Annotated in this window: 53 protein-coding genes and 1 pseudogene (1 of these 54 running past the window's edge); 18 read left to right on the forward strand and 36 right to left on the reverse strand. The window is 62.7% G+C overall.

The window, feature by feature from the left end:
• The 6 genes from LGN19_RS14415 to LGN19_RS14440 all read right to left on the reverse strand — a co-directional run.
• Positions 1-537, reverse strand: partial view of a GMC family oxidoreductase gene (locus LGN19_RS14415; protein ID WP_226215416.1) — the beginning only. It extends 1,116 nt beyond the left edge of the window; only the first 537 of its 1,653 coding nucleotides appear in the window; its start codon is at positions 535-537; its stop codon lies off the left edge, out of view.
• A gap of 5 nt (positions 538-542) precedes the next feature.
• A complete protein-coding gene (locus tag LGN19_RS14420; RefSeq protein ID WP_226215418.1) occupies positions 543-1,382 on the reverse strand; it encodes a sorbitol dehydrogenase family protein in 840 nt (279 codons plus the stop codon).
• A gap of 231 nt (positions 1,383-1,613) precedes the next feature.
• Positions 1,614-2,129 (reverse strand): GlcG/HbpS family heme-binding protein, encoded by a 516-nt coding sequence (locus LGN19_RS14425; RefSeq protein WP_226215421.1) that lies wholly within the window; start codon positions 2,127-2,129, stop codon positions 1,614-1,616.
• Positions 2,130-2,576: 447 nt separating this feature from the next.
• Positions 2,577-2,864: a DUF1330 domain-containing protein gene (locus LGN19_RS14430; RefSeq protein WP_122949952.1), complete on the reverse strand. Its 288-nt coding sequence runs from the start codon at positions 2,862-2,864 to the stop codon at positions 2,577-2,579.
• A 397-nt stretch (positions 2,865-3,261) separates the two neighbouring features.
• On the reverse strand, positions 3,262-9,165 hold the full coding sequence (uvrA, locus tag LGN19_RS14435) for an excinuclease ABC subunit UvrA (RefSeq protein ID WP_226215428.1): 5,904 nt from the start codon (positions 9,163-9,165) through the stop codon (positions 3,262-3,264).
• Positions 9,166-9,513: 348 nt separating this feature from the next.
• A complete protein-coding gene (locus LGN19_RS14440; RefSeq protein ID WP_226215430.1) occupies positions 9,514-9,783 on the reverse strand; it encodes a hypothetical protein in 270 nt (89 codons plus the stop codon).
• Between the two features lie 20 nt (positions 9,784-9,803).
• On the opposite strand from LGN19_RS14440, the gene LGN19_RS14445 reads away from it, so the two are divergent.
• The 3 genes from LGN19_RS14445 (at position 9,804) to LGN19_RS14455 (ending at position 13,138) form a co-directional block, all read left to right on the forward strand.
• On the forward strand, positions 9,804-10,613 hold the full coding sequence (locus tag LGN19_RS14445; RefSeq protein WP_226215432.1) for an alpha/beta fold hydrolase: 810 nt from the start codon (positions 9,804-9,806) through the stop codon (positions 10,611-10,613).
• 350 nt (positions 10,614-10,963) lie between these two features.
• On the forward strand, positions 10,964-11,779 hold the full coding sequence (locus LGN19_RS14450) for a helix-turn-helix domain-containing protein (protein ID WP_226215434.1): 816 nt from the start codon (positions 10,964-10,966) through the stop codon (positions 11,777-11,779).
• Between the two features lie 108 nt (positions 11,780-11,887).
• Positions 11,888-13,138, forward strand: a complete 1,251-nt coding sequence (locus LGN19_RS14455) for an MFS transporter (RefSeq protein ID WP_226215436.1) — start codon at positions 11,888-11,890, stop codon at positions 13,136-13,138.
• Between the two features lie 345 nt (positions 13,139-13,483).
• Here the strand turns inward: LGN19_RS14455 and LGN19_RS14460 are convergent, their stop codons facing one another.
• From LGN19_RS14460 to LGN19_RS14510, 11 genes and pseudogenes are all read right to left on the reverse strand, one after another.
• Positions 13,484-14,080 (reverse strand): flavin reductase family protein, encoded by a 597-nt coding sequence (locus LGN19_RS14460; protein WP_174957738.1) that lies wholly within the window; start codon positions 14,078-14,080, stop codon positions 13,484-13,486.
• 57 nt (positions 14,081-14,137) lie between these two features.
• A pseudogene (locus tag LGN19_RS14465) lies at positions 14,138-14,329 on the reverse strand (transposase domain-containing protein); the annotation flags it as partial.
• Between the two features lie 134 nt (positions 14,330-14,463).
• A complete protein-coding gene (locus tag LGN19_RS14470) occupies positions 14,464-14,784 on the reverse strand; it encodes a high-potential iron-sulfur protein (protein ID WP_226215438.1) in 321 nt (106 codons plus the stop codon).
• 153 nt (positions 14,785-14,937) lie between these two features.
• Positions 14,938-15,279 carry a cytochrome C oxidase subunit IV family protein gene (locus LGN19_RS14475; protein ID WP_043184330.1) on the reverse strand — a complete coding sequence of 114 codons (342 nt, stop codon included), beginning with the start codon at positions 15,277-15,279 and terminating at the stop codon, positions 14,938-14,940.
• Positions 15,280-15,287: 8 nt separating this feature from the next.
• Complete coding sequence (locus tag LGN19_RS14480; protein WP_226215440.1) at positions 15,288-16,007, reverse strand: heme-copper oxidase subunit III family protein; 720 nt, start codon at positions 16,005-16,007, stop codon at positions 15,288-15,290.
• The gene (locus tag LGN19_RS14485; protein ID WP_226215442.1) at positions 16,004-16,615 is read right to left on the reverse strand and encodes a cytochrome c oxidase subunit 3; all 612 of its coding nucleotides are present in this window, start codon (positions 16,613-16,615) and stop codon (positions 16,004-16,006) included. The genes LGN19_RS14480 and LGN19_RS14485 overlap by 4 nt, the downstream gene beginning before the upstream one ends.
• On the reverse strand, positions 16,612-18,372 hold the full coding sequence (ctaD, locus tag LGN19_RS14490) for a cytochrome c oxidase subunit I (RefSeq protein WP_174957734.1): 1,761 nt from the start codon (positions 18,370-18,372) through the stop codon (positions 16,612-16,614). Before ctaD ends, LGN19_RS14485 begins: the two co-directional genes overlap by 4 nt.
• Positions 18,373-18,394: 22 nt before the next feature.
• On the reverse strand, positions 18,395-19,546 hold the full coding sequence (locus LGN19_RS14495; protein ID WP_226215444.1) for a cytochrome c oxidase subunit II: 1,152 nt from the start codon (positions 19,544-19,546) through the stop codon (positions 18,395-18,397).
• 104 nt (positions 19,547-19,650) lie between these two features.
• Positions 19,651-20,166, reverse strand: coding sequence for a hypothetical protein (locus LGN19_RS14500; RefSeq protein ID WP_122949964.1), 516 nt, complete (start codon positions 20,164-20,166; stop codon positions 19,651-19,653).
• Between the two features lie 216 nt (positions 20,167-20,382).
• Positions 20,383-20,892: a hypothetical protein gene (locus LGN19_RS14505; RefSeq protein WP_043184322.1), complete on the reverse strand. Its 510-nt coding sequence runs from the start codon at positions 20,890-20,892 to the stop codon at positions 20,383-20,385.
• A gap of 220 nt (positions 20,893-21,112) precedes the next feature.
• Positions 21,113-21,328, reverse strand: a complete 216-nt coding sequence (locus tag LGN19_RS14510) for a DUF3820 family protein (RefSeq protein ID WP_027792801.1) — start codon at positions 21,326-21,328, stop codon at positions 21,113-21,115.
• A 314-nt stretch (positions 21,329-21,642) separates the two neighbouring features.
• Between LGN19_RS14510 and LGN19_RS14515 the strand changes: the two genes are divergently transcribed.
• A complete protein-coding gene (locus LGN19_RS14515; protein WP_174957732.1) occupies positions 21,643-21,831 on the forward strand; it encodes a hypothetical protein in 189 nt (62 codons plus the stop codon).
• A gap of 286 nt (positions 21,832-22,117) precedes the next feature.
• Here the strand turns inward: LGN19_RS14515 and LGN19_RS14520 are convergent, their stop codons facing one another.
• Positions 22,118-22,447, reverse strand: a complete 330-nt coding sequence (locus tag LGN19_RS14520; protein WP_174957731.1) for a hypothetical protein — start codon at positions 22,445-22,447, stop codon at positions 22,118-22,120.
• A gap of 908 nt (positions 22,448-23,355) precedes the next feature.
• Here LGN19_RS14520 and LGN19_RS14525 point away from each other — a divergent pair.
• From LGN19_RS14525 to LGN19_RS14535, 3 genes are all read left to right on the forward strand, one after another.
• Positions 23,356-23,931 (forward strand): hypothetical protein, encoded by a 576-nt coding sequence (locus tag LGN19_RS14525; protein WP_122950622.1) that lies wholly within the window; start codon positions 23,356-23,358, stop codon positions 23,929-23,931.
• A 1,171-nt stretch (positions 23,932-25,102) separates the two neighbouring features.
• The gene (locus LGN19_RS14530; RefSeq protein ID WP_174957729.1) at positions 25,103-25,936 is read left to right on the forward strand and encodes a response regulator; all 834 of its coding nucleotides are present in this window, start codon (positions 25,103-25,105) and stop codon (positions 25,934-25,936) included.
• Complete coding sequence (locus LGN19_RS14535) at positions 25,929-28,277, forward strand: sensor histidine kinase (RefSeq protein ID WP_226215446.1); 2,349 nt, start codon at positions 25,929-25,931, stop codon at positions 28,275-28,277. Before LGN19_RS14530 ends, LGN19_RS14535 begins: the two co-directional genes overlap by 8 nt.
• 48 nt (positions 28,278-28,325) lie before the next feature.
• Here the strand turns inward: LGN19_RS14535 and LGN19_RS14540 are convergent, their stop codons facing one another.
• Genes LGN19_RS14540 through LGN19_RS14550 form a run of 3 tightly spaced genes read right to left on the reverse strand, consistent with a single transcriptional unit; the run spans position 28,326 to position 30,412 of the window.
• Entirely contained in the window at positions 28,326-29,171 is an 846-nt protein-coding gene (locus LGN19_RS14540; RefSeq protein WP_122949967.1) for a pirin family protein, read from the reverse strand.
• 35 nt (positions 29,172-29,206) lie between these two features.
• Complete coding sequence (locus tag LGN19_RS14545) at positions 29,207-29,812, reverse strand: FMN-dependent NADH-azoreductase (protein ID WP_226215448.1); 606 nt, start codon at positions 29,810-29,812, stop codon at positions 29,207-29,209.
• Between the two features lie 21 nt (positions 29,813-29,833).
• Positions 29,834-30,412: a YceI family protein gene (locus LGN19_RS14550; RefSeq protein WP_226215450.1), complete on the reverse strand. Its 579-nt coding sequence runs from the start codon at positions 30,410-30,412 to the stop codon at positions 29,834-29,836.
• 117 nt (positions 30,413-30,529) lie between these two features.
• On the opposite strand from LGN19_RS14550, the gene LGN19_RS14555 reads away from it, so the two are divergent.
• From LGN19_RS14555 to proP, 5 genes are all read left to right on the forward strand, one after another.
• Positions 30,530-31,453, forward strand: a complete 924-nt coding sequence (locus tag LGN19_RS14555; RefSeq protein ID WP_226215451.1) for a LysR family transcriptional regulator — start codon at positions 30,530-30,532, stop codon at positions 31,451-31,453.
• A gap of 187 nt (positions 31,454-31,640) precedes the next feature.
• On the forward strand, positions 31,641-32,315 hold the full coding sequence (locus LGN19_RS14560) for a Crp/Fnr family transcriptional regulator (protein WP_164462883.1): 675 nt from the start codon (positions 31,641-31,643) through the stop codon (positions 32,313-32,315).
• A gap of 96 nt (positions 32,316-32,411) precedes the next feature.
• On the forward strand, positions 32,412-32,828 hold the full coding sequence (locus LGN19_RS14565; RefSeq protein WP_226215453.1) for a RidA family protein: 417 nt from the start codon (positions 32,412-32,414) through the stop codon (positions 32,826-32,828).
• Between the two features lie 36 nt (positions 32,829-32,864).
• Complete coding sequence (locus tag LGN19_RS14570; protein ID WP_226215455.1) at positions 32,865-33,896, forward strand: 4-hydroxyphenylpyruvate dioxygenase family protein; 1,032 nt, start codon at positions 32,865-32,867, stop codon at positions 33,894-33,896.
• 367 nt (positions 33,897-34,263) lie between these two features.
• A complete protein-coding gene (gene proP, locus LGN19_RS14575) occupies positions 34,264-35,733 on the forward strand; it encodes a glycine betaine/L-proline transporter ProP (protein WP_226215457.1) in 1,470 nt (489 codons plus the stop codon).
• A gap of 143 nt (positions 35,734-35,876) precedes the next feature.
• Here the strand turns inward: proP and LGN19_RS14580 are convergent, their stop codons facing one another.
• From LGN19_RS14580 to LGN19_RS14605, 6 genes are all read right to left on the reverse strand, one after another.
• On the reverse strand, positions 35,877-37,229 hold the full coding sequence (locus tag LGN19_RS14580; RefSeq protein ID WP_059241306.1) for a TRAP transporter large permease: 1,353 nt from the start codon (positions 37,227-37,229) through the stop codon (positions 35,877-35,879).
• 4 nt (positions 37,230-37,233) lie between these two features.
• Complete coding sequence (locus tag LGN19_RS14585) at positions 37,234-37,809, reverse strand: TRAP transporter small permease (protein ID WP_122949973.1); 576 nt, start codon at positions 37,807-37,809, stop codon at positions 37,234-37,236.
• Positions 37,806-38,792 (reverse strand): TRAP transporter substrate-binding protein, encoded by a 987-nt coding sequence (locus tag LGN19_RS14590; protein WP_122949974.1) that lies wholly within the window; start codon positions 38,790-38,792, stop codon positions 37,806-37,808. The genes LGN19_RS14585 and LGN19_RS14590 overlap by 4 nt, the downstream gene beginning before the upstream one ends.
• A gap of 863 nt (positions 38,793-39,655) precedes the next feature.
• Positions 39,656-41,248, reverse strand: a complete 1,593-nt coding sequence (locus tag LGN19_RS14595; protein ID WP_226215459.1) for an AAA family ATPase — start codon at positions 41,246-41,248, stop codon at positions 39,656-39,658.
• 319 nt (positions 41,249-41,567) lie between these two features.
• A complete protein-coding gene (locus LGN19_RS14600) occupies positions 41,568-42,653 on the reverse strand; it encodes a helix-turn-helix transcriptional regulator (protein WP_226215461.1) in 1,086 nt (361 codons plus the stop codon).
• 57 nt (positions 42,654-42,710) lie between these two features.
• The gene (locus tag LGN19_RS14605; RefSeq protein WP_226215468.1) at positions 42,711-42,890 is read right to left on the reverse strand and encodes a hypothetical protein; all 180 of its coding nucleotides are present in this window, start codon (positions 42,888-42,890) and stop codon (positions 42,711-42,713) included.
• 201 nt (positions 42,891-43,091) lie between these two features.
• Between LGN19_RS14605 and LGN19_RS14610 the strand changes: the two genes are divergently transcribed.
• A complete protein-coding gene (locus tag LGN19_RS14610; protein WP_226215470.1) occupies positions 43,092-44,213 on the forward strand; it encodes a histidinol-phosphate transaminase in 1,122 nt (373 codons plus the stop codon).
• Positions 44,214-44,284: 71 nt separating this feature from the next.
• On the opposite strand, the gene LGN19_RS14615 is transcribed toward LGN19_RS14610, so the two are convergent.
• Together LGN19_RS14615 and LGN19_RS14620 are read right to left on the reverse strand one after the other, a co-directional pair.
• Positions 44,285-44,536 (reverse strand): hypothetical protein, encoded by a 252-nt coding sequence (locus tag LGN19_RS14615; RefSeq protein ID WP_174957715.1) that lies wholly within the window; start codon positions 44,534-44,536, stop codon positions 44,285-44,287.
• A gap of 786 nt (positions 44,537-45,322) precedes the next feature.
• Positions 45,323-45,811, reverse strand: a complete 489-nt coding sequence (locus LGN19_RS14620; protein WP_226215471.1) for a RidA family protein — start codon at positions 45,809-45,811, stop codon at positions 45,323-45,325.
• A gap of 279 nt (positions 45,812-46,090) precedes the next feature.
• On the opposite strand from LGN19_RS14620, the gene LGN19_RS14625 reads away from it, so the two are divergent.
• Positions 46,091-46,390, forward strand: coding sequence for an H-NS family nucleoid-associated regulatory protein (locus tag LGN19_RS14625; RefSeq protein ID WP_122949982.1), 300 nt, complete (start codon positions 46,091-46,093; stop codon positions 46,388-46,390).
• A 162-nt stretch (positions 46,391-46,552) separates the two neighbouring features.
• On the opposite strand, the gene LGN19_RS14630 is transcribed toward LGN19_RS14625, so the two are convergent.
• Entirely contained in the window at positions 46,553-46,885 is a 333-nt protein-coding gene (locus LGN19_RS14630; RefSeq protein ID WP_089452673.1) for a cupin domain-containing protein, read from the reverse strand.
• 223 nt (positions 46,886-47,108) lie between these two features.
• Entirely contained in the window at positions 47,109-47,705 is a 597-nt protein-coding gene (locus LGN19_RS14635) for a nucleotidyltransferase domain-containing protein (protein WP_226215473.1), read from the reverse strand.
• A 711-nt stretch (positions 47,706-48,416) separates the two neighbouring features.
• Between LGN19_RS14635 and LGN19_RS14640 the strand changes: the two genes are divergently transcribed.
• Together LGN19_RS14640 and LGN19_RS14645 are read left to right on the forward strand one after the other, a co-directional pair.
• Positions 48,417-48,983 (forward strand): TetR/AcrR family transcriptional regulator, encoded by a 567-nt coding sequence (locus LGN19_RS14640; RefSeq protein WP_226215475.1) that lies wholly within the window; start codon positions 48,417-48,419, stop codon positions 48,981-48,983.
• A gap of 99 nt (positions 48,984-49,082) precedes the next feature.
• Entirely contained in the window at positions 49,083-49,643 is a 561-nt protein-coding gene (locus LGN19_RS14645) for a helix-turn-helix domain-containing protein (RefSeq protein ID WP_226215477.1), read from the forward strand.
• Positions 49,644-49,792: 149 nt separating this feature from the next.
• Here LGN19_RS14645 and LGN19_RS14650 read toward each other — a convergent pair whose 3' ends face one another.
• Both LGN19_RS14650 and LGN19_RS14655 read right to left on the reverse strand, forming a co-directional pair.
• Positions 49,793-50,959, reverse strand: a complete 1,167-nt coding sequence (locus tag LGN19_RS14650) for a porin (RefSeq protein WP_226215478.1) — start codon at positions 50,957-50,959, stop codon at positions 49,793-49,795.
• 599 nt (positions 50,960-51,558) lie between these two features.
• The gene (locus LGN19_RS14655) at positions 51,559-51,966 is read right to left on the reverse strand and encodes a hypothetical protein (RefSeq protein WP_226215480.1); all 408 of its coding nucleotides are present in this window, start codon (positions 51,964-51,966) and stop codon (positions 51,559-51,561) included.
• Between the two features lie 391 nt (positions 51,967-52,357).
• On the opposite strand from LGN19_RS14655, the gene LGN19_RS14660 reads away from it, so the two are divergent.
• The gene (locus tag LGN19_RS14660) at positions 52,358-53,812 is read left to right on the forward strand and encodes a methylenetetrahydrofolate reductase C-terminal domain-containing protein (protein WP_226215482.1); all 1,455 of its coding nucleotides are present in this window, start codon (positions 52,358-52,360) and stop codon (positions 53,810-53,812) included.
• Between the two features lie 221 nt (positions 53,813-54,033).
• Here the strand turns inward: LGN19_RS14660 and LGN19_RS14665 are convergent, their stop codons facing one another.
• The gene (locus LGN19_RS14665; RefSeq protein ID WP_226215484.1) at positions 54,034-54,543 is read right to left on the reverse strand and encodes a flavin reductase family protein; all 510 of its coding nucleotides are present in this window, start codon (positions 54,541-54,543) and stop codon (positions 54,034-54,036) included.
• Between the two features lie 291 nt (positions 54,544-54,834).
• Between LGN19_RS14665 and LGN19_RS14670 the strand changes: the two genes are divergently transcribed.
• Positions 54,835-55,002: a hypothetical protein gene (locus LGN19_RS14670; protein ID WP_226215486.1), complete on the forward strand. Its 168-nt coding sequence runs from the start codon at positions 54,835-54,837 to the stop codon at positions 55,000-55,002.
• A gap of 62 nt (positions 55,003-55,064) precedes the next feature.
• On the opposite strand, the gene LGN19_RS14675 is transcribed toward LGN19_RS14670, so the two are convergent.
• Positions 55,065-56,093, reverse strand: a complete 1,029-nt coding sequence (locus tag LGN19_RS14675) for a methionine synthase (protein ID WP_174957705.1) — start codon at positions 56,091-56,093, stop codon at positions 55,065-55,067.
• Positions 56,094-56,120: 27 nt separating this feature from the next.
• Positions 56,121-57,104, reverse strand: a complete 984-nt coding sequence (locus LGN19_RS14680; RefSeq protein WP_226215488.1) for a DUF1852 domain-containing protein — start codon at positions 57,102-57,104, stop codon at positions 56,121-56,123.
• Positions 57,105-57,191: the final 87 nt, after the last annotated feature.

Consider the following 57,191-nt stretch of genomic DNA (forward strand, 5'->3'; position numbering starts at 1 on the left):
ATACGGGCGGCTGCGTTGCGACGGCGACTGCATCGCCGAGTCGCTCGGCCCGGCCACGCCCATCTCGTCTTCCGCACGGCAGTAGTACGGCTCGAGATCCTCATAGGCGATCGGCCAGTCGCGGCCGACGCCATACGTCGACTTCATCCGGAAATCGACCGGCAGATGCCGCCAGCTCGACGCGGCCCAGTGCCACGTGGTGCCGCCGACCGTGCGCAGGTAGCCCTGCTGGAAACTCTGGCCGTCCGGGCCGCTCAGGCCGACGTAGTTGTTCTTCGGAAAATACAGCGGGGCTGGCGCATTCGGCGCCTGCGGGTAGAGCCCCTGGAAGTCGGAGCCGACGCGGTTGTCGAACGGCATGTTGCGCCAGTTCTCGACCGCCTGCCCACGCTCGATGCGCAGGCCGGATTCGAGGATCAGCACCGAATGGCCCTGGCTCACCAGCTGGTCGGCGATCAAGCCGCCCACCACGCCGGATCCCACGATCACGACGTCGGCCGACACGTCGCCGTTCGATTCAAATACAGGAGTTTTCATGAGATTCAGGCGTGCGTTTGCGGGTGCTGTGAAGTGGCTGACGCGACGGCTTTGCGCGGCGGCGCGACATCGGCCGGCGGCGGTTCGGCGGTCCACCACAGCGGGCCGTTCGAACAGTAGGTCGGCGCGCTCATCCCGTCGTGGACGGTGTCGTACATCAGCGCATCCGCATACGTGACCATCACGGCCTTCTGGCCATGACCGACGGTGCCCGTGTACCACGCGGCGACGATCGCGAGCGCGGTGTCGTGCAGGCCCGCGCCGTCGGCATCGGCCAGCAGTTGTGCCGGGGTCTGCCCGGCCCGCATGCGTTGCGCCAGCGCGGCCGCACGTGCGGCAAAACCGGCGTCCGTGCGGTGGAACGCGTCGATGAGGCGCCGAGCCGTCATCGGGTCGAGATTCGCGTGGCCGGTCAGCGCTTGCGACAGTGCGAGAAAGGTCTTGGCGTCGAGCGACGGCTGCTGCGCGAATGCGGAGCCGGGCGCGGCGGTGAGCAGCCCGACTTGCGTCAGTGCCGCCGCCATCACTTTCAGGGCTGCTCGCCGGGTAATGCCGGCGCGCGCGATGACGCGCGTTTCATGATCGTTTGGGGCCATGTCGTTTTCGTCTTTTTGGCGAGAAGTTGCTCGCAGGCTTTCTTGCTTCGAAATAATCGGCGGCGGGAGCCGCTCCGCGCGAAACGACGGAATGCCTCCACCACCGGCAGTGCGTAACCCGTCCGAAAGCACCGGCAAACGACCATGCCCGGCTGAACCAAGTATTGCACATGCCATGCAATGCGAATTTTTATCTGGCCGGATTATGCATAATCCGGCCAGCGAATGGAACCGGTTCCATTTTTGCATCCAGCAACCGGTTCAAATTTTCATCGCAAGGGGGAAGTGTAGCGATATCGATCGAATCGCGTATTTTCGCGACCGGGTCGAGCAGTCAATCCCGGCTGACGCGGGGCGAATCCGTCAGGCCGCAGTCGGCCTCGGGTACGCGCAAAACCAGATGAAATTAAAACGTCAGATTTATATTATTTATTTGAAAGGATAATCGGCGCATAGACGGCTTGCCTGTTGCGCGGCGACTTACCGGATTGCCGCCGCCCCCGCGGCCGCGATCACGCTATCCTGCACACCCGCGCCACCGCTGGCGCCGATCGCACCGATCAGTTGCCCGCCCACCACGATCGGAATGCCGCCCTCTCCGGCGAGAATGCCCGGGATGCTGAGGTTGCCGGTCGCGCCGCCGTTGTTGATCGCGTTCTGCATGTCCTTGGTCTGCCTGCGGAAACGCACCGATGCGCGCGCCTTGGCTTCCGCGATTTCGATGGATGCGAGTTGCGTTCCATCCATTTTGTCGCTCGAGACCAGATTCCCGCCGCTGTCGACGACGACGAGCGCATATTTCCAGTTTCGGCGCCGTGCCTCTGCTTCGGCTGCCGTAATGGCCGTGCGCGCCTGTGCCAACGTAATCGGCGGACCGTAGGGGATGTCGTACGGAAGTTGCTCGGGAATCGGTGCCGGTGCGGGGGATTGTGCTGCGGCATGGGCCGTGAAAATGGCGCTGGCCACAATGAAGATACGGGACTTTTTCGAAAACATGAGAGACGGTTCCATAAAGGCTCGATGAGGCCGATTTGCTCGGCGAACTGCTGATCTTACTTGCGTCGCAAACTTGGCGCCTTGTCGATACGGGCACCGCAGCCGCTCCATTCGGGGATGGCAGCTGACCGTCAGGTTATGACGCAAGCCCGTAATCGAGGTTGGAACGCGGCACCGGCCGCGCATGACTGTCGCGGCGGAGGCCGCCGTGGGGACTAGCAGGTATTGATCCAACAACGTTTCTTGATTGCTGCGGCCCCGGATACTATCCAACGTCCCATGGCGCCCCCGAGACCGCGGGCGCTACCGATAGTCAACGAGACTTTCGACATCCTGTTTCCATCCACGGGATTTTAATAAGGATGACTACGAAATCGAATGCACAGATACGGCCCGGTCGATGGCATGGTCGTGGCGGCGGCCGGCGAGCAGCCGCCGCCGGCCAGGTCAGGCCCCTTCGACCAGCACGGCCCGATAGCGTGCACCCTTGAAGCGATGCTGGACGGCGGCCTGGTATGCCGGGCTGTCGTACCACGCGTGCGCGGCGTCCCTGGACGGAAACTCGACGATCACCACGCCTTCCGGGCCGTCGCCCTCGAGCGTTTCCTGCGGGCCATACGCGGCCAGCACCTTCACCGGGTGGCCGGCCAGCGTCGCGCCGACCTTGCTCTGGTAGATGTCGAGTTCGTGTTGATCCTGCGTGCTTTCACGCGTGAAGACGATATAGGTCGCCAAGATTGCACTCCTGATGCGGTTCGAGAATGAATGGACGATCCGGAGACGTCCGTCGGCCAACGGCAATCATCCTAACCATGCGGTGTGCTTTCTCGTATACCCCTGTATCCAACTCAGTATTCGAGCCGGATTAACAATGGATGCGCCCGTTCGGTCGGGCGCGTGAGCTGATGGTGTGTGACGCCGGTCGGGTCGACCGTTGTGTCGACCTGCCAGCTTGTGACGGCTTGCGCGACCCGCGATCACCCCGGCGGCATTGGGCGTTGACCGCCGCACGAAAAAAACACCCCTCGAAGAGGGGTGCATGGGCCGGATTGCGGTTCCCCGCAGCCACTTGCAAGTGAGCTGCGGGGAAATCATCGCCCGGCTCCGGAGCCGTCGATACGAAGCATCACGCTCACCCTACCCGCGCTTCTCCCTCACACGCGGCTTCCCCCTCGTCCGACCCCGTTCGCGCAAGCACGGGCTTCAGCGCCTGCCCGGTATGGCTTGCGCTCACCTGCACGAGCGCTTCCGGCGGCGCCGCCGCGACGATCGTGCCACCGCCCACACCACCTTCCGGCCCGAGATCGATGATCCAGTCGGCTTCCGCGATCACGTCGAGGTCGTGCTCGATCACGACGACGCTGTGCCCCGCATCGACGAGCCGGTGCAGCACGCGGATCAGCTTCGCGACGTCCGCCATGTGCAGGCCGACCGTCGGTTCGTCGAGCACGTACAGCGTGTGCGGCGCCTTCTGGCCGCGCCGCGTGATGTCGTCGCGCACCTTCGTCAGCTCGGTGACGAGCTTGATGCGCTGCGCCTCGCCGCCCGACAACGTCGGCGACGGCTGGCCGAGCGTCAGGTAGCCGAGGCCGACATCCTTCATCAGCTGCAGCGGATGCGCGATGTTCGAGATCGGTGCGAAGAACTCCACCGCCTCGTCGATCTCCATCGTCAACACGTCGCCGATGTTCCGGCCGCGCCACGTGACGGCGAGCGTTTCGGGGTTGAAGCGCTGCCCGTGACACACGTCGCACGGCACCTTCACGTCGGGCAGGAAGCTCATCCCGATCGTGCGCACGCCTTGCCCTTCGCAGGCGGGGCAGCGCCCGTCGCCGGTATTGAACGAGAAACGCGACGCCGTGTAGCCGCGCGCACGTGCTTCCAGCGTATCGGCGAACAGCTTGCGGATCGTGTCCCACACGCCGATATAGGTGGCCGGGCACGAGCGCGGCGTCTTGCCGATCGGCGTCTGGTCGACTTCCAGCACGCGATCGATCTGTTCCCAGCCGCTCAGCGACTCGCAGCCCTGCCACGCATGCGTGACGTTCAGCGACGGCCGCGGCGCAGTGCGCGCCAACACGCTCGAACGGCGGTTGGTAGCCGGCGCATCCTGCTGCGCGGCCTTGCGTGCGCGCCGCGTGGCGGGCGACGACAGCACCGAGCGGCCAACCGCGTCGAGCAGGTTCGTCATCAGCACGTCGCGCGCGAGCGTCGACTTGCCCGAGCCGCTCACGCCCGTGACCGCAACGAGCCGTGCGAGCGGAATGCCGACCGTGACGTCGCGCAGGTTGTGCAGCCGCGCGCCATGCACGGTCAGCCACGCATCCGGCACCGCGGCACCGCCCTTCTTGCCCGGCAGGCTCACGCTGCGGCGCGGCTGCAGCGGGTGCGTCATCGGTTGTGCAAGCAGGCGCCCGGTTACCGAATCGGACTGCGCGGCCAGATCCGCGACCGCGCCCTGCGCGACCAGCGTTCCGCCGCGCTTGCCCGCGCCCGGGCCGACGTCGATGATGTGATCCGCGCGGCGGATCGTGTCCTCGTCATGCTCGACGACGACGAGCGTATTGCCCTTGTCGCCGAGCTTGCGCAACGCATCCAGCAGGATCTGGTTGTCGCGCGGATGCAGGCCGATCGTCGGTTCGTCGAGCACGTAGCAGACACCCTGCAGGTTGCTGCCGAGTTGCGCGGCGAGCCGGATGCGCTGCGCTTCGCCGCCCGACAGGCTCGGCGCCGCGCGGTCGAGGCTCAGGTAGCCGAGCCCGACCTCCTCCAGAAACGCGAGGCGGCTGCCAATCTCGGTGACGATGTCGCGCGCGATCTGCGCGTCGCGCCCCGTCAGTTCCAGCCCGTCGATCCAGCGGCGCGTGTCGGACACCGTCCATTGCGCGACCTCGACGATCGGATGCGCGTCGAACGTGACCGCGCGCGCGGACGGGTTCAGCCGCGTGCCGTTGCAATCCGGGCACGGCTCGTTGCCGACGCCTTCCGGTTCCTGCTCGTCGGAAGGCAGCGTCTGCTCGCGGCCGCGATCGTCGCCTGCGAGCACCGTGTCGTCGTACGCGGCGCGCTGTTCGCGCGTGAGCGTGACGCCGGTGCCGACGCAGGTCGTGCACCAGCCGTGCTTGCTGTTGTACGAGAACATCCGCGGGTCCAGCTCCGGGTAGCTCGTACCGCACACCGGGCACGCGCGCTTGACCGACAGCACCTTGACCGTGCCGACGCGCGCGGTCGAATGATCGTTCTGCATCGCATGGTGCAGCCCGTCGAGCGGCGCGAGCAGATGCATCACGCCCTTGCCGAGCTCGAGCGTCTCGTCGAGCACGCGCCGCAGTTCGGCCTCGTTGTCCGGCGACACGACGATATCGGCCACCGGCAGCTCGATCGTATGCTCGCGGAAGCGGTCGAGCTTCGGCCACGGATCGACCGGCACGAACTCGCCGTCGACGCGCAGATGCGTGCTGCCACGCACCTTCGCCCACTTCGCGAGATCCGTATATACGCCCTTGCGGTTGACGACGAGCGGCGCGAGCAGCCCGACGTGCTCGTCACGATGATCGCGCAGCAACTGAGCGGCGATCGATTCGACCGATTGCGACGTAACCGGCGTGCCGTCGTGGATGCAATGCTGCAGGCCAAGCTTCACGTACAGCAGCCGCAGGAAGTGCCAGACCTCGGACGTGGTCGCGACCGTACTCTTGCGCCCGCCGCGCGACAGCCGCTGCTCGATCGCGACGGTCGGCGGAATGCCGTACACCGCATCGACTTCGGGGCGCCCGGCCGGCTGCACGATCGAGCGCGCATACGCGTTCAGCGATTCGAGGTAACGGCGCTGGCCTTCGTGGAACAGGATGTCAAACGCAAGCGTCGACTTGCCCGAGCCCGACACGCCGGTGATCACGTTGAACTTGCCGTGCGGGATGTCGACGTCGAGCGCCTTCAGGTTGTGCTCGCGCGCGTTGACGATCCGCACGACGTCCTCGCCTTCAATCGCACGCCGCTCGCGCGCCGCGTTCAGCACAGCCTGCAGCGGCTTGCCTTCGTCGGCCAGCGCCAGCTCGGCATCCATCGCGCGGTCGTACTGCAGCAGCGCCACGCCGGTATGCGATGCGGCGCAGGCTTTCACGTCGTCGGGCGTGCCCGCGCACAGCACGAGACCGCCGCCGTCGCCGCCCTCCGGGCCGAGATCGATCAGCCAGTCGGCCGCGCGGATCACGTCGAGGTTGTGCTCGATCACGATCAGCGAATGACCGGCCGCGAGCAGCTTGCCGAACGCCTGCATCAGCTTCGCGATGTCATCGAAGTGCAGCCCGGTGGTCGGTTCGTCGAACATGAACAGCTTCGCCCGCGCGATGCGCGCCTCTTCCGTGACGACCCGGCGCCCGTTGACGGCCGCCGCCGATTCGGCGAGGAAGCCGGCCAGTTTCAGGCGCTGCGCTTCGCCGCCCGACAGTGTCGGCACCGGCTGGCCGAGCTTCACGTATTCGAGGCCGACGTCGACGATCGGCTGCAGCACGCGCAGCACCTCGGCGTCGGTCGCGAAGAACGCGGCCGCTTCGCTGACGGTGAGATCCAGCACGTCGGCGATGCTCAGCGCACGGCCGTTGCGCTCGATGCGCACTTCGAGAATCTCGGCGCGGTAGCGGCTGCCGTCGCAGTCCGGGCAGCGCAGGTAGACGTCGCTCAGGAACTGCATCTCGATGTGCTCGAAGCCAGAGCCGCCGCAGGTCGGGCAACGGCCGTCGCCCGAGTTGAAGCTGAACGTGCCGGCGCCGTAGCCGCGTTGCAGCGCGAGCGGCGCCTTCGCGAACAGCTTGCGGATCTCGTCGAACGCGCCGACGTAGCTTGCCGGGTTCGACCGCGTGGTCTTGCCGATCGGCGACTGGTCGACGAACACGACGTCGCCCACCTGGTCGGCACCCGAGAGGCTGCGGAACGCGCCCGGCGACTCGGTCGCCTTGCCGTGGTGCCGCGCCATCGCCGGATAGAGCACGTCCTGCAGCAGCGTGGACTTGCCGGACCCCGACACGCCCGTCACGCAGACGAGCCGTTGCAACGGAATCTCGACCGTGACGTCGCGCAGGTTGTGTTCGCTTGCCCCTTCGAGCACGATGCGCGGCGTGTTCGCGTCGACCACCCGGCGCGCCCAGTTCGACGCATGCGCGACATGCTTGCGGCCGCCGAGATACTCGCCCGTCAGCGTATGCGCCGACCGGATGTCGCCCGGCGTGCCGTCGTAGACGATCGTGCCGCCGCGCTCTCCCGGGCCGGGCCCCATGTCGATCAGCCGGTCGGCCGCGAGCATCACCGACGGATCGTGTTCGACCACGACCAGCGTATTGCCCGCATCGCGCAACCGCTGCATCGCCTCGACGATCCGTGTGAGATCGCGCGGATGCAGCCCGATGCTCGGTTCGTCGAGCACGAACAGGGTTTTCGTGAGCGACGTACCGAGCGCCGTCGTCAGGTTGATCCGCTGCACCTCGCCGCCCGACAGCGTGCGGCTCTGCCGGTCGAGCGTCAGGTAGCCGAGCCCCACGTCGCACAGGTATTTCAGCCGCGTGCGCACCTCGGCGAGCAGCAGCTTCAACGCATCGTCGAGCAGCGCGCTCGGCAAGGTGATGTCATCGAAGAAGCGACGGATGCGCTCGATCGGCAGCAGCATCAGGTCGTGCACGGTCAGGCCCGGCAGCGCTTCGAGCTGCGTACGGCTCCAGTCGACGCCGCGCGGCATGAAGCGGCCGGCCGGCGCGAGCACGCCGTCGGCGTTCTCTTTCGAGCCGAGCCGCCATTGCAGCGATTCCGTCTTCAGGCGCGCGCCGCCGCACACGTCGCATGGCGTGTAGCTGCGATATTTCGACAGCAGCACGCGGATATGCATCTTGTACGCCTTCGACTCGAGATAGCCGAAGAAGCGCTTCACGCCGTACCACTGGCTCTGCCACTTGCCGTTCCAGTCCGGCGACCCGTTGACGACCCAGTCGCGCTCGGCGTCCGACAGCTCGGCCCACGGTGTGTCGCGCGGGATCCCGGCTTTCGCCGCGTAGCGCATCAGGTCGTCCTGGCACTCCTTCCAGGCCGGTGTCTGCATCGGCTTGATCGCGCCGCCGCGCAGCGTCTTGCGCGCGTCGGGAATCACGAGGCCGAGATCGACGCCGATCACGCGGCCGAAGCCGCGGCAGGTTTCGCACGCGCCGTACGCCGAATTGAACGAGAACAGCGCCGCCTGCGGCTCCGCGTAGCGCAGGTCGCTGTCGGGATCGTGAAGCCCGGTGGAGAAGCGCCACACCTGCGGCTCGGCCGCCGCGCCATCCGCCTGCTCCGGCTCTGCCGCGAGCACGTACACGTTCACGCGCCCGCCGCCGCGTTTCAGCGACGCCTCGATCGCCTCGACGACGCGCACCTTGTCGGTGTTCTGCACACGGAAGCGATCGGCCACCACGTCGAGCACCTTGCGCAGCCCGGTGGGCGACGCGACCTCGCGCTGCGCCTGCACGCGCGTATAGCCGCTCGCGGACAGCCACTGCGCGATTTCTTCGTCGGACACCGTTTCAGGCAATTCGACCGGGAACGTGACGACGACGCGCGGATCGTCCGCCTGCGCGCGCGCGACGAGTTCCGCGTAGATCGTCTCCGGCGTGTCGTGCCGCACCTGCCGCGCGGTCTGGCGGTCGAACAGCTCGGCTGCGCGCGCGTACAGCAGCTTCAGGTGATCGTTCAGCTCGGTCATCGTGCCGACGGTCGAGCGCGAACTGCGCACCGGGTTGGTCTGGTCGATCGCGATCGCGGGCGGCACGCCGTCGACGCGCTCGACCTGCGGGCGATCCATCCGGTCGAGGAACTGCCGCGCGTACGCACTGAACGTCTCGACGTAGCGCCGCTGGCCTTCCGCGTACAGCGTGTCGAACACGAGACTCGACTTGCCGGAGCCCGACGGGCCGGTGACGACCGTCATCTCGCCGGTGCGCAGGTCGAGATCGAGATTCTTGAGGTTGTGCTGACGTGCTCCGCGAATGCGGATCAGATTGCTGGATGACAATTTGCCTGCCCGTCTGAATGAGTTAGCCAGAGTGCTCGGTGCCGGAACGCTGCGGCGGATGCCCGCAGGCGCGGCGCACGTGCCGCAAGGATTGCATGGGTTGCACCTGTGCGGCTCGATTTCGACGGACACTATACTGTATATTCATACAGTTTTCCACGACGACCCTGGGGGCGTCATGGGGAGGCGGCTGACTGTCGTGATTTACTTTACCCGGAACGCTGTTCGCTCAAGCTGGAACCCGGTTCGGACATCGCGCATGCCCCGCCTTGTCAGTACGATTGAGACCCGATTCAAGGTGGCGGTCGAGCCGGGAAGAATCGGGAAAGGCCAGACGGCGAAGTGCAGTTATTTCGGAACGTTCGACATCTGATTGTTTCCCTGCTGCTGCAGGTTGCTTGCGGCCCAGGCCGCCGCCGCGACCTCGACCGACTGCGCGCGATAATCTTTGATGCTACCTTGCTCCGAGAACACGGCACACTCGTAGTTCAATCGGCATTCCTGACGGGAAACCTGAAAATTTTGCATGACCGTAAGCCGGACAGGGCGAGCTTCACCCAAGCTTGGCCCGTTTGACACCGGAAACGACACGCCCCGCACATCGGGCGTCAAGTCCATTCTCAGATATCGGATAGCTCATGAAGAACAGCGTTCTGGTGACGTCCGGTCGCGCCGCTCTTGCGACCGAAGTCGTCGGCAGTGGAGACCCGATCGTGTTTTTGCACGCACGCGTTGCGGATCGCCGGATGTGGGGCCACCAGATGCGTGAAATAGGCACGCGTCGCCAAGCCATTGCCTATGATCGGCGAGGCTTTGGAGAAACAGCTGCTGAAGCAGAGGCTCATTCTTCCGTCGAGGATCTGATCGCCGTTATCCAGTCGGTGACAGACGGCGCTCCTGCAATACTGGTGGCCTGCTCGCAAGGCGGCGGCATAGCACTCGACGCAGCGCTTCGATATCCGTCACATGTTCGCGCTCTTGTTCTTGTGGCGCCGAGTGTGACCGGCGCGCCAAAACTAATCCATGCGCCGCAGGTTGACGATTTAATTACCCGTTTAGCAGACGCTGAAGCCAACAACCACATTGAAGAAGCCATTGCAATACGCGCGAGTCTCTGGCTTGACGGCCCACTTCAGCACGAAGGGCGCGTGAAAGGCGAGGCCCGCAAGCTGTTTGACGAGATGAACGCTGTCGCTCTCGGTTTGCCCCCGGCAGGCATGAACACCGACGCACCGATCGCATATGGGCGCCTGGAAGAAATTTCAGTGCCGACCTTGGTGATGTGCGGGGAGCTTGACCTTCCCGGCATTCAGGAGCGTAGTCGTTACCTCGCGAATACCGTATCTGGCGGCATCTTCCACTCAATCTCAGGTACCGCCCATTTGCCGAGCCTTGAGCGGCCTCGGGAGGTCACGGGCAAGATCGTGGATTTCATCGGGTCGCTGTAATGTTCGGCAATGGCGGACGTAGCGGAACGCTGACGATGATTCCCCCGTGCGGAAAGGCCTTGTCAACCAGGTCGTGAATGTGAAGGCGCGCAAGCGTCCACCATGCGTCGTTGCATCGCCTTCGCGACACTCGCTTTGTACGGTCGCTCGACCCCGTCGGAATGCCGTGCTTCGCCGCTCCCGAGCGCATCCGGATACCGTTTCCCGGTTGCCCCTGTCCCTGTCTTCCGATTTCCATCCTGCGGACTTCCCGTTACAACCCGTATCCGAAGCCTCGGAAATCCAGCTGCAACGCTCCTTTCCCGCATTCGTCCTACACTTCACGTGTTCCTTCTAACCGTAGCGTTGCAATGAACATCGATTTTGACGTCGACTGCGACAACCAGGGCCATTATTCAAATGGCCCGCATGCCCACGCTTGCGACATGCTGTTTGTCCCGCTCGACGGCATCTTTTCGGTGTCGTCGCCGCGCCAGGCCCGCGGCGATGTCCTGGCGAGCGGGAGTCTCTGGTTCGTTCCCGAGCGGCACATCCATCACGTATCCGCAACGCCCGGACAGCGCCATCTCTGCTACTACCTGAACATCGACAGCCTGATGCCGCGGGTCAATGCGGACCTGCGCTCGCCCATACAACAGTCGGAGAAATGGGGAACATCGCTGCTCCTCGCCGACCTGCTGCGCTTGCGTGCGCATCTCGCGCGAAAATCCGGCCCGCTTCTCGGGCCGTACGAACTCGACCTGCTCATTCTGCAGGAGGCCGGTCGCATCATGACGTCCGTCCCGCCGTCGCGCTCGCGCGAGCCGGCGGACATCGTGCGCGAGGTCAAGATTCATATCAGCGAGCACCTCGACGGCGATCTGTCCTGCGCGACGCTCGCGCGTCAGTTCGGCACATCCGAACGGACGCTGTCGAGATGGTTCCAGGTCGAACAGGGTCGCTCGATCGGCCAGTACGTACTCGATACACGCCTCGCAGAAGCGAAGCGCCTGCTCTTCTCGACCACCTTGCCGATAGTCGACATCCAGAACACCGTGGGCTTCGCTTCGGCCCCTCACTTCGCCTACTCGATGCGCAAGGCCTTCGGCCTCTCGCCGCGACATCTGCGGCGCCGTGGCGCGGCCGAGTGGCAGGAAATCGACAGTCCTGACCTGTCGTCGACATAACGCATCGACGCTCCCCCTTACGCTCTGAATGCTGACGCTCGCGGCTCGACCGCCTCGCGAGCCCGCGTCAGCCGGAATTCGCATGAGCCTTGGAATGGAGTTGTCCCGTTGAAGTCAGCAGACTATCGGTGGTACGTGCTCGGCGTATCGACACTGACGCAACTGACCGCGGCGCTCGCGAGTCAGGGCATCGGTGTGTGGGGCACGTTCGCACAGAAGACGTTCGGACTTTCGCTCGGCCAGATCGGCGGCCTCGCGACGTTCTCGAACGTCGTCCCCATTCTCGGGCTCGCACTCGTCGGGCGCGTGCTGGATCGATACGGCGAGCGCTGGCCCGTCGTCCTCGGCCTGGCGATATTGAGCGTCGCGATGACGCTCGTGGCGCTGTCCTCCGGCTACGCGGGGCTCGTTGCCGGCATGCTGATGATCGGCGTCGGCTACAGCCCGGTTCAGCCGGGCGGCAGCCGGGCAATCTATCACTGGTTTCCGCCCGGCGAGCGCGGCCTTGCGATGGGCGTTCGGCAGGCGGCGCTGCCGCTTGGCGGCGCACTGGCGGCGGTGTTCTTCCCTGCACTGCTCATCCACGCGGACTGGACGCGCGCGATGCTCGGCGCGAGCGCCGTGCTCGCGGCATCCGCCATCGTGTACGGCGCCGTTTTCCGGAATTCGCCGCGGCATGCGCAGCGTGCATCCGCGTCGGCGCTGCAGGGCCTGAAGCACCATCTCCGCGACGCCGGATTCCGGCGAATCTCCGTGGTCGGTGCTGTGCTCGTCGGCGCGCAAACCGCGGTCTCGATTTTCTGGGCGATCTTCGCGCAGCGTCGCTTCGGTTATTCGCCGACCGATGCAGCGTGGGTGTTGTTCATCGTGCAGTTGAGCGGCTCGGCAGGCCGGATCGTGTTGTCGGTCATCAGCGATCGCGTTGCCGACGGCAAGCGCCGGCTCGTCACGCTGTGTCTCGGCGTGACGCCCGTTGCGCTGATCGCCGCGGCATCGCTTCCCGCGCACCCGGCGACGTGGGTCGTCGTCATGTTCTCGGCGCTGATCGGCGTGTGCTGTTTCGGCTGGTACGGCCCGTGGGTGGTCTGGCTGTCGGACAGTGCGGAGGACGGACAAGTCGGTGAAGTGCTCGGTGCCGCGATGGCCATCAACCAGATCGCGATTGCGTCCGTTCCCGCGATGTTCGGTTTCGTCGCCGACGTCGTGCCCGCCCCTGCACTGCCCTGGTACTGCATCTCCGGCGTACTCGGCCTCGCTTTCGCATGGACGTTGCGGGCTTCGTCGAAGGAACGCGCCGTGTCGCCTGCCGGCCGCAGCACCGACACCCGAAATGCGAGGAAGTACCCGCCTTTTCGGTGACGAGGCCCGGATGGAGCGACGCGCGAACCCAGGTCACTCGCGCGTGCAGATGGCGATCGATGTTGGCGAGTGCCGGCGTTCCTGTTTGAAAGCGATCTCGGGAGACAGGGAATGAAAGGGATGAAGATCGATATGCTCAGGGACCATTGGTATCCGATAGCGTATCAATGTCTCGGTGGGCTGCTGGCGTTGTTGGCAACAGCATGCGTCATTTTCACGCTCAGGCTCGCGATCAGGTCGGTAACGTCTTTCGGGTAAGCCGCGTCGCGCGCTGAGCGGATCATGGGTATGCCCTCCATCTACGACGCCCCGCAGAATCGAAGGGCATATCGGCGGCGACGCTTGCTACGCTCTAAAATTCTTTCCCAGGTGCTCTCCAAGTGAAAAGTATTGACGAAACACGTAGTACAGCGGATGCCATCGCTCGATATGGATTCGATCTTCGGGGGATAGCAGTTCGGCATGCACGTGTATCCGTAGTGCCCTAAGCTCGGCCGCAATCATGGCGTCAGCCTCGTTACCTATCCGGTGGATGCGGACCAGGCTCGCTTCAATTTGTATCGGGCATTCAGCAACTCGCATTGGAGCGATGCACTCACTGGCTTTCGTAGTGAACCCTGCACGCTTGAATTTATCGCGTTCGAATCGATAGCCCATCTGCTTCTTTATGTCAGGCATGGCTTCAGACCCGGAAGTTGCTGCGATGGCCTCGACGTTCGCCCAAAGCGGTGCGTCTGGCAAGTTGAGTACCAACTCCTCGCATCGTTCCAGATTGCGACGGCATTGACCGGTTTCGCTCAAACCAATCACTAACGTATTGGACAGCGCCCAGTAGGATGAGATCGGGCTGAGATTTGTGGTGCCGTCCGGATTCAGGCTGGAAACGAGGGCGACGGGTGTGCCGAAATATAGAACCGGGAGGCTGACGCTGCGAGTTTCCATGATAGTCGAAGGAGTGTTTTCACCCCTCATTGTCGACATCATCTGGACCACTTCGTTTCAGTGCTTCATGAAACGTCCATGTATATCGGCAGGCGTCTTCCGGGGTAATGGCGCGTCGTAGTCGTCAACGGTTTTCGCCCGCGGCGGACGCTGGAACAGCCAAGTGAGGTAGCGGTCGGGATCGATACGATTCGCGCGGCATGTCTCGATCAACGAGTAGAGGTTCGCACTCGAGGTTGCACCGTTCATCAGCGTACGAAGGCGGGGTTGCGCACAAGGACTCGCGAGATCCACCTGCCCGAAGGATCTGGAAAGCGTGAATCCCGACACTGGCGAGGCGCTGAATGAGCAAGACCGCGGCTCGCCAGGCCATCCCTCCTTACCTACGCCTTCTTCGTATAAGTGTTGCACCACCCTTTCGCATTGACCTGCTTGCCGCCGAAAATCGCGCACGGCCCCGTCGTGGCGCCGGCCTTGCCCTGGTAGAACTGGCAATTCGCGCAGGCCTCGCCCGTCTGGAATTTCGGGTACTTCGCATGGTCGACCCGGCTGGCATCCGCCTTGTAGCCGAGCGCCTGGGCATTTGCATCGGTTTCCTGCACGACACCGGCGCCCGCATCCGCCGCCGCCGCGCGGCGTCCAATGGCGAGCGCGGAGGCGAGAACGGTGGTGGCTGCAATAAAACGTCGACGCGAAAATTTCATGAGGTCCTCCCTTCAGATTGGCGTGAACAGATGTCCGGGAAGCGTCGTTCCCCGATGGCGGGACGCCGTCCGCTCCAAAACGGCGTCCGTCGATGGCGCCGTGCCCATCGCGATGCGCAGCGCTCGTCGGCCGAAGCGCGGCCCGCGAACGCATCAGCGAAAGAACAGCTCCCGCATCCCGAACGTGTGATGCGCTTCCGCCGCCATCAGCACCATGAGCACCAGCAGGCACAGCGGCGGGATCAGGATCGCGTACACCAGCGCCAGCCGCTCCCACATCATGTGCATGAAGATCGACACGATCAGCCCCGCCTTGGCGATCATCAGCACGACGATCAGCACCCAGCGCATCAGGCCCTGCACGTTGAAGTAGTCGACCAGGTACGAGAACGTGCTCAGCACGAACAGCAGGCCCCAGATCTTCAGGTAGAGGCCGATCGGATGCTGCTGGCCGTGCGCGGCGTCGGGTCGATCGGCGGGATCGGTGTGCTCCATGGCATCCCTCACCACAAATAGAACAGCGCGAAGATGAACACCCACACCAGGTCGACGAAGTGCCAGTACAGGCCGGCGATCTCGACGATCTGGAAGTTGCCGTGTTCGGTGAACCCCGGCTGCCGGATCTTGCGCGCGATCAGCAGCAGGTAGATCACGCCGCAGGTCACGTGAAAGCCGTGGAACCCGGTGATCGTGAAGAAGCACGCGCCGAACTGCGCGGCGCCCAGCGGGTTGCCCCACGGGCGGATCCCTTCACGGAAGATCAGGTTGCTCCATTCGAACGCCTGCAGCGACAGGAACGTCGCGCCCAGCAGCGCGGTGGCCAGCAACAGCGCGGCGGCGGGCCGTGCGTTGCGCCGGTAGCCGAAGTTGACGGCCATCGCCATCGTGCCGCTGCTGCTGATCAGCGTGAACGTCATGATCGCAATCAGCAGCAACGGCACTTCCACGCCGCCCACGCTGAGGCCGAACACCTTCGCGGTATCGGGCCACGGCGCCGTGGTCGACATGCGCACCGTCATGTAGCCGATCAGGAAGCTGCTGAAGACGAACGTGTCCGACAGCAGGAAGATCCACATCATCGCCTTGCCCCACGGCACCCTGAAGGCTTCGCGGTCGGACGACCAGTCCGTGACGATGCCGCGCCAGCCGTCGGGCCGCGCATCGGCGGGCGCGGCCGCAGGTGCTTCGGCCGCGGATTCGGTGTGGGCCGTGGGCGCGGTCATGGCGCGACTCCATACAGCGGCCCGCAGATCGCGGCGACGATCCCGGGAGTCAGCCACCACATCGCCGCCAGCAGCACGAGCCAGACGGCGAGCAGGAAATGCCAGTAGAGCGCGCACAGCGCGATGGCCCGTTGGGCCCGGAACGGGTCCGCGCGCCGGAGCTGCGCGATCGTCACGCCCCACGCCGCCAGCCCGCCCAGCACATGCAAGCCATGCAGGCCGGTGAGCAGGTAGAGGAAGCTGTTGGACGGATTGACGGTGACGGTCTCCCCGGCCGCCGACAACATGTGCCAGGCGGTCAGTTGCCCGATCACGAACACGGCCGCCAGTACACCGCCGGTTACCAGCCACACCGTGCGGTACAGGCCTATCCGCCGGGCACGCTGCATCGCGACGCTGGCCAGCACCAGCGCGCCGGTGTTCCACCACAGCAGCGCCGGATGCGGAATCGGCTGCCAGTCGGATTCACGCATGCGCATCGCATAGGCGAGCAGCAGCAGCGAAAACAATGTCGTCGCAACCGCCATGAACACGACCAGCCCCGTGCGGCCTGCATTCGGCAAGCCGGGCGGCGCGTCGGGAACGAAGGGGCGCGGCAGCGTGGTCATTCGTGTGCCTCGCCGGGGTGAAGCGTCGGATGGGTCGCTTCCGGTTCAGGCGCCGTCGCGGGCGGCTGGTTCTGCGGCACGAAGTCTTCCTCTTGCCCCGGCGGACTGTATTCGTATGCCCAGCGATAGACGACGGGTAGCGCCGGGCCCCAGTTGCCGTGCACGGGTGGCGTTTGCGGCGTCTGCCATTCGAGCGTGGTGGCCCGCCACGGGTTGCCGTCGGCTCGCCGGCCGCGCACGAGGCTCCACGCCAGGTTGAACAGGAACAGCAACTGCGCGGCCGCGACGATCAGCGCGACGATGGTGATGAACGTGTTGAGCGTCTGCGCCGAATGCGGAATGAAGCTGTAGCCCTGATACGCGTAATACCGTCGCGGCATGCCGAGGATGCCGAGATAGTGCATCGGGAAGTAGATCGCATAGGTGCCGACGAAGGTGATCCAGAAGTGCGCACGCCCGAGCGTGTCGTCGAGCATGCGGCCCGTCACCTTCGGATACCAGTGGTAGAGGCCGCCGAACACCACCAGGATCGGCGACACGGCCATCACCATATGGAAGTGCGCGACCACGAAATACGTATTCGACAGCGGGATGTCCACGCTCACGTTGCCGAGGTAGAGCCCGGTCAGCCCGCCCAGCACGAAGGTGCTGATGAAGCCGATGGCGAACAGCATCGGCACGGTCAGGTGGATATCGCCGCGCCACAGCGTCAGCACCCAGTTGTAGACCTTGAGGGCGGTCGGGACGGCGATGATCAGCGTGGTAGTGGCGAAGAAGAAGCCGAAGTACGGATTCATGCCGGCGATGAACATGTGGTGCGCCCAGACCACGAAGCTCAACGCGCCGATGATGACGATGGCCCACACCATCATCCGGTAGCCGAAGATGCTCTTGCGCGCGTGCGTGCTGATGAGATCCGACGCAATGCCGAAGGCCGGCAGCGCGACGATGTAGACCTCCGGATGCCCGAAGAACCAGAACAGGTGCTGGAACAGCAGCGGGCTGCCGCCCGCATGCTTGAGCGTCTGCCCCATCGACACCACGGCCGGGATGAAGAAACTGGTGCCGAGCGTCCGGTCGAACAGCATCATCACCGCCGACACGAACAGCGCCGGAAACGCCAGCAACGCCATGATCGTCGCGATGAAGATGCCCCACACCGTGAGCGGCATGCGCATCAGCGTCATGCCGCGCGTGCGTGCCTGCAGCGTGGTGGTCACGTAATTCAGGCCGCCCATCGTGGCCGCGACGATGAAGATCGCCAGCGACACGAGCATCAGCACGATGCCCCATTCCACGCCCGGCGTGCCCGGCAGGATGGCCTGCGGCGGATACAGCGTCCAGCCCGCGCCGGTCGGCCCGCCCGGCACGAAGAAGCTCGCCACCAGCACCAGCACGGCCAGCAGGTAGACCCAGTAGCTCAGCATGTTGAGAAACGGGAACACCATGTCGCGCGCGCCCAGCATCAGCGGGATCAGGTAATTGCCGAAGCCACCCAGGAACAGCGCCGTCAGCAGGTAGATCACCATGATCATCCCGTGCATGGTGACGAACTGGTAATAGTGGTTCGCGTCGATGAACGCGAACTTGCCCGGAAAGCCGAGCTGCAACCGCATCAGGTCCGACAATACGAGGCCGACCAGGCCGATCGCGATGGCCGTCAGCGCGTACTGGACGGCGATGACCTTGTGGTCCTGGCTCCACACATAGCGGGTCCAGAAGCTGTGCGGAGCGTGGTCGGTATGCGCGTAGGTCATGGCGTCTGCTCCGTCTGTTCCGTTACGGCTGGGCCGCGGTACTGGCGGGCGGCGTCCCGCCCTGCGCCTCGATATAGGCCACCAGCGCGGTCAGTTCCTGCTCGCTCAAGTCGAAGTGCGGCATGATCGGCGAGAAGCCCTTCACGACGCGGGCCGTCGGATTGCGGATGAACGCGCGCAGATAGGCTTCGTCCACCTTCGCGGTGCTGCCGTCGGCCATCGTTTCGGTCTTGCCGTACAGCCCCTTCCAGGTCGGGCCGACGAGCGGACTGCCATCCACGGTATGACAGGCGACGCAGCCCTTGGCCGCCGCGAGCGTCTTGCCCAGGTTGGCCAGCGCCTGCGCGCTGCCGCCGGCCGCGGCGGGAGCGGCCTGCACGTGGGCCATCTGCTGCTGCGCGAACGTAGTCTGCTGCGCCAGCCAGCGCGAAAACGCGGCTTCGTCTTCCACCACCACCACGCCGCGCATGCTGGAGTGCCCGATCCCGCAGAGCTGCGCGCACAGGATGTCGTAGCGCCCTGCCTTGGTCGGCGTGAACCAGAAAGTGGTCACCATGCCCGGCACCATGTTCATCCGTGCCCGGAACGGCGGAACGTAGAAGTCGTGCAGCACGTCCCGCGACCGCGTCAGGACCTGGATCGGCCGGTTGAGCGGCAGGTGTACCTCGGGGTTCTCGATCAGGTAGTTATCGCGGCCGTTGGGGTCGGCGGGGTTCAGGCCGAACGGATTGTCGTTGCTGATGTAGCGCACGTCCGTCGTACCCAGCTTGCCGCCGGGGCCGGCGAAGCGGAAGCGCCATTGCCATTGCTGGCCGAGCACTTCCATCTGCAGCACGTTGCGCGGCGGCCGGACGTAGTCCGCGTAGACGAACAGCCCCGGCGCCAGCAATGCCGCCACGCCGACGGCGGTCAGGCCGATCAGCCACCATTCCAGCTTCCGGTTGTGCGGCTCGTAGGCCGCGCGATGCCCGCTGCGGTGGCGATAGCGCACCAGTGCGACCACGATGAACAGGTTGATGGCGATGAAGAATGCGCCGGTGATGACGAGCGTGATCGTCAGCATGTCGTCCATGCGCACCCAGTTCGACGCAATCGGCGTGATCCACCACGGACTGGCAAAGTGAAACCCCACCGCCAACAGGATGATCAGGACCAGGGCAATCGCAAGGGCCATAGGCCGCCTCGCTGAGTGTCACTCGCCGGAGCCGCCGACACCGGGTTCCGTGTCTCCCGCGAGCGCTGCGTGGTCAGGCGCCGCGCGGCGGGAAACGTGATGTGTCAGTCGTCCACGTTCCGCTTGCGCAATCGCTCCAGCCTGCCGTAGGTGATGGCCGCAACCACGCCGAACAACAGATTGGCCAGCAACGGCCCGGAGCCCCGCTCGGAGACGAACCACGGGAACACGGCCGTCATGACGTAGAAGTTCCACCCATACGCGACGATCCCGAACGCCAGCCCGATGGCGGCTTCCATGCCCACGCTCGAATCGAAGCGGAAAGGCGCCATGATCGCGGCGAGCATCATCCCCATGATCGCGCCGAGCACGTAGTGCAGCAGCAGCGCCATCGCCACGATTTCAAGGTTGAATTGCGTCATCTGGCCGAGCGCGCTAGCGCCCATCACCATCGCCGCGATCTTGTGGGTCGGTTGCCACGGGCTTGAGCCGAGCACGAGGGTCGACCAGACGAATTCCAGCGCGATCACCAGCGCACCGCCCGCGAGACCGGCCACGGCAGCGGCGACCCAGTCGGGCTTACGACGCTCCCAATGGTGCGATTGAATGTGCAGTTCCATACCACCTCCTTGCCGACGGTTCGATGTCGGCGCTTCGATTCCGAAGGCGCCACGCGCATCGGGCCTGCGTCTCTTGCGCGATTCGGAATGGCGGACAGGGTTGCCTGCGCAACGTGCGAACGACCCGCTCCGCGCGCGGCCCGCGGTCGCGGCCGTGCGCTCGACGAAACGCGTCGATGAACGCGGATGTCGGGCAGGCCGGCTTGCTGTCGCGCGTCAGGGGAAGATCGGTGTCGTAGGCTCGGCGCCTTCCAGGTCCGCCTTCGGAAAATGCTGGGCGACCATCTCTTCGATTTCCTGCTCTCGCAATGCCGGCACGTCGGCCATGATCAGGATCTGGCCTTCCTGGATGGCCTCGCGAAATCGCTGGAGTCGCGCGTTCGGCTCGGCGATGCCGATCATCGCGGCGGTCCACGCGCCGAAACCCGCTCCGGCCAACGTCAACCCGACGACGGCGCCGCCTGCGATCACGAGCTCCGCCGGCGGAAATACCAGCGCGACGAGACCGATCAGCGCACCGGCCGCGCCGCCGAGCGCGACGCCGCGCTCGAGCGCATGCACGACATCGCTGCTTTGCAGCAACGATGCTTCGGGTAACTGATCGAGTGTGACGCTGTGGTCGGCGAGAACGTGGATATGGCGCCAGATGATGCGTGCGCGCAATAAATCGTCGACGATGGCTTTCGCCATCTGCGTATCGGGTACGAGGAAATAAAGGCGTCTCATGTCGGCACCCCTTCTCTTGCCATCAACTCGTCCTCAAGGGACTGTTTTATATTCTATGTCAGCATCGGCGCCGCGCTAGGTGCGCACGGGCCAGCGATGGGGTCGCATGCGTGCATTCAGCACGCGTAGCGGATGTGCCTGGAGAGGGGTGGTTGTCGTCGATCGCGATCGATCGAGGCGGGCCGGCGTGGCACGCGGGGGCATTCGCCCCCGATTGGCACTACCCGCGTTTGCGCAACGGCTCCAGCAAGTCCCGCAGGCCGTTGTGATCGATCTCGTGCATCAGCGCAAGCTGCCGGCCGATTTCTCCGCGCGGGAACCCTTCGCGGGCCAGCCAATTGAGGTAAGGCCCCGGCAGGTCGGCAATGAGCCGGCCCTTGTATTTTCCAAAGGGCATGGTGACGGTGACGAGGTGTTCAAGGTCTGGGGTTTGCATGCGGGTATTGTGCACGGCTTTCCGCTCGTGTCGCGTGCCGAGCGATTGAAGGTCGGGATGCCGACCCTTCGCGGGAGACCGAATCGTGACGCAGCGCCGGGGTGGCGGCAATCGATCACCTCCGGCCGGCGGCAGCCGATTACCCGTCGGATCGAGCACCGGCGGATACCGACGAGTCGGCCCGATTGACGCATGGACATTCGAGGCGGCAATCCCTCCTTCGACGACATCCAGGAAAGGGCGCCGCAAACCGCCTGCGCCCCGTTTCTGGCCTGCTAGACTGGAATTCCCCCCTGCAAACGATGGAGGGAATCATGTTGTCCGTCTACGTCGTGAAGACCGGCGAGCAATTCCTGTGCACCGCCGAGGATGGCGATATCGGCATGGCACCGGCGGTTGAAGATGCCACGTCGTTTCTTTCGTACGAGGAAGCGGAAAAGGCGGCGCACGTGCATGCCGACCCCGGATACGAAATCGTGGCCGTCTGCGTGCTCAGACACTGACACGGCGCCCGCTGCCGGGCGCTCGGCGAGGAAATGCGGCTCGCGGTTCCGCTGGCGCCATGCAACATGGGTGGCGCGATCGGCTGCGGCCGAAATTACCTGCGAGCAGACCGATTGCGTGTCGGGATTCTCACGATGGGGGCACGCTGCGCGTCGACAGTCCCGCCGCGTGCAATGCGACGCAGCACACGCGCGACGCGGAACGCGCCTTTCCTGACACGCGTGACATCCGGCGCGCACTCCCGTATGCGGCACTGCCAGGAATCGGAGCGTCGTTGCTCCGTGTTTATCGTCTCGGGCCTTTCATGCCCTCCGACTCCATGGCCGCATGCCACTCTTCATTCGCCTCGATCGGGTCCATCGCTTCGTCGACCGACGCCGTTGCGCGCTCGGCGGCCGCTATGGTTTCGTCTGCCGGGGAAGCAGCATCACTGTCGCCGTCGCCGTCGCCGTCGCCCGGGGGATGCAGCATGTCCTTGAGCATTGCGCTCAACTCCGACGTGTCCCATGGCAGCCCACGCCGAGTCCGATCCTTGATGTAGTGCCTCACTTCCGCGTCCTGCTCCACGGTCAGCGGCAGCCCTCGGAAGGTGCTTTTGGGGCCAGCGTCGATCATCGCATTCTCCTGTTACATGGCATGTTCAGTGTACTCGCCATCGCGAACACGCGAGCCACGATTGCTGCGCGCTTGCGTCGGATCAAACGTGCGGGCTCGACAGGCCAGCGGCGGCCACAAAGCGTGGTTCACCCGCAGCGTGGGTCGGGCATCAGGGCGACCGTTCGCTCCCGGCAAACGGCCGTTCGACCCATGTGACAAGCGTCGCAAGATCGACTGTTTGCAGCAGGGTCGACGCTGGAATCCGCCCGCCGGATTCGTCCGGAATTTCCGTGCACGCGAATCATCTTCGTTCTCGCGCAATCCGATGGAGGCGCGTCCGCCTCTATTCTTAAAATAAGATGATTGATTCAAAAAATAGAAACCCAATTGACACGTCTGAAATTAAACACATTCCATTGGATTTTTTTATTTCCAAAAAAATAACTTAACGCCGCCTTGTAATCCCGCAATCGTACGTCTATGTTCGTTCAATAACGAATAGCTTTGCTCACCAGGTTGTCGTGGGCCTGCTTTGTGTCCGGGGGTAGTCGGTAGTTAACGAAGGAAAGGAAGGCGACGACGATGGACACTTGCTTCACGCGCACGGTCTAGACACCCTACGTCTCCATCTTCAAGCATCCACTCGCCTGTACGGCCATCCCGCGCGCCGGGTGACGTCACGCCTGCGCGTTTGCTTGTCCATTGGCAATCAATGGGCGTTACGTCGCACGCCGAGGGAAGCCGGTCGTAGCTCGCCAACCCAATCGTAAAGTTTGGCCACAAGGGATTTCGCAACCCGACAGTAGCCAGGCGAAACCGTGCCAGTTTTCGACTCCTGTTAGCGGATGCGTGCAGTTCGGTCAGTCAAGGAAGCAAACCTCCCGCTTGATCAAGTTAAGCGCCCGATTCATGACTTGGAGATGAACATGAAAAGCAAGCGTCTAAGCGTTCTGTCTGCAACAGCTGTTGCCCTTCTATCTCTCAGCGGTGCCGCGCAGGCCGACGGCCTTTGCTCGAACGCAACGCTGAAGGGAGCATTCGAGTTTATTGGTCACGGACAAATTCTTGGATTGATAGGTGCCGATGGCAAGGTGCATCCATACGCTGCCCCGTCGATCCTCGATGATGTCGCTCTGGTGACGTTCGACGGTACGAGCCATTACTCACGCACCGACTTCGGGGTGATCGGCGGCCTGCCGAAAGGTGGGCAAACTACGTTCAATCCGCACCAGACCGGCACCTACACGGTGAACTCCGATTGCACCGGCACCATGAGCACCGTCTATACCACCGGCGGATCCGTGCCCGCCGGCGTCGAGACCGATCTGAACATCGTCGTCGCTGCCGACGGGACACTCATCGAATCCGTTGTCTACAAAGCGGTCACCGTGGCAGGCGAGAGCGCGGATGGCGTAGTAAAGTGCCCGACGAATTGCCAGCAAGGTGTGCAGGAGCGCTTTGAAGGGAGAAAGATCTTTGTGCATCGAGAAAGCCACGATTGACCGTTGTACCGTGGTCGCTGCCGTTCGAACGCCATCGGGTCGAACCCGCGACGACCTCGAACCTCATGCGTAAGCGTCGTTCAAACGCCAGACAGGCGGAAGCCGGGCCGCACCCGGGGCGGCCCGCTCTGTTTCATTCAGGAGGAGGATGACGTCGCGCGATCCCCGGGACTGAAGCATGCGCCACCGGTTCGTGAGAACCGATGCATTGGCCTGTCATACCTGCCGTACCCATCGTTTTCGGGTCCGCCTGATTCGAGCGCGCACCGCGCGCGGCCGCCGCCCGATGGATCGAACCTTCGGACGGCCAACGCGCAGCCACTCACCCTTTCCGTCCGGCCGTCAAACGCATTTTCCGGATTTCCGGAACAGCATCGGCGACGTGCCGGACGCCCCCTGCACCGAATGAATCGATCGAATTTCGTTGACGATTTCTTCTCGACCGACGCCTCACACACAACCACATTTCAAGATTCGCCGATTTTTCTTATATCGCAACGCATGCGGCAAATCATGAAATTTGCATTACCCTCGTGCCAGTTATTCGTGCCCTGCCTCAATCTCATGTGATCAGAATCGCATCATTCAATGTCACATTGGTATCGCATGCACCTCGATGGGACGTCGGCATGCGATCCACGCGATCTCGGAAGTATCGAAAGAATCGATTCCAGCCGCGCCGGAGCTAGTATGCGGGTATCGTTACAAACGCACCTTTTCCAGATCGGAAAAAACCTTTTCCATAGCGGACGACGTTTACATTCATACAGTTCGGCGCGAAACTTGATTTCCGGGCGAACCGGATTCCGACCAGCCACCGGCAAAATCGCAATCAGGCCAGCCGTGACCTCGTCACCTGAGTTACCTTGAGGATATCGATTTTCAGGCACACGACGACCCGATTGATCGATCGGGACAATCCGAATTTCGAGCAACTCATCCGAAAACAAGGACCGGTTATCAACATTCAGTTTGGCATGTGTTTCCGCCTCCGTTTCTTCCGGCCAGACGCGACGACGACATAAAGGCCACACCTCGTCGCGCAAGCCCCGCTCGGGCCACACGGAATCCTCACAGTCGGCAATGCCGTCGACATATAATTTTTCGCCGCAATCGCGCAGACAGCGATGCTCCCAACCTGACCGGCCACTCTTCCAACGCGTCCGCAACCATGTCATCCCGCTCGCCCAGTTCGGCGTTGCCTCGTACCACGCCGGATCTCGCCGACGCACATATTCTTGTCGTCGACGATCGTCCGAACGACGTGCGGCTCCTGACCGAGATCCTGCGCACTGCGCGGTGCCGGATCAGCGTTGCGTTCGACGGGCTGCAGGCCTATCACCGTGCCCAGGCAATCGCGCCCGACCTGATCCTGATGGATGTCCGCATGCCGCGCATGGATGGCTTCGCCGCATGCCGGCTGCTGGCGTCGACGCCTTCGACGCAATCGATCCCGATCATCATCCTGACTGCCGCGGGCGATCTCGAGGATCGCATCGAGGGGCTCGAAACGGGCGCAATCGACTACATCGTCAAGCCGTTCGAGCCAACGGAAGTGCTGGCCCGGATCCGCAATCACCTGAAGCGGGCACGGCGCAGCCAGCCGTTTGCGCATCTGCCCGCGTTGCCCGACCACCCGGATGCGGCGCTCGTGCGCGCGGCGACCGAGGTCCTGCTGCGCGACCTGCGCCATCCGCCGGCGCTCGAGGAGCTCGCCAGACAGGTCGGGACGCACGAAAAGCGCCTGTCCCGCGTGTTCCGCGACCATCTCGGCCAGACCGTGTTCGAATATCTGCGCGACACCCGCCTGCGCGCCGCGATGCATTTCCTCGCGGAGACGTCGATGGGGATCGGCGACATCGCCGAGGAAATCGGCTTTTCCACACCCGGCAATTTCGCGACGGCCTTTCGCGAACGCTTCGGCATCACGCCGTCCGACTGGCGGCGCCAGCGCCATGCGGCCAATGCGCCCGCCACGCCCGCGGAGCACCGTCACGATGCGTAGGCGCCATGCGGCATGGGCAGCCGGATGTCGCGCGGTGCTGCTGCTTCTGCTCACGATGGTCGTCACCTGCGCGACGGTGCGCGCCGCGTCGGCGCCAAACCCGGCGCAACTGGATGCCGTGTCGGTATTCGAGGACACGAGCACGACGATGTCCGCCGACCAGGTCGCCGCCCGGCTCACCGATCCCGGCCTTGGCACGCCGTTGGCCGGCACGTCGTCTTTCAACATCGAGTTCTCGCGATCGGCATGGTGGATCCGCGCAACGCTGACCAACCGCGACAGCGCCGCACGCCCGCTGGTGCTGGCGATTCGCGACGCGCGTGTCGACCAGGCGGACTTCTATATCGGCCAGCACGGCCAGTGGACACTCGACAGCCGTTTCCCGGCCGCCGGCACCGGCGGCGATGCCGCGCCGCAGCCATCGCGCTACCCGGTACTCGACGTCACGCTGCGCGCCGGCGAAAGCATCCCGGTGCTGATCCGCGTCACGTCGCGCAAGGAAATGCGGCTCGCGCCGGCCGCGTTCACGCATGCGGCGTGGGACGCACAGGAACGTCGCGCGACGATGTGGGACTTCGGCTTCTTCGGCGGGCTGCTCGCGCTCGTGTGGTGCGCGCTGCTGATCGGGTTCTTTTCGCGCAGCGGCGTGTTCCATGTGCTGGCTGCGATAGCGCTGGCCACGACGCTGTTCGAAGCGGCTTACCGGGGCTATCCGGCGATGGCGTTGCCGCCGGCGCTGCATGAATGGTCGGCGCGTGGCGAAGTGATCTTCGCGTACCTGGCGGTCGCCTGCTTCATCGTCTTCATCCTGATGGTCGCCCGGCGCGAGCAGGCACGGCTGCCGATGCGCGCGATCTACATGGCCTTCCTCGCGCTCGAATGTATCGGCATGGCCGGCGCCGCCAGCGGCGACCTGCTGACGTTCACGTGGTTCTGCCTGCGGCTGAACGCGGTGCTCGGGATCGTCAACATCAGCCTCGCGCTGATGCTCGCGATCCGCCGGACGCCGACCGGCCGCGTGATGCTGATCGCCATCGGATTCGCCACCTTCAACATGCTGATCCGCGTGCTCGACGGCATGAACACGCTGCCGCCGGCGCTCGCCTGGCTGAAATCCGACATCTACCCGAACCCCGTCATCGCGGTCATCGGTCTCGCCACGCACCTGCTGGTGCTGGCCGCGTGGATCCATCACGTGGGCCGCCAGCGCACCGAAGCGAGGACGCGGCTCGAGCACTTGCAGATCACCGAACAGGATCGCCTGCGCGACGAAGTCGCACGACGCACGGTCGCGCTCAACGACGCGCTGCAACAGGTGACGACCCACATGCAGCAGAAGATCGAGACGCTCGGTTACGTCAGCCACGACCTGCGCGCGCCACTGTCCACGATCAACGGCTACGCGAAGCTGCTGCTGCAAGGTGCGACGCGCCGCCAGGCGCAGCTGATCCGGTCGATCGATCGCAGCATCCGCTACCAGCTCGCGCTGATCGACGAACTGCTCGCGTTCACGAAGGCCGAGCTGCAGCCGCTCGGCGTGTCGCCGGACGCGACCGACCTGCCCGGCCTGCTCGACGACATCGGGCACTATGCGCTCGCGCTGTGCACGCAGCAGGACAACCGGTTCGTCTACCGGCCCGCCACGCCGCTGCCACGCACGGTGTCGATCGACGGCATGCGGCTGCAGCAGGTGCTGCTCAATCTGTTGTCGAATGCGTCGAAATTCACGCGCGACGGCACGGTCACGCTGTCGATTCATGCATCTCGCGAAGGCGACGCATGGCGCCTGTTGTTCGACGTTGCCGATACGGGTATCGGGATCGACATCAGCGGGACCCGCGACATCTTCCGCGCGTACCAGCAGGTGCAGGCCGTGAACGGCGGCACCGGGCTCGGCCTGTTCATCGCGCAGCGCATCGTCGGTGCGATGGGTGGCGAGCTGGCCGTCGCCAGCCAGCCGGGCGCCGGCACGGCGTTCTCGTTCGCGATCGTCGCGCCGGTTGTCGGGCACGCGCTCGTACCGGCGTCGGAGCTCGTCCGGCGGTTTCATCCGGACCGCGATGCCGAGCCGAACCGTGCCGCGCCCTCGATGCAGGGCCCGCCCGACGACGCGCTCGCCGAACTGATCCGGCTGGCCGACAACGGGCAGCTCACCGATATCGAGGATTGGCTCAGCCAGTATGCGGACGAACCGGACTACGCAGCCTTCGTGCAGGACGTGCGCGAGCGCCTCGATACACTGGATCTGACCGCGATCGGGAAACGGGCCGGCTCGCTGCAACGCGCGCGCATCGCCGATACGTCGTTCGACGCCGAGAGGGACGCAGCCGGGCCGGCCTGACACCGTCGGTCCATCCGATCGATATCGGTCGGATGCCGACCCGACGAATCAACGCAACGCGCCCTTCGCGCGCAGTTCGCGGCCGATGCGCACGATCTCACGCTCGCCCTCCACCAGCGCGGCGGCACTCGTGTGCACCGAATAATTACCGAGATGCAGATCGTGCGGATGCGGGACGGCCGTGCCGACCACGAAGCGCACATCGGTCACCGCCTCGAATTCGATTGCGGCGTCGGACGAGTCGAACACCACCAGCTCGCCCTGGGCGACCGGATCCGGTACGCGCAGGCTGCCGTCCATCACGGCGGTCCAGCCGACGCTGCAGCCCGGCTGCGGCCGGCAGGTCCAGCGCTCGCCGGCCTGAAGCTCCACGACGACGTAGTGGATGCCCGGCGGCGCATCGATCGGGCTGACCGCGTCGCCGCTGCGGCCGAGCAGCACGCGCGCCGGGCCGTCCGACGGAATGTCGGCGATCGACAAATGCTGGCTGAACGCCGGCGCCAGTTCGCGCTCCGGCGGCAACGCGACCCACAGCTGGAACACCTTGACCGGCGGCACGACGGTGCCGGTATGCCAGACCCCGCGCCCGGCGCTCATCCATTCGATGTCGCCGGCCACGATCGCGCCTTCGTGGCCGGTGGATTCGGCAAAGGTGCCCTGGCCGTCGATCACGAGCGTGAGCGTGGCGATCCCCGAGTGCGGATGCCAGCCGAAGCCCGACCCGAGCGACGCTTGCGTATCGACCAGATCGAGAAAAACGAACGGCTTGATCATCTCGCCGACGTCGGACGGGCTCACCATCCGCACGATGGGCCCGTGCGCGCGGCCGCGCGTGCGGAAGATGACGTGACGGCCGGCGACGGCGACATCGGCTGACTGCGTGGCGTGTGACATGCTGGTTCTCCGGTGGTCGGCTCGGTTACGTGGCGTCAGGCCGCGAGTGCAGCCGCCGCTTCCTTCGCCGATGCAATCGCGCCGCTGCGCGTGTCCTGCCCCATCGCGACGCCTTCCGCACGGATGAACGTGATGTCCGTGATGCCCAGGAAACCGAACGCCGCTTTCAGATAGGTTTCCTGATGATCGAACGCCGCGGCAGGCGACCCTTCGCTGTACACGCCGCCGCGCGACGACGCAACGACCAGCTTCTTGCCGCCGCACAACCCGACCGCCCCGTTCTCGCCGTAACGAAACGTCGTGCCGGCGACCGAGATACGGTCGATCCACGCCTTCAGTTGCGACGCGATGCCGAAGTTGTACATCGGCGCGCCGATCACCACGATGTCCGCAGCGAGAAAGTCGTCGAGCGCGCGCTGGCCGATCTCGACGTCCGCCTTCAACGCGTCGCCGATCGGAGCGCCTTGCGCGGCGGCCAGGTGTTCCGCCGTCAGATGACCGATCGGGGTGGCGGCGAGATCGAGACGCGTCACCGTGAGGCCCGGATCGCGGGCGCGGAAGGTCGCGACGGCCTCGGCCGACAGTTCACGGCTGACGGAGCCTTGGCCGAGGATGCTGGAATCGATATGGAGCAGTTTCATGCGTGTGTTCTCCGAACGGGATTACTGTTTGAGCGCTTCGGCCGTGATCAGCAGCTTCGTCTTCATCCTGAAGCCGTACTGCTTGCCATAGTCGAGGCCGAAATCGTCGCGGCTGAATTCGCCGACCGCGTCGACGCCGCACACTTCACGCTTGAGCATCGGGTGCGGCATGCACTTGAACGAATCGATCTTCAGCGTCACCGGCTTCGTGACGCCATGCATCGTCAGGTTGCCGACCACCGACACCGGCTTGTCGCCGTCGAACTTGATCGTGCCCTTGTAGTTCGCCTGCGGGAACTTGGACACGTCGAAAAACTCGGCCGTCTGCAGATGCTCGTCGAGCTTCGCGCTGCCGGTGTGGATCGACGCGATGTCGGTCGTCACGTCGACCGTACCCGTCTTCGCCGCGCGGTCGAGCGTCACAGTGCCGCTCGACTTGTCGAACTTGCCGCGCCAGACCGACAGGCCGCCCATGTGGTCGGCCTCGAAGCTCGGATACGTGTGGCTCGGGTCGAACTGGTAGGTCACGCTTTCGGCAAAGGCCGAGTACGACAGCAACGCTGCCAGCGCGCCCGCAGCGATCATCAGATGCTTCCTCAACGTTTTCTCCTTGGAACATGAATCGTCGTCTGTAGCGTGAGAGCAGTATGGAGATGGACGCTGCTTTACACTAGACGGATAAATAGGATTTGATTAATCCATTTTTGGAGGAATCCGATGCTCGATCTGAATGATCTCGCGCTGTTCGTCCAGGTCGTGCGCGCCGGCAGTTTCTCGGAGGCCGCGCGCCGCCTGCGCATGCCGGCCAATACGCTGAGCCGGCGCATCGACCAGCTCGAAGGGCAGCTCGGCACGCGCCTGCTGCATCGCTCGACCCGCAAGCTCGCGCCAAGCACCGAAGGGCAAGCACTGTTCGAGCGCTATGCGCCGGCGCTCGACCGGATCTTCGAGATCGAGCGGCTGCATGCGGATGGGCAGGAACCGTCCGGCACCGTGCGCGTGACGGCGATGGCCGGCCTGTTCGAAATTTTCCGGCTGGAATGGCTGGCCGAGTTCTATGTGCGCTACCCGCAGATCAGCATCGACTTCCTGCTCGACGACACGCCGTCCGACCTGATCGGCGAGCGCATCGACCTGGCCTTGCGCATGGGGATCGAGACCGGCGGCAGCTTCCGCGTGCGACGGATTGCACCGGGCACGATGATCCTCGCCGCCAGCCCTGCGTACCTCGAACGACGCGGTGCGCCGCGCACGCCGCGCGAACTGGCCGACCACGACTGCCTGACGGTGTCCGGCCGCCAGGGCCGCAGCATGTGGCGCCTGCAGGGGCCGCGCGGCACCCAGGAAATCTCGATCGACAGCCGCTTCTCGGTCAACGACATGCGCGTGGTGGTACAGGCCTGCATCGCCGGTCTCGGGGTCGCGCTGCTGCCGCAGTTGCTCGCCGAACCTGCCATCGAGCAGGGCAAGCTCGTGCGCGTGCTGCCTGCCTATCGACGTTCGAGCAGCGACCTGGGGCTGCAACTCGTCTATACGAGCCGCCCGCCGTTGCCGCCCGCTGTCACGGTGTTTGCCGATTTCCTGCTGGAGAAACTGGGCGAAGCGATGCCCGGGCAGTCGAAGCGCCCTGCCGACCGATGACGTTGCCTTGTCGCGGCAAACGGGATGTCGGCAATCGGACACTGCGGTGCGCCGCGTCGCGTCGGGCAGCGGCGCCGGACTTGCAAACGTCGAGCCGCGATTCGCACCGTGCCTGCTTCTCCGGAAACGCGCCCCGGCGTACGATGAGCGGCGCAGGCGCCACCGCCTGCACCACCCGGACACCTGCATGAAATCACATCACCCGCTCACGACCGAAACATGGCGCATGGACGACGCCACGGCCGCCACCTGGATCGGCGCGGCCCACCTCGGTCGCCGCAAAAAGTATGACAAGGGCGCCACGATCTACCGGCAGGGCGAGCCGGGCACCACGTTCTACTTCCTGCTGTCGGGCCGCGTACAGGTTTCGATCTTCCAGCGCGACGGTGCCGAATTCATTCTCGAAGTCATGGGGCGCTGGTCGATGTTCGGCGAGAGCCCGGCGGTCGACGGCCACCCGCGGATCGCCACGGCGATCACGGTCGAGGATGCCGAGCTGCTCGAATTCGACATCCGCGCGATCGAGGACGCGATACCGTCGTCGCCCGAGCTCGCGATGGCGCTGCTGCGCGTGATCGCGCTCAAGCAGCGCATCCTGGCCTCGCGCATCCAGTACCTGGCCCTCCCCAAACCGGACATGCGCATCGGCGAACTGCTCGGCAGGCTGTCGGATCTCTATGGCGAACCGCACGACGGCCGCACGCTGATCACGATCCCGCTCACGCACGAGCAGATCGCCGCGATGACGGGCGCCACGCGCGTGACCGTCACACGCGCGCTGAAACGGCTCGTCGACCTCGGAGCGATCGAGATCCGGCAGCGGCGCATCTGGGTGACGGATGCGTCCCGGCTGCTCGGCTGATTTGTAAACGCCTATACAGACTTCCCTTCGGGGCGCCGGTAAAGTCCGCGCATCGGCTGTCCGCTGGAGGACGCCCCACCTCGTGAAGGAGAAGTCATGAACGGCATCGAACGGCTGCGCCTCCCGGAAGACGATCCGACGTTCGGCGGCAATCGCATCTTCGACCTGTTTCAGTATTCGCCGGCCGTCACCGCCAACGGCCTCGTGTTCATCGCCGGGCAGGTCGGCCTGTGCGCCGACGGTTCGATCCCGGCGTCGCCCGTCGAGCAGATCGACGCGGCGTTCCGGCGCGTCGAAGAGATCCTCGCGCATCTCGGCCTGGATTTCTCGGATGTCGTCGAACTGGTGTCCTATCACGTCGATATCGGCACGCACCTTGCCGACTTTCGCACGGTGAAGGCGCAATACATGCGCGCCGACTTTCCCGCCTGGACGATCCTCGGCGTCGCCGCGCTGGCACGACCTGAATTCATTGTCGAGATCAAGATCGTCGCAGCGACCCGCAACGCGTGACGCCCATTGCGCGTACATGACAATCAGGAGTTCGATATGAATCACCCGGTCAAGACTGACGGATTCGCGTTCGTCGAGTTCGTTTCATCCGCGCCCACCGAACTGGTCGACCTGCTCGAACGCTTCGGCTTTCGTGTCTCCGGACGATCGCGACACGACATGGTCCTGATGACGCAAGGCGCTGCCACGTTCGTCGTGAACGGCAACCCGAATGCGTTCCGGGATCGACATGGCGCGTCCGTGCGGGCGATCGCGATTCGCGTCGACGACGCGCGCCGCGCACAGGAGCAAGCGCTGGCAGGCGGCGCCCGCGTCGCGCGGCCTGAATCCGAAGGGGCATTCGTCGTCGATACGCCGACCATTCTGGGTATCGGCGACAGCCTCGTGTATTTCGTCGACACCGATATCCGCGACGTGTTCAGCCTGCCGGTCGATCCGCATCGCGCACCGGCAGGCGACGCGCGCATCGTCGCCATCGATCACACGTCGAACATCGTTCAACCGGAGAACCTCGACCGCTGGGCGGATTTTTACCGCGACACCTTCGGTTTCGACGAACGGCAATACCTGGAAGTGAAGGGTCGCGCGACCGGCATGCGTGCGCGCTCGATGGTCAGCCCGTGCGGACGCGTGTCGATTCCGGTCGCGGCCGCCGCGCACGACCAGCCCGGCGTGCTGAACCAGAACGACGAGTTCATTCGCGACTACGGCGGAGAAGGCATCCAGCATATCGCGCTGCTGAGCGCCGATATCGACGCGACGCTCGACAGTCTCGCCGCGGCCGGCATCGCGTTCATGGCCGCGCCTTCGCCGCACTACTACGCCGGCATCGATGCGCGGCTGCCCGGACACGGCCTCGACGTGGAACGGCTGGCCACGCGCGGCATTCTCGTCGACGGGAAAGGACCGGGGCACATCCTGCTCCAGCGCTTCACGCGGCGCCAGATCGGCCCCGTGTTCTTCGAGATCATCGAGCGGCGCGGCGAGGACGGGTTCGGCGAAGGCAATTTCAAGGCGCTGTTCGAATCGCAGGAGCAGGATCAGCAGGAGCGCAGCAAGCCGCAATGAAAGCGGGCCACGGACCGTTGCTTCGCGGCATCCGCAAGCACCCCGCGCCCCGCCATGCCTGACGCGCGCAAGCAGAATCCGTCGCGACACGGCGTTTCACGCCCCATGCGCCGCCCCGCTTCAACGCCACCTGCCCCACTCGAACCCGTGTCGTTTACAACCCGGTTCCGGGCGCATGACCGATAGTCGGGCGCGCCCGTTTCTCTAAACTGGTTCCCACAACAAACCTGCCCGGTGTCGCCCGCAGCGCGCGTCACTTCACCGACATCGAGGCGCCCCGAGACATCCGCCTTCGCTGTCCATCGGCCCGCACGACTCCACTGCACACCCGCCCGGCCGGCTGCCAAGGCAATTCCAGGAGAGTTCATTGAGCCCGTCGCAAGCGCACCCCGCGAAAGCCCGGTCTTCGCGCAAGTCCGTCAAGCTGGATGACATCACGATCGTCGACCCTGCCGTCCTCAAGCGCGCGGTCGGCGCAATGGCGTTCGGCAACGCGATGGAATGGTTCGACTTCGGCGTCTACAGCTACATCGCCGTCACGCTCGGCAAGGTGTTCTTCCCGTCCAGCAGCCCGTCCGCGCAGCTGCTCGCGACCTTCGGCACGTTCGCGGCCGCATTCCTCGTGCGCCCGCTCGGCGGCATGGTGTTCGGCCCGCTCGGCGACCGCATCGGCCGCCAGCGCGTGCTCGCCGCCACGATGATCATGATGGCCGTCGGCACCTTTGCGATCGGCCTGATCCCCAGCTACGCGTCGATCGGCATCATGGCGCCCGTGCTGCTGCTCGTCGCGCGTCTCGTGCAGGGCTTCTCGACCGGCGGCGAATACGGCGGCGCGGCCACCTTCATCGCCGAATTCTCGACCGACAGGCGCCGCGGCTTCATGGGCAGCTTTCTCGAGTTCGGCACGCTGATCGGCTATACGCTCGGCGCGGCCACCGTCGCACTGCTCACGGCGACGCTGTCGCAGGAAGCGCTGCTGTCGTGGGGCTGGCGCGTGCCGTTCTTCATCGCCGGCCCGCTCGGCCTGGTGGGCCTCTATATCCGGCTGAAACTCGAGGAAACGCCGGCCTTCAAGAAGGAAGCCGAAGCACGCGAAGCGGACGAACGCGCGCGGCCGAAGCAACGCTTCGCGACGCTGCTCGTCGAGCAATGGAAGCCGCTGCTGCAATGCGTCGGCCTCGTGCTGATCTTCAACGTGACCGACTACATGGCACTGTCGTACCTGCCGAGCTACCTGTCGGCGACGCTGCATTTCCGCGAGTCGCACGGCCTGTTCATGGTGCTGCTCGTGATGGTGCTGATGATGCCGATGACGCTCTATACCGGCCACCTGTCGGACAAGGTCGGCCGCAAGCCGGTCATGATGGCCGGCTGCGTGGGCCTGCTCGTGCTGGCGGTGCCGGCGCTGATGCTGATCCGCACCGGCGGCATGCTGCCCGTGTTCGGCGGAATGCTGATCTACGGCGTGCTGCTGTCGACGTTCACCGGTGTGATGCCGTCGGCACTGCCCGCGCTGTTCCCCACGCGCATCCGCTACGGCGCGCTTGCGATCGGCTTCAACGTATCGGTGTCGCTGTTCGGCGGCACGACGCCGCTCGTCACCGCGTGGCTGGTCGACCGCACCGGCGACCTGATGATGCCCGCGTACTACCTGATGGGCGCATCGTTCATCGGCATCGTGTCGGTGCTCGCGCTGCGCGAGACGGCACGCCAGCCGCTGCCCGGCTCCTCGCCGTGCGTGGCCAGCCGCGCAGAGGCGCTGAGCCTGATCCGCGGGGAATCGGGCGACGCACGCGGCCGCGATCGCAAGCTCGCCGCACTCGGCGAACGCGCGTAGCGCGACGTACGGCTGCTCGTCAGTACGCGTCGTGCAACACGGTCGAGCGTCGGTACGAGGTAAAGGGCACCGCGGAAACGACCGCGGCGCCGGACAACCTCGGTCGTCCGGCGCCGCGACGGGCGAAACACGCGATCGGAGAATCAGAACACCGCGTGCCCGCTGATCAGGCTCGGCAGCCAGGTCGAGAAGAACGGCAGGTACGTGACGATGTTGATCGCACTGAAGATCGCGAGATAGTACGGCCACGCCATCTTCGTGGTCTCGCCGATCGACACGTTGCCGATCGCGCAACCGACGAACTGCACCGAGCCGATCGGCGGGTGTACGAGGCCAAGCGAGCAGTTCAGCAGCAGCATGATCCCGAACTGAACCGGCCCGACGCCGCACGCCATCGCGATCGGCAGGAACAGCGGCGTCGTGATCAGGATGTGCGCGGCCATGTCGACGAACGTGCCGAGGAATACCTGGATGATGTTGATGTACAGCAGCATCAGCCACGGCGCGGCGGTCGACTGCTTCAGCAGCCCTTCGATCGCATCCGGAATCTCCAGGTACGACATCTGGAAGCGCAGCATGTTGGACACCGCGATCAGCAGCAGCACGACGCCCGTCGTGCGCGCCGCATGCGACAGCGCGCGGCGCAGCTTCTCGGCCGTCAGCGTGCGGTAGACCACCGCGGTCAGCACGAGCGAGTACACGACGGCGATCGCGGCGGCTTCGGTCGCGGTCGCAATCCCCTTCGCGACGCACACGAGGATGATCGCGATCACCATCAGCCCGGGCACCGCACCGACGAAGCTGCGCAGCACCGCATACCAGCCGGGAAACGCGGGCAGCGCCGACGAACCGTCTTCCCGGCGCGGATAGCCGTGACGCACGGCCTGCCAGTACGCGGCGGCGAGCACGAAGCCCATCACCCACAACACCGGCAGCAGCCCCGAGAACAGCAGGTCGCCGATCGACACGCCGCTCACCGGCTGGCCGTGCAGCATGCCGGTGATGCCCTGCGCGGCGAACGCATAGATGATCATGTTGGTCGACGTCGGCATCAGCGCACCGGCGAGCGATGCATGCGTCGTCACGTTCACTGCATACGCGGCGCTGTAGCCTTCGCGCTTCATCAGCGGAATCACCACGCCGCCCATCGCCGACGTATCGGCGGTCGGCGAGCCCGACACGCCGCCGAACAACGTACAGGCGACGACGTTCGCCATCCCGAGGCCGCCGCGGAAGTGGCCGACGGTCGCCTGCGCGAAGCGCAGGATCCGGTCCGCGATGCCGCCGTGCAGCATCAGTTCGCCGGAGAAGATGAAGAACGGCACCGCGAGGAACGAGAACGCATTCATCCCCGAAATCATGGCCTGCATCGCGGTCGCGATCGGCAGGCCTTCGACCATATAGGTCAACACGCAGGCTATCCCGAGCGCGAACGACACGGGCACGCCGAGCACGAGGAAAATCAGAAAACTGACGGACAGGATCGCGAGTTCCATGGCGTTATTGTCCCGGCGAAGAACGACGAAGCGCGAGCAGGTGCTCGAGCGAGAAGAGGATGATGGCGATCGCCGCCGGCATCGCAATCAGGTAGCGCACGCCTTCGGGCAGCCCGATGATCGGAATGCGGTCGCCCATCGTTTCGGCGGCCATGCTGCCGCAGCCGACCATGATCATGATCGCGAACGCGATCAGGCTCAGGTGCTGGATCGCGATCACCACCGTGCGCGATTTCGGCGGCAGCCGGCGCACGAGCGAATCGAGGCCGATATGGCCGCCGTCGCGCACCTTCATCGCCGCCCCGAACATCGCGATCACGATCACGAGCAGCAGCGCGATCGGCTCGACGAAATCCGGTGCGTTCTCGAACACGTAGCGCATCACGACCGCGTAGAACACCAGCACCGTCAGCACCGCGAGGCACGCCGACGCGATCACGGCCAGCACGCGGAACAGCACGTCGTTCACGCAGCGCAGCAGCGGCGCGGCATGCGGCCGCGCCGGCGCCGTGCCTTCCGGGGCGCCGCCGCCGGGCGCTCCCGCAGCCGACGCGCCGTTCAGGGAAGTGGGACGTGTCACTTGGTGGCCTCGATCTCGTCGACGATCTGCTTCATCTGCGGCGTCTTCTCGTACTTCGTCCACAGCGGCTGCATCGCCTTCACGAACGCCGCGCGGTCGATCTGCGCGGCCGGCAGGATCTTCGCGCCGCCCTTCGCCACCGTCTGCTGCGCGGACGCTTCACGCGCGGTCCACAGCTTCTGGTAGTACGGCACCGAATCGGCCGCCGCCTTCCTGATCGCGGCCTGCTCCTGCGGCGACAGCGTGTCCCAGACCTTCTTCGAGAACACCAGCACTTCCGGCGTCATCGCGTGCTGCGTCTCCGAGTAATCGGGCGCCACTTCGTAGTGCTTCGTTTCCTCGTACGACGGCATGTTGTTTTCCGCAGCATCGACGAGGCCCGTCTTCAGGCCCGTGTACACCTCGGCGAACGGCATCGGCGTCGGCGTGCCGCCCATCGCCTTGATCTCGTCGACCATCAGGTCCGACGGTTGCACGCGCACCTTCAGCCCTTTCATGTCGGCCGGCGAGCGCACCGGGCGCTTCGCGTAGATCGAGCGTGCGCCGCTCTCGTAGAACGTCAGCGCGATCATCCCCTTCGCGGTGAATGCGTCGAGGATCTTCTGGCCGGCCGGGCCGTACATCGCCTTGCGGAAATGGTCGACGTCGCGGAACAGGAACGGGAACGACGGGATCAGCGATTCCGGCACGATCTCGTTGAACGATGCGCCGTTCACGCGCGCCATGTCGATCGCGCCGATCCGCACCTGGTCGACCGTGTCCTTCTCGGAGCCGAGCGCGCTGTTGCCGAACACCTTGATCGAATCCTTGCCGCCGGTCTGCTTCGACAGCTCGTCGCCCATGAACTTCACGGCCATGTTGGTCGGGAAGTTGTCGCCATGCACGTCCGCCGAGCGGAACACGCGCGCCTGGGCGGACATCGCGAAACCGGCCATCAGCGCGACGGCCAGGGCAATACGGGAGCGGTTGAATCGGTGCTTCATCGTCAGTCTCCTTGATGGTTGTGCTCGCTGTTGCGTGGCGATCCGCCAGCATGCGCATTCTTTGGCGCCGTGCTCGCTGACCGCAGAGTCATACGTCGTATGACGTGTTGACGCGAATGTACGTCGGTTAATCGTTTAACTCACTTGGTGCATACCCGTAGAGCCACTGCCATGACGGGTTTTAGGCAAATTTCGGGGAATCGTGTTCTCTGTTTAGGTGAATTTATGCGAAACGTTTTCCAGAAGCGCGTCCGCGCTCAAGCCGGGCGGCCAGTCGGCCGCTTCCGTCGGAACCGGAAATCAAACTTTCGCTTCGTTTTCAATTGTCGTAGGATGACTGATCACGATGCCGGCATGTCGGCGCAGTGTAATGAGTACACGCCGGCGCCGCGCGCCGCTTGCGGCACGACCTGGAAGGAACGAAAGGGAATCCGGGTAGCGGCAGGCGTCCACGCCTGCCCGCCGTAGGGCGCCGGAGTACGTGCGACTGGCGCCACGGCTTTGCGACTCTGCGCGACTAAGTTACTGCAACTGCCCTACACAATGTCGACAACACCCCGTGATGTCGCCGTCCGGATTCATACGGCATAGGTCGCATGTTCGCGTACGACGTACGGCGCACGGCTGGCACCATGCTTTTCCGACTTTCGACCAAGTCGATGTAACCGGCTTGGCTCGCAACTCCGACGGCGGCTGCCGGCCACAACCGGTCGGTGGAGGCGACTCCGGAGCTGACCTTCCGATGTCCGCTCCACATCAAATTTCAGATCCCCACTCGTCTCAATTGCTCCGCCGCACCAGTGTCTCGTCCCGCCTCACGCAGTGCGGCATTCGCGCCGGTCGAATCGATTATCTCTAGCTTTCTACGCGAACGGGCTAGGCACTATCGATTCCATCACTGTGCGAAGCTCGTCAGAATTAGCCAATGCTTTAATCACGGCGCGCTCATATTGTTCGTATCCAGAAAATCCTAGTTTTCGGGCAATAACCTGCGGTGCACCCGTTGCTTTTATTTTGTACCGTCGAGCAATCTCAAGCCAATTTCCTTCTGCCTTTAGCTTCTCAAGCTCTGCGTGAGCTGCCGAAACTAAACCAGGACCGTTTACCATAACAGCTTCGGTCGCCACGCTTGAAAACGTCGTTTCATCCAGCAGAGAGCGCAAATGCCTTTCTCGATAACTTCGATATGCAGTCATCTTGGCCAGATGCAGAGTGTCTTTTATGGCTTCAACCGCCGCTTTCTCAACCTCGTTTTCCGAAATTTCTTCTGCCGATTCTCTCAGCATGCTAGCAATTATCTTCGGGTGGTAATAAACAGATTCAACGGCGTAGACATCGAGCACCGAAACCCCTTTTTCCCGAAGAGAGGCTGAGTCATCTCGGTTATCACCATCAACAAGTCCACGACTTTCCATGCGGTGAAGCTGGGGGACAACGTTCAGTCCGGCAATGGCGTCGCAAACATCGCGACACGTACCAACGGGCACGATCGTTATACCTTTAAAAATCTGCTGGTAAAGTGGCCGGTCGCGGCTTGCCTCCGTCCCTTCTACAAACAGTACTTTCTCCCGCGCTCCGTATACTGCGTCGGATAGAGGCGCGGGTAACGCGCCAGGATCAGCAATCAATTCGGCTTGCCATACGTGTTGGCCGAAGTATTGGTACAAAATCACAACACTTGCGCCAACATCGTCGCGTGGCAAGGATAAATCGTGTGTTGCGATTACCCAGCTCAAATCGGGTCGGATCTCCCGCAGGTATTGCATAAGCGGAGAAGAAATTGAACGATGTAAATGTCGCTCCGGTTCGTCGACAATGACGACTGCATTATTGTCGCCTAGGATAACCTCTGCAGCGAGTATAAGTGCGGCGCGCTCGCCGTCTGACATATCTCTAACGCCAAACTCGCCTTCATAGCCATCCTTTCTGACTATGAGTGTCGAATCTTTGTTCCAATCAACTTTAAGCGATATCGACGTGCGCCGTAGTGCATCATTAAGTAGTACGGTCGGTTCATTCGCCTCAATTCTCGCCAATTCGCCTACTCGGCCATCTCGATGCGCTTGGCGATAAACGCGATTCGTATCATCGCTTGCAGATTTAAGCTTGAATAAAAGCGCATTAAGGCGATCTGCATTGTTGTGGTAAGCCTTCTCGACTCTGCTTAATTCATTTGAAATAACATTTTTTGCCCAGTTTGAGCGTAGCAGAGCGTCCTGGGCAGAAAGAGAAACGGCGGAAGAAGCAAAAACAACCTCGCGGTTTCCGGCGATAAATACTGTAGACCCAGAATTCCTCGCCCAATGATAAAGAAGACTTGATTTCCCCGACCCATTCCGTCCCAAGACATAAAGAGTCTCGCCCTTTCCTAGTGGTATGCTAAGCGTGCCGCCGTCCTTTTGAGGGATAGCTCCGATGAATTTCCGCTCGCTTTCGATGTTTTTGTTTCCAGACATGGGACCCCGCTTCAAATGAGCTTCGAAATTAGTGCCTAGTGTGCCATCGTGCCAACGACGGCGGAAGAGCGCACGACGGCGTCCGATTCTCCATCGAAAACAGACATAGATTCACTGGTTGCAGCTAAGACCCTTTCGGGTCGGCTGCGGTCACCCGGGCACAACGAAATGCCACTACGCTGGCGCCGCAGTAAACCAATCGCCCGACCTCCAACGCACCGCCCCAGCACCAGTGGCGCAACTGGACGTAAGCCGCTGCTTTTCCGCACACACCGCTGCCGATACTCTGGCGCCCTACGCCCGCGCCCGCCCCGCGCCGTCACGTCTGCATGACCAGCGACGTCAGTTGCGCCGCGCGCGCCACGGCCGTCTTCGCGTAGATCGACTTGATCTGCGAGCGGATCGTGCCGATCGACACGCCGCGCAACCCGGCGCATTCCTGCGGCGACAGCCCGTCGCAGCACAGCAGCACGGCGAGATCGGCCTCGGCCGACGACAACCCGTAGAACACGCGCAATCGCTGCGCGCGGGCCGACGGCAAACGCAGGTCCGCGGCCGTCATCAGCGTCGCGACGCCCGGCCGCTCGCGCATCAGCCGCGATTGCTCGGGCACCGGCATCAGCGCCAGCGGCAGCGGCTCGCCATTCACGCGCCGCAACAACAGCCCGCCGCGCGCGTGAGCGTGCCGCCAGTGCGCATCGTCGATGCAGCCTTCCGGCGCGAATCGCCCGTTCACGATCCGCAGCGCCGGCTCCGCCGCGATCAGTTGATCGGCCGCGTGATTTGTATAGCGCAGTTCGCGCTGCGCGCCGAGCAGGAACACCGGCACCGGAATCGCATCGAGCGCCGATTCGGCGGCAGCCACACGCGCCTCGAGCTCGCCGATCCGCGCCTGGATCTGCAGCGCGCGGCTGATATGCGTTCCCATGCTTTCGATCGCACGGCGCTGATCGTCGGAAAGGCCTTGCGATTCGGGGCCGCTCTGGACGCTGAGGAATGCGCCGGAACCCTCGTTGCGATGGATGTACAGGCCCGAGATGCTGCCGAGCCCGTAAGGGTGAAGGAATTCCTGATAGAACGCGCTGTGCGCGCGCTGCTGCGCAGGCAGGTGCTTGACGTCCTCGAACCAGCGGCCCGCCGGCCAGTTGCCGGCGACCGGCACGACCGGGTCGTACCGATAGAACTCGGTGTTATAGGTGTGGTAACACGCGGCGACCCATGACGCGTCGTCGCCCGCCGCCTGCTCGATCGCCGGCACCCTCGCCGCGTCGTCGAAAGACAGCAGCGTGACCATGCGCACGCCGACCCACGAGCGCAGCCCGTCCAGCACCGTTTCCCATCGTTGATCGCCCAGTGCCGCAGCGTAGACGTCATCGATCCATGCCGATGGAATCAATCCGTTCATTGGCATCTGGCCACCCCGCGCCGTGCGTTTTTGTCGAACGTCTTTCTTCTGCGCATCTTAGTCAATCGGCGCCAACGTTTGAATCACTCGTTCGCGTTTGATCGAAATACCACGTTTGTTACCGTTTATCGTCAGACTTAATCGCCGTTTTTCCGGCTTTCCCCACGCCATTGCATCGGGCGCGCGCGGTGCCGCCAGCTTTTCATCCGGATCAGGGTATGCCATGATGCGGCGCATGACGATTCGAAACACCACGACCTCGCTGCACCATCACCACGGACGCCCTTTGTTGCGCCGTGGCTCGTTTCGCATCTAGCAATTGCATCGGGTAAATGCCCGATCAAGACGACAACCAAGGCGCCTCCGGCGCCTTTTTTGTTTTCTGCCGCCTTAAAAACCTGCTGCGCCGATCAATCGATACCGTACGGAGTGTTTTCAATGCAACCACCCTGGAAAGCCGTTGCCCTGTCGGATTTACCGCTTCGCGAGGATCTCAAGTTGCAGCACGCGTACGGGGCACCGCAACTCGATGTGCCGGTGTGCCTGAACGTCAACGAGAATCCGTATCCGCCGTCGCCCGCGCTCGTCGAGCGCATCGCGACCGCGGTGGCCGACGCCGCGCGCGCGGCGAACCGCTATCCCGATCGCGACTTTGCCGAACTGCGATCGCATCTGGCTGCGTACCTGACGCACGACACCGGCGTGACGATCGACGCATCGCGCGTCTGGGCGGCCAACGGCTCGAATGAAGTGATCCAGCAGATTCTGCAGGCATTCGGCGGCCCGGGGCGCTCGGCGCTGGTCTTTACGCCCGCGTATCCGATGTATGACGAATACTGCCGCACGACGTTCACGCGCCTGCATACGTTGCCGCGCACCGAGGATTTCGCGCTGGATCTGGATCAGGCGCTCGACCGTATCCGCGCGCACCAGCCGAGCGTGGTGCTACTGACGTCGCCGAACAACCCGACCGGAACCGCGCTGCCGATCGACGATATCCGCGCGATACTCGACGTCGCGCCGGGCGTGGTCATCGTCGACGAAGCTTATGCGGAGTTCCGGCGTCACGGCGTCCCCAGCGCGGCGACGCTGCTGCCGAACCATCCGCGGCTCGTGGTCACCCGCACGTTGAGCAAGGCGTTCAAGTTCGCGGGCGGCCGCGTCGGGTATTGCGCGTGCGCGCCTGCGATCGTCGACGCGCTGAAGCTGGTTCGATTGCCCTATCACCTGTCCGCCTTCACCCAGGCGGCGGCCTGCGCGGCGCTGGTCGCGCGTGACGAGATGCTGTCGCAGGTCGAGACGATCAAGGCCGAGCGCGATTCGACCGTCGGCTGGCTGCGTGCCCTGGGCCTCACGGTGGCCGATTCCGATGCCAACTTCGTGATGTTCGGCGAGTTTGCGGACCGGCACCGGATCTGGAGCGGACTCCTGCGCCACGGCGTCCTGATTCGCGAGTCGGGCCCGCCAGCGTATCTTCGCGTGTCCATCGGCACCGCCGCAGAGATGGCCGCGTTCCGTGCGGCGCTGCTCGACGTGATGGCGCCCGCATCACCTGGATAAGCGACCGGCCATCCGGTCGACGACGCGATGGCTCGATGGCGCGCGTGCCGGCGCCGTATCCGACGATGTACTTACTTCATCGTCGCGAACCGCATTTCCATTGCGTCGATCTTCGCGAGCACCGCTTCGCTGAGCTTTCTGACGTGGCGCGGCACGTCGGGCGCCGACAGCAGCTCCTCGATTCGCCCGCGCCAGTAGCTCGGATGCCGCACACGCCCCGCGCCCGACATCGACACATCGTCGGCGTATGCCTCGCTGTCCAGGAGAGCGACCATTCTCTGAATGTGAGAGAGCTCTCGTTCTGCATAGTCTCGTGCCAGCATATTGATTGAAATTCCCCGAAATACGACAGCAGGCCTTCCGTCATCAACGCGCCATCGTGTTGCGATGCAAACGACTCACCGCACACGTCGAACGTCATCGTACGCAGAAGCTGTGTCAGTCAACCTCGCGGGCATGGGTTGAGTTCGACACGGAATGGCGGGCCCGTCCATTTGTTCTGATGACATCCGGCCCCGATGCCCTGCGGTCAATCGTAGGCTTATCGTCGGGCAATGGCATCTCCCAAAATGGGGATGCCGGTTGATATTGGTGGGGAGGTGGTTTCCGGTAATTGCGGGGAGTCGGGAATAGTCCGGCAGACATGCGGTTGCCGGCCGGTGACAAATTCGCGATCGGCTGACGACTTGAAAGGCGCGCAGCTGACACAGCGCCGCCGGGCAGACCGGAGGCGAGGATCGACTGCGTGCCCGGGCGCAGTGCACCGCCCTATGCGCAACGACTACGGATGCGAACAAGCAGCGCCGTGCGCCGCATGCGTCGGTCACGGTAACGTACGCGCTCTGCTCGATGAGCCAGCACGCGAGATCGCCTGGACACGGGTCGAACGTCAGCGCGGCCCACCTGCCCAATCCGACGCGCGCATTCATGTTGCAGGTATCGCATAGCACCTGAAGCTTTGCGAGATGCTTTTCGTCGAGCGGCGCTTCGAATTCCCTCGGTGGCAATTTCTTTTTTTCGGCATCGCGGGGCTCCGCCGCCAATGCCAATGCATCGGTTTCCCGAGTGCTTCGCGGAACTACGCATCCGCGACATGCCGCCCACGGAAGTCAATTACCGGTATCGCCGTGCTTCAGCCCGAAAATGAAATCCGCTTCAACCGATGCGCCCTTGGGCAATTGCAGCACGCCGACCGACGTACGCGTATGAATACCGGCGTCCCCAAGCACCGCATACAAAATGTCCGATGCGCCGTCGGCAATTTCGCTTTGCATCGTGAAGCCGGGCGCGCTTCGCACATACACGGTGATGCGTGGCACCGTCGCTATCGCGTCGAGCGTGCCGCAGTGCTTTCTGATCAGCGAGAGCGCACGCAGCGTCGATACGCCGGCGGCCCGACGGCCTTCGTCGAGCGAAACGGATTCCCCCACCACACCCACGAAATGCACCGCTTCGCCGATCCGCGGAATCTGGCCGGCAATGTAGGCCGTACGCCCATCGACGAGAACAGGCGTGTACTTTCCGCCGATCCTGATTTCCTCGTCCGGATCGAATCCGAATTCGGCCGCGACCTGTATCAGCTTATCGTCTCTGTTCATTAGTGAATTCCCCGATACTTCATAAAAATGTAAAGACCCATTAAGTCTCGGCTGCTTGTTTTCGAGAAAGAAACCTGCCGCGAACGGTCAAAACGACGTGCCGTTGTCGATAAAAGTTTCCGGGTAATCCTCTACGTGCTCGTCAATGTGACACACTTTTCAGGTGTTCGAAGCAGTCCTGCATCACCGATTGAAGACAAAACACGTAGTCGGTGAGAATTTCCACGAATTTTCCCGTTGAAACCGCTATCATGTGTGTACTCAACCTGAAGAGCGATCATGGCGACTTACAAGGAACTGAAAGCCCAAATGGATGCTTTGGCCGAGAAAGCCGAAGCTGCACGTGCCGCGGAATTCCAGGCGATCGTCGACGACATCCGCACCAAAGTGGCGGAATTCGGCATTACCGAAAAGGACATTTTCGGTGCGCGTCGCGGTCGTCCGGCCAAGCAAGCGGCCGCCCCCGTGCAGGCAAAGTATCGCGACCCGAAGACCGGGGCAACCTGGTCGGGCCGCGGTCGCGCACCTGCATGGATCAAGGACGCGAAGAATCGTAATCGATTCCTGATCCAGGAATAAGATTCTCGACGCACACCGGCGCGCGGTTTAGCGCGCCGTCCTGCTATTTGGGCATCGATACCGGCGGTATTCAAAGACCGCGCCGGGTTGATGAGGCTTTGTCTCATTCGGCGCGCGGCGGCATGCTGCGCGCCCGATCGCTTGCCGCCCGATATTCCCCGTTCAACGTTCGTAATAAATCGCAAGCCAGACGGTTTGCGTTTCTTCGTGCGTCCACGCGACGCGATGGCGGCAATGCGGCTCGATCAGCACGTAATCGCCGGGATGCATTTCGTGGCGCGCCGGGCCTTCTTCGAATTCAAGCACGGCTGCGCCCGACAGCAGTACGACCCACTCGGCGCGTGAGTCGTCATACCAGAAGCCATCGGGGCTCGTGTGGCCCATCGAAACGATCCGCTCTACGTTTAGACGCTGCCCCGTGACGAGGAGGTCGATTCGCTCGTCGTCGCCGTGCTGGCCTTCCGCGGTGAACAGGTTACCGGTTTGCAGTTGCATGGCGCGACCTCGTCGTTGACATTCAAAGGATGGGGCGAGTTTGAAGGTAACGGGGAATGCTCACTGTCGTCCAGTGACCGCCAACTCGGCGGACTTGTTTCGCCGCGAAGGACATGGCGGAACACCGAGGTCCGTAGTCGACCGAGGACGGCCTAGGACCAACTCGCGTCAAGCCCCGCTGCAAACGTGACGACGATCCGTCAACCAAGACAACGACTCGCCATTACAACGCCTGCGCCCATTCATTGCCGGGATGGAGAACGTCGAGGCATTCTTTCAACCACGCGCGTTCGACAGCCGGCAGTTTCGGTAATGCTCTGTCGAAATCCTGTCGATCTTTCGGGCGCCGATCCCGGGCCTTGAACAGCAGTACGGCCGATGGATTCAGATAGGGAATGCCGTCGGCTGTTTTCATCACCATTTCGGCGCGCGGTCGTTTGAACGACGGATCTCGCTTGTAGGCCCACCATTCATTCGTTCCCGGCTCGATCATCATATCAATCCGCCAGCTTTCAGCCGCACAGTCGAATCCCCAGAATTGCATGATCCCTGACGGGGCATCCTGATTTTCCGGCAGCTTGTCGAGCACTCCGGCGTGCGCGGTGTAGAACGCCAGATCACCGAACGCTCGGCGGAAGGTGCCAAAGTCTTCCCGCAATACGGTGAATTCCAGATCGTCGTGTTCACGCGTCTGGGCGCCATGCCAAAGATCGAGGGCCCATCCGCCGACGACACACCAGGGCAAATGGATCGTGCTCAATCGTCGAGCAAGCTCGGCCGGATGCCAGGCGTTCCACGCATCCTGGTCAGGGATAGTCATTTGAGTACACATTCTTTTGAAGTAATTTACGCTGAACAATGCTCACCGGGATCGTTAGCGAACGTCGCAATACATCGATGCCTCGCTGCGATATCAATGGGCATGACGGCAAACAAACTGCCGCAGATCATCGTCAGTTTCGCACGCCTGGAGAAAGCGAACCTCGAGCCGATTTGGCAGGACGAAATCGGCCGGTTGTGATCAATCGATCCAGCGCAGTCCGAGACATTCGACGATCCCTTTCGGCGCTCAAGAGTCATTCGATCGCGTACCACGGCGAATGTTTTATCACGGAGATCGAAACGAGAGCATGATGCGAAATCACGCTCTTTCTGTCAGGGACTGTGCACCGGGCCCGCCTCGCTCACTGCGTGCGACGAGGAAGAGCAAGCGACCGACGGTGCGCATCACCCAGTGCTCGCTCGCTGACAACACCGCCCAAGGCGCTTGAAGAACGCTCTATCTCCTGTCGACGGCACTGGAGATGAAACCAACTGGCGACTCGTGCCATGTAGCAGTCTCCGCGCGTGTCGTCCGCCAGCTTGAAAATTTTAAACTGTCGCAAGTAAGCCCGAATACGTTGCATATAGTCACTTTTCACGGATCTTGAGCGTTGATTCCGGGAGGATTGACTTGCCACGGCACCGTATACAGACAGATCTGTATACTCCTGCTAAAGTGCGCGCCTGGCGTGTGAAACGGAGCAGCGTGATGAGCGCAAAGAGACAGGCTGTTGTCGACACGGCCACCCGACTATTTTCGGAATTCGGGTATCAGGCAGTGGGTGTCGACAGGATCATTGCAGAGTCGTCAGTGTCCAAAATGACGATGTACAAGTACTTCCCGTCGAAAGACGATTTGATCGTCGAGGTACTTCGTCAACGCCAACGGGTTACCTTCGACGACCTTGTCGCCTATGCGAACGCACGCAGCGACCCCACGGCGCGAATCGATGCCATCTTCGATTGGCATGATCTGTGGATTAATGGCCCTCTGTTCTACGGCTGCATGTTTATCAACGCGGCAACTGAACATCCTGAAGCTGACTCTGAGATTGCCAGAGCCTCAGCCATGCAGAAAGTGCATCTGCGCACTTTCTTCGAACAGTTATTGAAGCCGCTGACAGGCGAAAATCGGGCTCCGGTCTACGCGAGCAAGCTGATGATTTTGATCGATGGCGCCATCGTCGCCGCTCAAGTCTACGGCAACAAGAGCGCGGCAATAGAGGCGCGAGATGTCGCCAGGATGCTTCTGTCGGAAGCTGGCAAATCTGCTTGATGTCGAACCCGGCATGAGCCCTCGCACGCGTTCGGGGCGAACGGTGATACGAGCGATTGAGCGCAGCCTGTCCAGGCCGGATGAATCCTCTTTCCAGTCATGCCCAAGCAAAGACCTTTAACACCTGACAACGTTCGCCTCGGGAGCAAGATTCGAAGCCTCCGCAAGCGGCTAGACAAGACGCTTGAAGACGTAGCCACTGCGTCCGGACTCTCGAAGGGATACATGTCCCAAGTCGAGCGAGGCTATGCCTCCCCATCGTTGTCCTCTCTCACCCGCATCGCTACGGCTCTCGGCGTTGCGGTCGATTATTTTTTTAACCCGCTGGGCAACGATCTATCAATTTCGCATGCCGAATCAAGAACGTTTTTCAGCACGTCGGAATCACCCAACTGCTTTTCCCGTCTAACTGGCTATCGTGGCCCCGGTGAGATGGAAGCGGTATTGATTCGAACACCGCCGGGAGCGCGATGTATCGAATCGCCAACGTCAGCAGAACAACTGATATACGTTCTGAAAGGCGAGATCAAACTGACCCTGGATGGCAACGAATTTCCGCTACGGGAAGGCGATTTCGTGCAGTACAAAACGACGGCCCAGCACAGCGTCGAGAACATGGCACAAGCCGAGACCACCTTGCTCTGGATTGGAACGCCTTGACGCTCGCCGATTCGAACCAGCGCGCGATTGACTACGCATGCAGGACGGATTCGTCCGCATCGCAAGATTCATTTATGCCTGCCGCCTCATAGCGGAATGCTTCGTTGCCGGAGTAGTGCGCCCACTACTCCGGATTTTCGAGCCGGCGATCAGAAGCCGTGGTACATGCCGATGTTGACCTGAACCTGGTTACCGCCCGATGCGGTGTTGCCAAAGTCGGCAACCGAAGCCTGAGCGCCCTGAGCGTGAACGTAGCCACCCATGGCGTACAGCGCGGTGCTCTTCGACAGCGAGTACGTTGCACCCAGCGACACCTGGTTGATCGACGCCATCGTGCGACCTTCGGCAGCCAGCTTCGGCGTGGCCGCGGAACCGTAGACGTACGTATACCCGGTCGCCAGCGCCAGCGCCGGGGTTACCTGGTACTGCAGGAGGGCACCCAGCACGTTGAAGTGGATCGACGGCTGGCCAGCATTACCTTGGTACTGAGCGTTCGAGTAGCGCAAGCCAGCCGTGTACGGACCAATCTGGTATTGAGTCGCGACTTGCGCGATGCCCGCGCTCTTGAACGCATTGCCGCCGTTGTAACCCGAGCTCGGATAGCCCAGCGCACCACCGAAACTCGGTTGCGCCGTTGCGTTCATCCATCCGTTCTCACCCTGGTTTGCCGCATGGAAGTAGCCGCCGGCGACCGTCAGGCCACCTTGCGCGTAGTTCGCAGCCACCGACCACGATTGACCCGAACCCATCGCACCGGCAACGCCGCCGAACGAATACGCGCCTTCCGCCTGGAAGCCGTGGATGACCGGCGAAATGTACTTCACGGCGCTGTTCTGGTTCGTCGTGTTGTCGTTGTTGTCCACGTCGCCCGGGGTCGAGAATGTCGACGCCGAAATGGCGTCGCCCGTCAGGACTTGCACCATTTCCGTCACGGCGTCGAGCTGGCGCCCCAGGCGCACGGTACCGTACTGATCGGAAGCGAGGGAGACGTAAGCCTGCCGGTTGAACAACGAACGCGAGGAACCAATAGGCCCCTGGCCGCCTATGCCACCTGTACCAATGTTGAAACCGTTTTCGATCTTGAAGATCGCCTTGAGTCCGCCGCCGAGGTCTTCCGTCCCCCTGAGGCCCCACTTGTTCGAACCTGCGGCACCGCCATCGAGGCCGAACCGCTTGTGGCCATTGATGTTCGAGGTGTAGCCGATGCCTGCATCGAGCATGCCATACAGGGTGATCGACGACTGTGCCATTGCCGCCGACGATGCGGCGAAGGCAGCAACAGCGATAACGCTGACGTTGAATTTCTTGTTTTTCATCTGTATTTCACTGTCAGGAGTGGTTTCGGGATTGTTTGAAACGGGTTTTGTTGTATTCGAATGCAGATGACGGCGCACGGCCTGCGCGTCGTCTCAAGGTGCAACGGCCGGTGTCATATTCGACAAATCGGCATATTCAATCCAATCATTTCGTTATCCTCAAAATTTTCTACGGAGAGGTGCCACACGTGTCCACCCATCCGGCACTCCCCCGATTAGAACCGTCGCGGCGCCCCCTACCTGGACGAAACCCGCTCCGTTGCCTCCGTTGTCGCTCCAGCTATACGGCACCGTGAATTGATCGTGTGCCGAATCTCCTGCATGCAGCACAAGCACCTTGCCTTCCAGTTCCAGGCCGCTTCGTCGTCGATCGCGCAAAGGCACTCGCCCCCGCGTGGTGACTTTCGAGTGTGCCTTGCCTGCGGGCAGGCTCACGAGGATCCACTCGAACTGATCTCCACCCGCCGTACTCGTGATCCGGGCGAACAGATGTACCCAATCCGCGAAGCCAAAAAACCGAGCGGATCACCGCGCTTGGCCGAAGTTCCTCCGATCGCATGTCGAAGCAGTGCTGCGTCGTTACGCTCAACGCTCGCGCACTACCCGCAAGCGAGGGCGGTGATGACGAAGCCGGAACACACTTCACCTGCTCCCCAAATCGATCTGGATATAACGGTCACCATTACAGGCTGATTGAGCATCCCGTTCAGCCGCTGGTAACCTGGGTGAACCTTTCCACTGAGCACCAACGCAGCCGGGTCGCGCTTTGCAAGTGCAAAAACCATATCAGGAACATAAATCGTCGTCAAAATTAGTTTGATATAAGTTAATCTCGTTTGATAACCTGGCACTGCACCGGGATTTCCCTTATAGGAACTGGCACCGAGGCAAAGTATTGGCGAGATCCGCGCCTCGGTTTTGGCGGATCGTGACTGTTTTTTGTTGCCGGGCTTTTGGGAAAGCGCTAACAGAGTGCCCACACACTGAGGTGGATGCAGGCCCTCCATCGGGGGCCAGTCGGTTCAATGGATCGCACCTGCTGACCGGTCTCCTGTTGCTGATGGTGCGGGCTCCCCGCTGCGCAGGCACTGGCCGTCGGCTTTGCCATCGGTGTGCTGCTCAATATGGCGATGGCTGGCCTGTACACGTTGGCATCTCGACGCTATCCTGTCGCAGCTCGAACCCGTCGAGCCGGGTTTCTGCCTGGTACGCGCATGAAGGCGCGATGCTGTCGCCAACCGTTGCCGATTGGCTGCTGAACGCAAATCGGGCGCCCCGCGCAATTGTTCTTCTTTCATGCCGCCAGCCTGCTGTCGGCTAACGTCGCAGTCGTTGCTCTGCTATCGCCACGAGGCCGCGGCAACGACGCCCCGCTGATCTACAAGGTATCGAGCTGTCTTGAGTTCGTTGAAACAGGCGCTGAACGAAGGACGCTTCGTCTGCGTGCTAGAGGTCGTTCCTCAACAGTCCCCTTCGCGCTTGACCGCGTTTGAGCAAATCGTGCAACGCGGGCACTTGGCAGGCTGGCCGTTACTGCCCTCCTTCGCCGATCGTGTCGGCCTGCACTCGGACATGAGCCCGCTGGAAGGCGCTGCGGCATTGGGAAATCCAGCGTCGTCCTTGCTGCACTTTTCAGGCAAGGATCGGGAGCGTGCAGACTTGTTGCTCCAAATGGAGTCGATGAAGGCCCGTGGTCTGGAGCAGTTGTTGCTGCTCAGCGGTGATCGCTTGCCAGGCCACCATCCCGGGCAGGCACCCGTGCGCTATCTGGAGTCGGTGCCCGCGCTGCAGATTGCTCGCGAGCAATGCCCGGACTGGCTGTTGGGCGCTGCGTTGAACCCGTTCAAATACCGCGAAGAAGAAGGCGGCGCACAGTATCTGAAGGCGCAGAAAAAGCTTCTGGCCGGTGCCGATTTCTTTACCCTGCAACTGGGTTTCGATGCCGCCAAGCATGTTGAAGCCCAGACCTGGATGCGCGCTCAGGTACGCATGAAACCCATGCTGGCCTGTGTGATGAGGCTGACCGACAAGCGCGCGGCCGCTCTGCAGGCCGTACCCGGCGTCGTCATCACCGAATCCATGCGCGCGTTGTTGGGCAGGGAGCAGCAGGTATCGCAGGCCTATGCCAGCGCACGAAGCCTCGAGCGTCTGGCCCTGCAGATAGTGGGCCTGCAGCTGATGGGCTATGCCGGTGCTCATGTGTCCGGGTTGCATACGCTGGATGAACTGCTTTCGCTGGAGCAGGCGATCACCGAGCAGCGGGACAGCGTGACCTCACTGACCGAGTGGGACGAACGATGGCGCGCAAGCTGGCAGATGCCTGGGGTGCCCCAGGTATGCTTCGCTCCCGAAATCGATGCGTGGGAAATGGGGCAATCCGATGTCACCGCCACCCGCCGGGAGCGCCTGCGACACACGCTGCTCTCTACCGCACATAGCCAGCTCTTCGGTGGCACGGGATGGCTCAGCAGAGCGTTTGGCTGGAGCGTGACGCGGCCGATGTGGAAGGGCGGCGTGGCCGCGGATGCGCTACATGCTGTCGAACGGACGGTCAAACGGCCGCTGGTCGGCTGCGATACCTGCGGCCGTTGCCGGTTGCAGGAAACCCTCTACGTATGCCCCGAGACATGCCCCAAAGGCCTGGCGAACGGCCCCTGTGGCGGAACCCGGCTCAATCGTTGCGAATTTGGCGACCGGGAGTGCGTGCACAGCGTCAAATACCGGATTGCCAAATCGGCCAATCAGTTAGCGGTACTGGCGCAGACGTTGATTCCTTGCATCGAGGCCGGCAACCGGCACCGCAGCTCCTGGCCTGAATGGTTCGAGCCGGAAGATTCGACGCCGGAACGCTGAATCGAACCCCGGGACATGATGACTGGCCAAGCACCGATGGCCCCCGCCGAGTCGCCCGGACTGACAATCAACGCGCCGGAATTGCACGCGTGATCGCCACCTCGGCCCACCCTTCGATGGATTGATGCCGTGCCACTCCGGCTCTGGTGCCGAGCGTATTCACCGAGATGGTCAGGCGCTCAATTGATTGACACGTAAAAGAGGGCCACGGAAGTCAGCGCTCAAACCGCGTCATGCGCGGCGATGTTGCGATATTGCCCTTTGAAATACAGCAATGGCTGCGTAGCAGCAGCGTCTTGCACGTCTAACGCTTTCACTTCACCAATCACGATCAGGTGATCACCCGCGGCGTGTTCGGCGTAGATTTCGCAATCAAGCCAGTGAAGGCTGCCGACAATGATCGGGTTACCCAGCGGCGACGCTCGCCATTCGACTCCGTGCCACTTGTCCGTGCCTCGTCGAGCGAACTGGTTGGAGATCCCGACTTGCTCGTCTGACAGGATATTGACCACGAATCGACCTGCCTGGCGAATTCCAGGATAGCTGGCGGAACGGGACATGACGCTGAACGACACCAGCGGCGGGCTCATCGATACGCTATAGAACGACTGGCAAGTGAAGCCAATCGGCTCGCCATCAACGTGTGATGCAATGACCGTGATACCGGATGCGTAATGCCCGAGCGCTTCGCGAAAGCTCAATGGCTCGATGGCAGTGCTGGAAAGAGACATGATAGAGACTGAATACTGGGTGCGGCTCGAAAATGCCAAGGAAGGCCTGAAGTAGCCAGATCATTTTGGCTGACTGCATCGGTTGTCCATTTTGCAAGCGGCCCATCGATCACAATCAACCCAATCGCCCACTCGCTTCTCCGCGTCTGGCCGTCGCGAGCAGCACTCGGCGACAATTTTGCGCATAACTGGCGCACCGCTTCGGTACCGACCGGCACATATCGGCGTGCCGCTTGTCCATGAACTCACTCGGCATTCGTGCCGATGTGTGCCGTCGTACTGAAGCAGTACGTGCAGGCAACCCTCCCCCGGCGCTACCTGATCGACTTCGATCGTCAACAACTGCATGCGGGCTTGCTGGTGCTCGTTGGCTTGACCGGAATCGAAACAGGCCTTTGCTTCATCTTTACTCGGGAAATCCGGGCGGCGTATTCCACCCGATCCAGGGAGCCCGCCTGAGGCTCTCCCTGAAATTCAAACCAACGTCAATTCCCCGAGCCCCCTTCCGACTATGGCTCGGACTAGTTCGAGATTTCTCTTCGGACGATTTCCGCGCCCGCACTCAAAGCACTCAGCTTGCCTCGTGCTACTGCACGAGACAAGGGAGCCATGCCGCAGTTGGTACACGGATAGAGCTTGTCAGCATCGACAAACTGAAGTGCCTTTCGCAAGGTGCTGGCAACTTCCTCGGGCGTCTCAACGGTATCCGTTGCCACATCGATCGCCCCCACCATCACCTTCTTACCGCGAATGAGTTCGATCAGATCCATTGGAACGCGGGAGTTGTGACACTCCAGCGAAACCATGTCGATACTGGATTTTTGCAGCTTGGGAAAGGCTTCTTCGTATTGCCGCCACTCCGACCCCAGCGTCTTTTTCCAGTCCGTATTGGCTTTGATGCCATAGCCATAGCAAATATGCACGGCAGTCTCACACTTGAGACCTTCGATTGCCCGTTCCAGGGTCGCAACGCCCCAATCATTCACCTCATCAAAGAAGACATTGAATGCGGGCTCGTCAAATTGAATGATATCGACGCCGGCGGCCTCCAGCTCCTTCGCTTCCTGGTTCAGGATCTTGGCGAACTCCCAAGCCAGCTTTTCGCGACTTTTATAATGATCGTCATAAAGCGTATCGATCATGGTCATGGGGCCCGGCAGCGCCCATTTTATGGGTTGTGTGGTTTGCTGGCGCAGAAACCTGGCATCTTCAACAAAAACCGGCTTTTGTCGAGCCACAGCACCCACGACCGTCGGCACGCTTGCATCATAGCGATCGCGAATTCTAACGGTCTTGCGATGCTCAAAATCAACGCCGCTGAGGTGCTCGATAAACGTAGTCACGAAATGCTGGCGCGTTTGCTCGCCGTCACTGACGATATCGATGCCTGCATGTTGCTGCTCTTGCAACGACAGACGCAAAGCATCTTGCTTGCCCTCGATCAGCCCCTCATCCTGCAATTTCCAGGGCGACCAAAGTGTCTCGGGTTGTGCAAGCCAAGAGGGTTTAGGCAGACTGCCAGCAGTTGAAGTAGGCAACAATTTCTTCACAATAGATGACCTTGTGTTTTCGATTAATCAAAGCGCGTAGTTAGCGGACCACTGCTCGAGAACAGCGTGGTGCGGTTTGATGAAGTGCTCTTCGACAAACTTTCCCTGCTCGATCGCCAGCCGGCTGCGTTCTTCCCGATCGTAAACAATTCGGGTTAGCGAAAAATCCTCGTTCTTCAAACTTGGCTGATAGGATTTTCCTGCCGCAGAATTCGCGTTGTAAATCTCGGGCCGGTAAATTTTCTGGAACGTATCCATCGTGCTGATGGTACCGATAAGCTCGAGATCACTGTAATCGCCAAGCAAATCGCCGGAAAAATAGAATGCCAAAGGCGCGACACTATTCGGCGGCATGAAATAACGAACCTTCAACCCCATTTTCCTGAAGTATTCGTCAGTCAGAGAGTATTCGTCCTGCAGGTATTCAATGCCCAACACCGGATGCTGATTTGCGGTCCGATGATAAGTCTTGCTGCTAGAGACACTCAGGCAGATAACAGGTTGCTTTTTGAAGTTGGCCTTGTAGGCGCTCGAGTTCACGAAGCATTTGAACAGCTTCCCGTGCAGATCCCCAAAATTCTCCGGGGTGCTGAATTCGGCCCGATTCCTGGTGTGCTCCAGCAATAGAACGCTGAAATCGTAATCTCGCACGTAAGACGAGAAATTATTCCCGACGATGCCCTCGATGTGCTCGCCGGTTTTTTTATCGACAATATTCGTTTTCAATATTTCAATCAACGGAAGGGCGGCGCCACTGCTTTCACCATCCATGCTCATTTCAACGGAAATGATTTCAAGCTTGACGGCATAGCGATCGCCCTCAGGATTATCCCAATGCGCCAGCGCATTGAAACGATTGTCAATCATCCTGAAGGTGTTGCGCAGGTTCTCTTGACGACTCGTCCCTCTGGCCAGGTTGGCAAAATTGGTCGTGATACGCGTACTGTCTGACGGCCGATAGTCTTCATCGAAGCAAATGCGCTTGATGGCAAATGTAAAATCTTGACTCATGTTGATCTGACACCCTGATTTCCGAGATGAAGCCTGAATTCATCCCCTGGTTTTTCAATGCTTTCCGATTTTATTTCCTGGCTCTTG

Source organism: Burkholderia sp. AU30198, assembly GCF_020419825.1.
Lineage (GTDB): Bacteria > Pseudomonadota > Gammaproteobacteria > Burkholderiales > Burkholderiaceae > Burkholderia.

Excerpts from the sequence above, each read along its gene's own strand:
- LGN19_RS14480 (WP_226215440.1), bottom strand. The coding sequence starts at position 16,007 with ATGACCGCGCCCACGGCCCACACCGAATCCGCGGCCGAAGCACCTGCG.
- LGN19_RS14500 (WP_122949964.1), bottom strand. The coding sequence starts at position 20,166 with ATGGAACTGCACATTCAATCGCACCATTGGGAGCGTCGTAAGCCCGAC.
- LGN19_RS14600 (WP_226215461.1), bottom strand. The coding sequence starts at position 42,653 with ATGAACGGATTGATTCCATCGGCATGGATCGATGACGTCTACGCTGCG.
- LGN19_RS14445 (WP_226215432.1), top strand. The coding sequence starts at position 9,804 with ATGAAGAACAGCGTTCTGGTGACGTCCGGTCGCGCCGCTCTTGCGACC.
- LGN19_RS14535 (WP_226215446.1), top strand. The coding sequence starts at position 25,929 with ATGCGTAGGCGCCATGCGGCATGGGCAGCCGGATGTCGCGCGGTGCTG.
- LGN19_RS14495 (WP_226215444.1), bottom strand. The coding sequence starts at position 19,546 with ATGGCCCTTGCGATTGCCCTGGTCCTGATCATCCTGTTGGCGGTGGGG.
- LGN19_RS14640 (WP_226215475.1), top strand. The coding sequence starts at position 48,417 with ATGAGCGCAAAGAGACAGGCTGTTGTCGACACGGCCACCCGACTATTT.
- LGN19_RS14630 (WP_089452673.1), bottom strand. The coding sequence starts at position 46,885 with ATGCAACTGCAAACCGGTAACCTGTTCACCGCGGAAGGCCAGCACGGC.
- LGN19_RS14555 (WP_226215451.1), top strand. The coding sequence starts at position 30,530 with ATGCTCGATCTGAATGATCTCGCGCTGTTCGTCCAGGTCGTGCGCGCC.
- LGN19_RS14485 (WP_226215442.1), bottom strand. The coding sequence starts at position 16,615 with ATGACCACGCTGCCGCGCCCCTTCGTTCCCGACGCGCCGCCCGGCTTG.
- LGN19_RS14450 (WP_226215434.1), top strand. The coding sequence starts at position 10,964 with ATGAACATCGATTTTGACGTCGACTGCGACAACCAGGGCCATTATTCA.
- LGN19_RS14680 (WP_226215488.1), bottom strand. The coding sequence starts at position 57,104 with ATGAGTCAAGATTTTACATTTGCCATCAAGCGCATTTGCTTCGATGAA.
- LGN19_RS14605 (WP_226215468.1), bottom strand. The coding sequence starts at position 42,890 with ATGCGCCGCATCATGGCATACCCTGATCCGGATGAAAAGCTGGCGGCA.
- LGN19_RS14580 (WP_059241306.1), bottom strand. The coding sequence starts at position 37,229 with ATGGAACTCGCGATCCTGTCCGTCAGTTTTCTGATTTTCCTCGTGCTC.
- LGN19_RS14645 (WP_226215477.1), top strand. The coding sequence starts at position 49,083 with ATGCCCAAGCAAAGACCTTTAACACCTGACAACGTTCGCCTCGGGAGC.
- LGN19_RS14545 (WP_226215448.1), bottom strand. The coding sequence starts at position 29,812 with ATGAAACTGCTCCATATCGATTCCAGCATCCTCGGCCAAGGCTCCGTC.
- LGN19_RS14540 (WP_122949967.1), bottom strand. The coding sequence starts at position 29,171 with ATGTCACACGCCACGCAGTCAGCCGATGTCGCCGTCGCCGGCCGTCAC.
- LGN19_RS14420 (WP_226215418.1), bottom strand. The coding sequence starts at position 1,382 with ATGCAAAAATGGAACCGGTTCCATTCGCTGGCCGGATTATGCATAATC.
- LGN19_RS14590 (WP_122949974.1), bottom strand. The coding sequence starts at position 38,792 with ATGAAGCACCGATTCAACCGCTCCCGTATTGCCCTGGCCGTCGCGCTG.
- LGN19_RS14635 (WP_226215473.1), bottom strand. The coding sequence starts at position 47,705 with ATGACTATCCCTGACCAGGATGCGTGGAACGCCTGGCATCCGGCCGAG.
- LGN19_RS14655 (WP_226215480.1), bottom strand. The coding sequence starts at position 51,966 with ATGGAGGGCCTGCATCCACCTCAGTGTGTGGGCACTCTGTTAGCGCTT.
- LGN19_RS14470 (WP_226215438.1), bottom strand. The coding sequence starts at position 14,784 with ATGAAATTTTCGCGTCGACGTTTTATTGCAGCCACCACCGTTCTCGCC.
- LGN19_RS14570 (WP_226215455.1), top strand. The coding sequence starts at position 32,865 with ATGAATCACCCGGTCAAGACTGACGGATTCGCGTTCGTCGAGTTCGTT.
- LGN19_RS14515 (WP_174957732.1), top strand. The coding sequence starts at position 21,643 with ATGTTGTCCGTCTACGTCGTGAAGACCGGCGAGCAATTCCTGTGCACC.
- LGN19_RS14595 (WP_226215459.1), bottom strand. The coding sequence starts at position 41,248 with ATGTCTGGAAACAAAAACATCGAAAGCGAGCGGAAATTCATCGGAGCT.
- LGN19_RS14620 (WP_226215471.1), bottom strand. The coding sequence starts at position 45,811 with ATGAACAGAGACGATAAGCTGATACAGGTCGCGGCCGAATTCGGATTC.
- LGN19_RS14610 (WP_226215470.1), top strand. The coding sequence starts at position 43,092 with ATGCAACCACCCTGGAAAGCCGTTGCCCTGTCGGATTTACCGCTTCGC.
- LGN19_RS14425 (WP_226215421.1), bottom strand. The coding sequence starts at position 2,129 with ATGTTTTCGAAAAAGTCCCGTATCTTCATTGTGGCCAGCGCCATTTTC.
- LGN19_RS14665 (WP_226215484.1), bottom strand. The coding sequence starts at position 54,543 with ATGTCTCTTTCCAGCACTGCCATCGAGCCATTGAGCTTTCGCGAAGCG.
- LGN19_RS14530 (WP_174957729.1), top strand. The coding sequence starts at position 25,103 with ATGTCATCCCGCTCGCCCAGTTCGGCGTTGCCTCGTACCACGCCGGAT.
- LGN19_RS14650 (WP_226215478.1), bottom strand. The coding sequence starts at position 50,959 with ATGAAAAACAAGAAATTCAACGTCAGCGTTATCGCTGTTGCTGCCTTC.
- LGN19_RS14440 (WP_226215430.1), bottom strand. The coding sequence starts at position 9,783 with ATGGACTTGACGCCCGATGTGCGGGGCGTGTCGTTTCCGGTGTCAAAC.
- LGN19_RS14460 (WP_174957738.1), bottom strand. The coding sequence starts at position 14,080 with ATGGAAACTCGCAGCGTCAGCCTCCCGGTTCTATATTTCGGCACACCC.
- LGN19_RS14510 (WP_027792801.1), bottom strand. The coding sequence starts at position 21,328 with ATGCAAACCCCAGACCTTGAACACCTCGTCACCGTCACCATGCCCTTT.
- LGN19_RS14560 (WP_164462883.1), top strand. The coding sequence starts at position 31,641 with ATGAAATCACATCACCCGCTCACGACCGAAACATGGCGCATGGACGAC.
- LGN19_RS14565 (WP_226215453.1), top strand. The coding sequence starts at position 32,412 with ATGAACGGCATCGAACGGCTGCGCCTCCCGGAAGACGATCCGACGTTC.
- LGN19_RS14615 (WP_174957715.1), bottom strand. The coding sequence starts at position 44,536 with ATGCTGGCACGAGACTATGCAGAACGAGAGCTCTCTCACATTCAGAGA.
- ctaD (WP_174957734.1), bottom strand. The coding sequence starts at position 18,372 with ATGACCTACGCGCATACCGACCACGCTCCGCACAGCTTCTGGACCCGC.
- LGN19_RS14520 (WP_174957731.1), bottom strand. The coding sequence starts at position 22,447 with ATGATCGACGCTGGCCCCAAAAGCACCTTCCGAGGGCTGCCGCTGACC.
- LGN19_RS14525 (WP_122950622.1), top strand. The coding sequence starts at position 23,356 with ATGAAAAGCAAGCGTCTAAGCGTTCTGTCTGCAACAGCTGTTGCCCTT.
- LGN19_RS14625 (WP_122949982.1), top strand. The coding sequence starts at position 46,091 with ATGGCGACTTACAAGGAACTGAAAGCCCAAATGGATGCTTTGGCCGAG.
- LGN19_RS14475 (WP_043184330.1), bottom strand. The coding sequence starts at position 15,279 with ATGGAGCACACCGATCCCGCCGATCGACCCGACGCCGCGCACGGCCAG.
- LGN19_RS14505 (WP_043184322.1), bottom strand. The coding sequence starts at position 20,892 with ATGAGACGCCTTTATTTCCTCGTACCCGATACGCAGATGGCGAAAGCC.